The organism is Stenotrophomonas sp. Steno-C17 (assembly GCF_056393165.1).
This window is the reverse complement of record NZ_JBWJPD010000017.1, coordinates 1-54,649: the sequence shown is the minus strand read 5'-3', so window position 1 is coordinate 54,649 and position 54,649 is coordinate 1. Positions and strand designations below refer to the sequence as shown.

The following is a 54,649-nucleotide window of genomic DNA, read 5'->3' as shown; positions in this document are numbered from 1 at the left end:
ACTGCCGCTGATCGAACAGGCCGCCATGGCGGGCGAGGCCGATCGGGCTGACGTGGCCCTGCTGACCGACCGCGTGTTGGTGGCGCAAGGCAAACCGCAACGCTACGGCAGCCAGTTCGTGCGGGGCGACGACGGCGCGATGCGGCTGCGCCCCACCGAAGACATGCCCGGCCTGGATGCACGGCGCAGCGCCATGGGGCTGCCCACGCTGGCCGAGTACAAAGCCATCCTGGCCGACAGTTACGGCGCGCCCGTGCGTTGATCGCCTGGGCGGGCCTACGCACCGCCGCGAGCACTGAAAAAAAGAAGCCCGGCACAAGGCCGGGCTTCGGATGGCATGCGGGAGAGAGAGAGAGTCACATGCCACTTACACGCACTAACGACAGAGCGATGTCTTACCAGCTGAAGCGCGGACCCACGAACCACTCGCGGTCGCCCGCCTTGGCCAGCTTCACTTCGCCACTCAGGCCCCAGTTCTGGTTGAACTTGGCGGTGGCGCCGACGCGGCCGTAGAACTCGCCTTCCGGATTGATGCCGTGCTTCTTGCTGTAATCCTCGTAACCGGCCAGCGCATAGCCTTCCAGGTACGGGTTGAACGCGGTACGCAGACCCACTTCGGTGGAGTAGCCGTTGAAGTCCAGGCCGTGCTTCAGGTCGAACTTCTGGTACGCAACACGAGCCACCAGGTCGGTGTTCGGTGCGATGCCATAGTTGTAGCCGGCACCGATGCGCCACTGGGCCACATCGTTCTTGAAGGTGTCGGTTTCCTGCTTGCTGTAGTCACCGAAGACCGAGAAGTTCGGGTGCACTGCAACCGAGCCCTTCACGCCCCAGCCATCGGCGTCGCCGCCCTTGGCATCGGTGTTCACGTAACCGCCTTCAACGTAGTTGTACGACAGGCCATCGGCAGCCGATGCAGCGAACGGCAGGGCAGCCAGCAGACCCAGGGCAAGCAGCGAATTCTTGATCATCGGGACACACCTTTAATTATTTTTGGTTTCGTCGGCCGCCTCCGGGGAGAGGGAGAGAGGAGGCGGTCGACAGGTGTGAATTATCCGTTTGCTGGTGAAATCGCCCCTGAATATTGTACTGACCAGTACATGAATGAGGTTGCCGTTCAGGGAACTTGTAGCGGTTTGGCCGTAGCCATGCCCCCATAGTTCGTGTCGATTGCACAAACTATGGGAGCAATCACCTACACAGACTATGGGGACAAATGTGAGCGTGAATCAGGGTCCGCCACTCGCTGGTCCCCGGCTCGCCGAACCTGGCGAGGTTCAGTGGCGAGGCCTGATGGTCACGCGCCGAGTGTAGGCCATCACTGATCGGAACAGGCGTTGCGCACATGACGCAAGATGCATCTGGCAAGTGGCCACACACGATCGCGTGGCAAGGGCGCTACTACCGGGGAGCGGCGGGCTCGCGGGAGCATGCCGTGCGTTGGGTCGAGCGATAGATCTTGGCGCGCGGCAGGGACATTTCTGGAAATATGCCGCGGCGGCGATAGGGCGTGCAATCGATCACAGGTTCAACGAGCCTTCTTGGGGCTCGTCACTGCCTTATCTATGCGGCGCTTTCGGGTGCTGCCTGATGGTTGCTGCTCAGCGAGCCTTGCCACAATCACGTGATCCATCCCTACAGAGAGGCGATCCCGGCCGCGCTTGAAGAATTTCGAAGGACCGTAAGCCAATTGTTCGCCAACGCCGACGATCAGAAACACCTGAGTGCCAGATACATCAATTCCTTTGCACGGCTTTGGGTGAGCGCGCCATTCGCGACGGTCGTCGGTAGCGAGGACGAGGCTACGGTTGGGCTCCCCAAGGAACAGCACATCACCCTTTTCATCCCGACCAGCACCGACTTCAACAGCTGAGCTCATTGAACGGTGGCCAGCTGTGCGCAAGATGCGGCCAGGTATCCCATGAAGAACGATTCCGTCCCCGGGCTGTAGCGACGCTTTTCCTCCAGCCATGTGATATCTGCTTGCGCATTCATTAATGCAGCAAACAGAAAATTCTGAGCTGGATCGAGCTTGTATCGATCAACTATCGCCTTGAAGTATGGATCATCGCTGGAACCCGTTCTCCGATACTTCGCCGCCTGGTTGGTGACGCTCCCCAACTGCCCCGCTTCTTTTGCTTCCAAAGCCGCGGCTGAGCTCTTCAGGCAAGCGATGCTGATCATGCTGCGCTCCTCGTTGCCCTTCATCATGTCACGCAACTGCAGCTGGACCTTTGGGGTAGATTCCGATTCCTCAGGCGCTGCTGACGCACCGAGCGGGCTACTGACCGTTACAAGGAAGAGAAGCAGGCGACTGACAATCCGTGTAGACATGGTTCGTTTCCTTACTTTCAGAACCCGACCCTCACGGGTCAAATGGTATTAGCTCCACCCGGTCGGTTCCCCAGTAGTGATTGAGGGCGGATTGTAGTGCTTGTGGCACGTCGAAGGCGGTGGTCGGCGCTTTTGCAATGGTCCGGCGGTCTCGTGTGATGATCCAATCGTAACGATCCTCGCCATGATCCAGGAACACGCGTATTTCATAGCGTGAGGACTCCTTGACTTCCACCGCTAGCCAGACGCTGCCATCGCTATCCGTGCTAATAAGAAACTTGAGCTCTTCGGCTGCTGACCTATTCATAGCGCAAAGTCCACATAGCCGAGTGCAGACAACGCACGAAGGCTGTTGACCTCCGTGGCAAATTTTGTACTGATGCCATGCAAAACCGCATGGCGATTCAGCCCGTCAAAATCGGCAGGAAGATCCTTCGTATCCTTCGAAAAAGGGCTGTCTTCTGCATATGGTGCTAGAAAGACCCAGTCCGCAGAACCGTCTTCTGCTGTCTTGGCCAGGGTACCAATACCCCGATCCTTGCGCTTCGAGAAGAGCTGCCGTCCGCTTCTTCGGTCGTAGACAATACCGTCCGCTTGGATCAGAAAAACAGGGACGCTGAGCGCGTACTTCCCTGCCTTGTGAGCCTCCCATGCGTCTTGGATGTGCTGGGCACGATCCGGTGCGTTGGCGCACACCCGGGAGACAATGGCGTCACCTTCAGCCTGATAGTAGGCAATCAACGCAGCCTCTGCATCCGCCTCTTGGCCTGAAGAATAGTCCTCACCGAGCCGTATGACCGACGATAGATCCATATCGCTATCGATAAACCAGCCCTGCTGCACGATGCCGCGGATGCCGTCTCGAAGCATGTCATTCGATGCTTTGATCATGGCACCTATCCCCTCGAGGGAGGAGCGGGCTTCGTTAAGCTTTACAACAAACGGACGAATCGTAGCCCCAATACCGCGGAGCATGGCCGGCAGAGTCTGGGAAGCATCGAGGACAGGCTGCATGGCTGCGGTGCACCTCTCCCGCAGCCGTGCGGTTTCCTCGGGGTTTAGCTTTGCAATGGCGTCAAGGTTGATGCTTTTGCGTAAGCGGGGCAACGGCTCAACAGGCATGGTCACGTTCCGATGTGGATGCCCTCAGTCTACGGCAGTTAAGGAGGCAGTCTTGGACTGGCTTGTATGTGAAGTGATGTCCGCTATCGGCCGCAGGGCGTCATGCGACCCATAGCCGCCGTTCACGGTTACGTCCAACATTCCCCCGAACCTCTATTGCTACTCAAAACCGGGTGCACGTCGGGTGGCAGGTCGGCCTACGATGCCGGCCCCTCTTCGTCAGCCTCCTCGTCGTCAACAACACCATCTGCCTCCCCGGCAACGAACCCACACATCTCCATGAACATCCAGGCGCGCATCCAGTTGTTCACCTCGTCGACTTTCAGGGTGCTAGCGTCTTCGTCGCCTCCGCCCGCCTTGCGGATGTACAACGCTTGTAGGGAGGCCACGTACGCCTCGCGGAAGATGCCGGTCGGGCGGAAGCCAAAGTTGTGCGTGAAGACCACTTCTTGAAGCTCGCGAACCATACCCTCCCATAGAGGCACCTCGCGCTCGCATTCGGTTCCGTGCGCCAGGCAATCGTCAATAGCGCGCTTGGCGAGGCGCAGCAGCCGACCTTCGAAGGCGTACCGCGGACTCTCCATGAAAATGTCGCGATGCTGTTCGTCCATCTGCTCGAGCATCGGGACTGAGCGCTCGGGATCGGCCACCAGGAACGGGTTGACGGCACACACAATCAGGCTATTGCGGTAGTACCGAGGGAGCTCTTTCCAGGGCTTGCGGACGAACACGAATCCGTGCAGCTGCTCGGCCTCCATTAACTGCGCGGCATACGTACTCAGGGCGCCCAACGCCTCGCGGGTGTAATCGTTGAGGTTTCCCTCATCCTCCTCACTGTCGTACCAGCCTTTTAGGTCGTGGAACGAGGCGACAACGCAGCCCATCGCCTGGTGCGATAGCAGCCTATTTGCGAAGTAGCGGAAATCCTCATCTGTCGGGACATACAGCTCCAGCTTCAAGCTTTCAAGCGTCTGCTCCGAAAAAATTGGGCGGTAAGCGATGACGTCCCGATTGGAGATGAGCAGGTCATACAGGTACGCATGGCGAGTAATTTTCGCCCCCATGGGCGCCACCAAAACGTTGGCGATGTCTGCCGGCCCCGAAAGCGCAAACATTTGGGCAATGTAGTTGCTATAGGCTAGCAACTCAGAGAACGCGTTCCGTTCGGATGAACTGCCGACCTTGAGCTCAAGTACGAAAATGCCGTCTTCGTGGTAACCCAACAAGTCGAGCTGCATCGGCTTGGTACTGTCCGTGGGCAGGTCGACTTTGCTACCGACGAACGTTCCGTAGCGAACGCTATCGTGGATGCGATCGATGCGCTGCAAAGCGCGCTGCTTGATGATGCGCCACAGCTCGAAGCTGCCCTCCTCATCTTCTACTTCGGGCAGTAAGGCGCGGCCTTCCAAGGCTTGAGTCAGCTCGGTCGAGTCCATCACGACCGTTTCCATGCCCATCGCCAACAACTGCTCGTGTACTTGTTCTTCAGAAAAGGGGATGGCCACTCAATCGCTCCCGTTGTGGTTCGCCGATGATGACATCATCGAATGCATCCATGGCACCGCCGAGCGGCTGACGACATCCGACGCTCGCTGGCGCAGCGGCGGCTCAACACGGCGTTCGATGTCTCCTTTTGGCCGGAAGTGGACCCTCGGTGCACGCTCAAGGACTAGGCGCGGTCTCTGGAACAGGCGGCAAGCGGCCAGCTGTTGGCTGCGGTCTTACGGCCTAGAAAGGCACTAGTTCAGTTCAGTCCCGCGAGTCCGTTTAAACGGCAGGTCAGTACGACTGGTCAAGCCGGGATGGCCACAGTCGACCAAAGGGAACCTGGACCAATCTGCCGTAGACGATGCGGCTCGGCCGCTTGTTGCCTAGCGGAGGAGCGTCGCTACAGCGCGCCAAAACTTATGCACAGAAATATCCACAGCACACAAGGTACAGGCCCTGTGAAGCTGGCATTGTTCTGTTTCGGGAGAACGCTGTATTGCCAAAATGGCGTTTCGCGGGCTTGACTGCGCAGATCGTTTTGGCAGGTCGAGCTGCATTATTTTCCGTACAGCTGTCAATGCGCCCCCAAACCTTTGTGGCACAACGGATTCGAGAATTTCACTACATTTGGCGTTGACGGCGCTAAATGGCCTCACTATCTTGTGGCCGTCGGGATTCCCCGGCCACCGTCGGGGCAATAAAAAGCCCCACCTAGTTGGCGCTAGGCAGGGCGGTGTTACGCAAGCAGTGCCGAGCAGTGGCAGCAACTTACCTAGAAGTAACGGAGCGAATCATACGCCGTATGACATACGTGTCAATTGATCGTTACTAACGATTTGTGACGCGCATCGTAGTTCCGCTAGTTGAGGCCAGTGTTCGCCTGCCAAATCAAGAGGCAAGGCGAGATGACCAGCAACACTCAGCAGCTGTCGCTGCACCTGATCCATCGTCAGATGGAGAACACCCTGATTGAGCAGCGCAAGCTCGACGGGTACATCAACGCAACCGCCATGTGTCAGGCGGTCGGCAAGCGTCTTGGGCATTACCTTGAGAACGCCACGACGGCGGCGTTCTTGGCAGAGCTTTCGACCGATGTCGGAATTCCGACATCGCTTCTCGTTCAAGTAGTTAAGGGCGGATCTGGACCGCAGGGTACCTGGGTACACCCGGACGTCGCTGTCCACTTGGCTCAGTGGCTGTCGCCGAAGTTTGCGGTAGCTGTGGCACGTTGGGTACGGGAGTGGCTGTCTGGGCGCCAGCCTAGTGGCGCTCCTGCGCCTGGCCTCCCGCATCACATCCAGCGCTACCTTGCCAACAAGGACCAAGTTCCCTACACGCACTTCTCTATCCTGAACGAGCTGGCGATTTCTTTGATCGCCCCCCTCGAGGCTCGAGGTTACACGCTGCCCGAACGCATGGTCCCTGACATCTCTGAAGGCAGGATGTTCGCCAAGTGGCTGCGAGACCAAGGGGTAGACACGTCCAAGATGCCCACCTACAAGCATCGCTATACAGACGGACGAGTCTGCGATGCAAAGATGTACCCGATCGGCTACCTCCATGCATTCCGCCTTCACTTTAACGAGGTTTGGTTGCCCAACAAGGCTCACCAGTATTTCCGCGAGCGTGACCCGGCGGCGCTTCCCTATCTGGATAAGATTCTGCTCGAAGCACCTGGCGCAACAGGGCTGCCTGCCGCTTGATCTGTATGGTCCCTGCCCAGAGCGGGCAGGGATCTTTATGACCAAATCTACACCTGAGAGCGACGTCAATGGCATACAGCGATGAGTGGGAAGATGAGCACCTGACCAAGACGGGGTGGGTCAGTGGAAGCTACAAGCACGACTATGGGCGTGGAGAGATACGGCCCATCCCGGCAGATGCAGTCCTAACCGTACGACGCCACGTTTACGTGGGTGCCATGGGTGCAACTCCTTCGGTGGATGTCAGCGAGACTGTTCTGTCACCTGACGTGGAGCTGATCAAGGAGCTTCGTAAGAAGTTTGGCGAGCCCACTTTCGCCTGCTAGCAGCGAGAGCGAACAAAGAAGTCTTCGGCCTCAATCACGGCCTCTACAACGGCCGGGCGTAACCTTTTGGCAGTATCCGATTCAATGTTCTCCCTGGCGAATGTCACCTCGCCTTGCATCATTGCGTCTACTGAACTGATCTACCACGAGCATCTCAGGACTAGGGGGATTCCATGCAGACCCAGAGAAGACAGACAGAAGGTAACCTGACGCTCAGGGACAGCCTCGCTCTCTACGGGCAGGTGACGAGAGATATTGTGGTCGCAGTTGGTGGCGACCTGCGCTTGTACGGTATATGCGCTCGAAACCTGACTGTTCAAGAGGGCGGAAAGGCCGTCATCCGCGGGATGGTCTGCGGGCAGGCTCTTAACGATGGTGGGGATCTTCAGGTGCTAGGGACGATCGTTGGATCTCTACGAACATCAAGTGGCAACACAGAGGTCAACTCTTCCGCAAGTGTTCTTGGTGGCTGCATCTAGTACTTCATCGCGGCCGAATCGGTTCTGCGCTGTGGCATCACTGCGGTACACCTAAATGGGAGTGCGACGGCATGACGCCAATCGTAATTGACGCCCTGCAGCACCTAGCCGATGCGGTCGTCAATCTGCTCCAAGACGAGCACCTGAGGTATGCAGCCCCAGGGGAACGCGCAGTCGTGGCGGAGCTGTATGTGCGTCTCCGGGAGCGATTTCCGGAGTATCGAGTCAGCAACGAATACGATCGCCGCGGTCGAGCTGTCAAGGAACTGATCTATGCCGACGCGGCCGGCAACATTAATTATGCCCATATCGTGCCGGACCTTATCGTCCATCGTGTCGGCGCACAGGACCATAACTTGTTGGTCGTTGAGGCCAAGCGCCACATCAATCGTGACTTCGCCAAGGACATCTGGAAGCTGCGTGGGCTGACCGACCAAGGCGGACCCTACGCTTATTCAGTGGGAGTGCATTTGGTGCTCAACATTCCTGCCAGTCGCGTGTGCCGTGCTGATGTGTACATAGATGGAGAGATAGACGCTGAAGCGACGCAATGGTTTAGACGCCACTTCGTTGGAGTCGTGTACGACCAGCACGAGGACGAACCAGCACCATGACGAGCTTCCCAAGTCCTAGCAAGGCGCAAAAACCGTCCCGCGAGAATCACTACGTTCCCGAATGGTACCAGCGCGGGTTCAGCGTTGCTGATGGCGACAACTGGTTTCTCGACATTGCTCCCCCGCGCCTCAGGCCCGACGGTACAGCGATTCTGGCGAGACCGCGACAGCGCCCCCCCAAGGCCTGCTTCTGGCAGAACGACCTATACATCACACGCTTTGGGGAGCACCTCAACGACCAGATCGAAACAGTGTTGTTCCAGGGTATCGACGACTCTGGCGCCAAGGCAGTCCGAGCATTCATAGGCGGCGACGCCGCGCAGCTCCACGACCAGTACCAGCCGATGCTGGCATACCTAGGAGCGCAGAAGTTGCGTACACCAAAGGGCTTGGAGTGGATCCGCAGCCGATACCCGGCGCTGTCCCAGATCGAGCTAATGCGGGAGATGCAGCACCTTCGCCAAATGTTCGGCACCCTTTGGGCCGAGTGCGTGCATGAGGTTGTATCGGCTGAGGACTCTGAAGTGAAGTTCTTGGTCACCGACCATCCAGTCACGACCTTCAATGCCGGTCTTCCGCTCGACGCATCGTTGCTTAACCTGTCGCGTGAAGCGCCGGTCACGTGGAATGGGACGCAGATACTGTTTGCGCTGGACGCCAACAATCTTCTAATCCTGACGCACGTTCCTTACGCCAAAGATCCAGACAGCACGGAGCTGACGGCGAAGCGCATCAATGCCCGCTACTTCGGACACACGATGCTACGTACCGACGCCCTGATAAGGGGGCGACGCTTCGATGCCGATGCGGTAATCGCAGTGAATACCTGGCTCAAGGCACGCGCACACCGGTACATTGCGGCAGGAGAGCGAGACTGGCTGTACCCGGAACACTCCGCCCAGGTGGACACGGCAACCCTCGCTCGGCTGCTGCTTCCCCCGAAGCAGGAACTGTGGCGCTACGGCGGCGAGATCTACATCGGCTACAAGGATGGCAGTTTTGGCTATCGCGACTCCTACGGCCGCACGTCACGAGATCACGAGCTTGTTGCAAAAGCACCACCCGCCGCTACACCGGCGCCCACGGACCGGTGCCCGTGTGGCGCAGAAGTCATGTTTGGCGCATGCTGCGCAAGAGTTAATCCTTGGGAGCGCCCGCCGTGGGATGTATTGAGTTTGCGCGAACGAAATCTCGCCTTTCTTCGGGCAATTGGGGGTGTACTGGAGCTGACGAAAGATGAGTCATGGCAGAACCTCCAGCGTACGATCTCCGACGATCAAGTCTCCACGCTACATCGCATTTCCCGCAGTCTGTGGCCAGAAGGGACGGACCTAGCTTCGCTGCTGTTACGCCCCGGCGGCGGTGGCCCACGGGCGATCTACATGGGCCCATCTGACCCCCGAACCGCTGGCGAGAGCATAGTAAGCCTAGCACCAATGTTTGATCAGGTGCTAGTAATGGATCCCGTTCTCGCTTCTCGTAATCTACGACCTGAGTACAGCCCGATCACTTCGCCTGCGCAGCACAAGCAACAGTTCCTCAAGAACATCATGTTCTGGTTGATGCTTGAGCCGTTGATCCTCACCGGCAAAGTACTGGTGTTCCCGGACCCAAGCGACCTTAACCCTGAGTTCGAGTACGCCATGCGGACAATGGCAGAGGAGCGCACTACCAAATGGCGCTTGGACCCGCAACAGCTCGACGAGCTTAGCTGGATGCTTCGCGACGACCTCGAACGCTCGATGCTGCAACTACCTGACCGTGCCCTACTTTCATTGTTTAAGGATGCCGCGCCAAATCACGTAGAGGAGCATTACCTCGGAGCCTTGGCGCAGATGCGGCGCAAGGGCGAGAATGATCCGCTGGCGCTGCTCCAGATCCTGGAAGACGCGAAGGCACTCTCACAGCTTTTCGTGGTTCGCTGCGTAAATTTGGAAGTTGCGCTATTCATGGCGCGGATCAGCGATGCCGTGATAGTGACGGATGTGCGTGCTCTGTGGGAGCACCTTCATCTTCATACTCGTGCAGGGCAGCCGCCGCCCCCTGTGCGGAAAGAGATCGCAATCGAACTCAACGCGCCGATCAATCCATTTGAGGCGCTAGCGGTGGAAGCAACCGAGGCTGCTGCAAAAGTCCGCGTATCGCTCGGCAGCCTACTTGCCGCCACTAACATCGCAGTCCCCAACGCTGCATCCGAGTTGGTCGAAGCCCTCCGCACGAGTTGCAGAGCACTCGGGAGGAGCGTGCGCATCACATGCAAGGGAATACAGGCAGCGATGCACATAACACCATCTATGCCGCTTAACGGATTTGAATCGCCGACGACACAAAGGCTACTGGTCTCTTTTGGACATGAGCGGGCCCCAGTCACGGTAGGGCTGGCGCTGTTTCGGCACACCGAAGGCTATGAGCGTGCCAGTCGTGCCGATGCTCCGGACCAAACGGGCATCGGAACCTAGGGGCTGCCCTGATCACTGCTACGACTATCAGCGCCCAATACAGTGGAGGCAGATCGAGCCAGTGCCGCAGAGGTCTCCATTGGGATGCGGAACTGTCTAGCAACGCGCTTCACTAGATCGGATTCCTCAATGCCGTCCTCAATCATCTTCACAGCAGCACGGAAGGCTAAGTTGATCCGACCAGGTGAGATCGCTAGGAAGAGCGCTGAACTCGGAGCTGCACTGCATACTTGGAGTTGGACCGGCCAGACTCTACCTTCAACCGGCAGGACGCACCCGCAACGCCACGACGACGAAGTGATGCACGCAATGCTCTACGCCCTCTTCCAGGCGCTTGCGCTGGTGCTTGTCTGGACCGGGCAGAAATCAGACGCGAAGTCGCAATGGCGCAAAGTCGGTGTGTTGTTGCTGCTGGTCTTTGCAGGCACCGTGGGCATCAGCATGCTGCTCAAGTGGATGGCCGAATCGCTCGCGTTGTTCACAGTCGCCACGGCCAAGCAGTACGCGATAGCGGTCTCGATGTCCCTGCTGTGCCTGTGGGGAATGGCGATGTTGATCGCGCTGATCAACGTCATCGGTACTTCCATCAAGCGCTTCCATGAAACCCACAACGCCGACAACTGGAAGAAGGTGGCGCCTGCGGTAAGCAGTGCGCAGCCCGGCGTGATGATCGTCGCCCGCTGTCTGCTGTCCTTCGCCAGCGCCCTGATGCTTTCAGGGCTTTGGCTAAGATAGGAACGCTGTCTCGCGCTGGCGGCCGACCTGCTTGCCCGGCTTGACCACACGGCGGATCCCCCCACGCGCGTACAAGGACGACCCATGCATCCCCTGTTGCAGTTCCTGCTGAGCGCACTGGCCGGGGTGGTGTTCCTTCACTACCTGGTGGCGCGCGACTACTGGCGTGGCTTTGGCTGGCTGATCGGCCGCTGGGATCCGAATCTGGGCCACGCCAGCGAAGATGCACTGATCACCTCAGCCCACCGCATGATGGCGCTGATGGCGGCATTGCTGCTGGGCTGGGCCATCGCCGGGCCTTCCCCGTACCGTGACAACTGGGAAATGGAAGTGATGGGCCTGGCTGCCGGCATGCTGGCTAGCTATGTGGTGATCATTGCCAGGGCGTCGGTGCGCGCGGCAGGTTCACGGCGCTAGGCGACGCTGGCCTCAGCCTCTGAGGCCACGGCGCTGGCCCGTGCGCTCAACCAATACCAGAGTGCTGCCCATTGCGTTGCCGGCCTGTCGAATCTTGGGTGGGTCGCTCGCGGAACCACATCCCGCTCTGACCGTTACGGGTGAACCGACGCTGCTCAAACTGCCCGGATTCGTGGATGACGTGCCGCCAGCGGGAGCACCCATACTTGCCGGGTGTCTGTTCCGGGTGATGTGTAGCGACCCATCGCGCAGCCTCGTCCACGCTTGCCCAACCACCCGTGGATAGTTCCCGGGCAGCTTGCTTCAACGCTGCGACAATACCCGCGATGGGCCAGTGGATCTGGCCATCGGGCGCGATGCCGTTGATGATCAGTTCCATGAACTCCGGGGATCGAAATGCCTCGGCAGCCATCCTTCTTGTCTGGTTCTGATGACCGGCGAAGGTCAGCATCTTCTTCAGGTGGTCTTCGATCTCTTCGCTGGCATTGCGAAGCGCATCCCGTGCACGCAGGCATCCATCCACGGTCCCAATGTCATGCTGCTCAATGAAGTGGTGCACGAGATGATTACGCAGCTTCACAAATGCCTTCAGCTCAACATCGAGCGCTTGGTAGCTCTCGTCAGGGAGATCGAGATGCACCTGCAATCGGAAATACACCAGACCGTCATGTGGGCCCGGCGCCTCATCGGGCGACACCTTGCCCTCGGCTCTTATGTATCCCCCCATCAAACCATTGACGAGTGCACCGAGCGTCTTGCCGCTGGACTCGTCATAGCGGGCCTCCACTGCGTTCCTGAGAGTTTCCGGCGTGCCAGAAACCTGTTGAGCTGCGACCATGCGCTTGAGCAGGCGCTCGTACTCCTGCAGACGCAACAGGCATCGACCGAGAAGCCGCTGCACCTCATGCTGCAGACTGACCATATCCTGTTGATCGAAACCAGCCATACGTATCCTGAGCATGGGGTATCGACCAACGATACCGTGTCTAGGGTGGGAATATGCGAGTTCTCAGTCTCACTGTGCCCGCCACCTCAGGCAGCAGAACCACACGTCACCGCAGGGTGGATGACCCATGGCAAACCCCAACGCAGTCATCGCACACGACGTGTTCTGGGCGCAACGCCCCGGTGAAGCGGCGTTCCAGGTCCATGTCGAAATCGGTACGCCGTACGCGCTGGAGGACGACCCGGACTGCTGGGCGTTCGGGTCGCGGTCAGGCCGCTTTACCCCAGGCTGAGAGATGCACACGGCGGGAGCTCGCTGCAGGCGCTGTGCGTCGCCTCTGCCTTGGCATTGGATCTGCTGCAGGCCTTCAAGGAGGGCGGCGCTACGCTGTTCTATTCGCCGGGTGAAGAGGTTCCATTGGACGCCTATGCATTCGGTGTGGCCACTCGGCCCGGAACGCCTTGACCCAGCGCATCGCTGGCCTCAGCCCTCGCCTGCCGGCGGTTTCATATAGCGCTCGGCCCATGCCAGCAACGGGTCCTCCGCTGGCGCAGGCGTCGTCACCTCGATCACCTCACCCTCGTCGCTCTCGAAGCGGATGTCATGGTTGGCAAAGCAGGCGGCCAGCTGTGTGTCACTGGGTCGGCAGCCGACGAAGATCGCCTTGTGCAGGTCGGCGCGCTTGAAGCGGGCGCCCTCGAAGTTGCAGCGAACGAAACGCGCGCGCGAGAAGTCCGCATCGGCAAAGCTGGCATCGCGGAAATCACAGTCGATGAAGTGGGCGTTGGAATGGCATCGAAGCAGCTTGGCCTGCATGAAGCTGCAGGCGTTGAACACGCCGCTCAATCCGTTGTTGTCGAAGGTCGTCAGGTCGAAACGGCAACGCAGGAAGGATTCGTCGAGAGTACCCATTTTTGCGCCGGTGAAATCACAGTCTTCCATCACGGCATGGACCAGGAACGTGGTCCCGTGCCACGGGGAAACATACGAGAGATCCACCGATTGCAGATTCTGGTACTGCGGCACCGCAAACGGAAACCCACGGTAATCCAGCCGCCCTTCCGCGGTCAGCCCGAACGGCGAAGGCTGCCAGTGCCGGTTGGTGATCGTCTTGTCGCGCCAGTCGGCCTTGCGGCGCGGGTTGGCCAGCTGCGGCACCTGCTCAGGCGTCCAGCGCGCGCGCAGTGCGGCGATGTCGTTCTTCGGCAGCAGTTTCAGGCGCTGTGCGGCCATGCGTTCGTCCATGAGGCAGGGTCGGGCAGTCTAGCAGGCAGGCCCGGCAGGTTAAGCTCGGCACCCACGCAGACGGAACCGCAGCATCATGCAGATCAAGCCCCTACGCAGCCCCATGGACGTCGTGCGCGACTGGGCAGAGGAACTGTCGATGAAGCTTGGGCGTTCAGTGCAGGAGCTGCGCGAGAGAGGTCTGGGTGCGCGCGATTTCAGCCATGCGCGCCGTGTGGAACTGCGAAGCCGCAGCGGCTTCTTCGTGGCCGTGCCGCTGTCATTCTGCGTGATCGATGAAACGAAGGGTGTGGCCATCTTCAGCGAACACGACGGGTATCTCGAGTTCCGCCTGGACGAGGATGACGAGGTGACCGAGATTGTCGAGAACCGCTACGTGCACGAACGCTGAGCGCGGCCCTGCCGTTCGAGCTGCGCGGCTTAGAGCCGGCCCAGCGCGCGGTAGCGGGCTGTCCCCTGCGCGACCAGCTGCGCCAGTTCGTCCATCAGCGTGGGATCCCACGTGTCGAAGTTGAAGCAGGATTTGCCCTGCATGCGCTTCTTCAACGCCGGGCTGATGTCGGCCAGCAGCTCGGGAAATTCATAGACCGGCATGAAGTGGAAGGCGTGCTTGCGCCCGGACACTTTCACCGCGCCGAAGAACTGCGGCTTGCCCTTGGCATCGGGGTGCGGGCAGTTGACGTAGAAGTGCTCGGGGCTGTCGTGCACCACCTGCAGTGAACCGGCGGCATCGCGCAGCAGGCCGCGCAATGCGGCGAACAGGTCGGCAGGCGTTGTGGCATCCGTCATGGGTCGGCCCCTATCGGAACAACGTGGAGAAACGGTGCGGCGGTTGGAGCCCAGCGTAGCACTGCAGGGCTGTCGCAACTGGCACTGGATGGTGCGCAGCACCGGGGCGCGATCAAGACCGTTGTCGCATCTCGCGCCGGGGCGGCGTTCGCCTGCGTCACTCCCTGCCGCAGGGATCTGCGAGGCGTGGAACACTAGCGGGGTGCGTCGCACGGCGGTGCGATTGCAACTTGTCTGATGGGCACAGCGCGGCTGCGCGGGTAGACAGGGTGGGCCACCAGCGCACCGGTGGCCGGGCCTCGAAAACCCGTGCTTCTGCTTGATTACGCTTGCCAGCCGGCGTCGCCTAACGTGGCGCCGGCTGGCAATCCGTCTGCCGGTCATGGCGGGCGGAGCGTGGAGGCCTTGTGCCTGCCGGTATAGCAGAAGCCCCGGTTTTCGAGCCACGTCTCCGCCCGCCACCTTTGTGTGGCGGCTACCGTTCGTCCCGCACGGAGCCCCAGCCATGACCACCCCGGAATTCCCCCGCCTGCACCCGCACCGCGCCGCCGCCAGCGGCGAGCAACCGGCCACGGCCGACACCGCTGAACTGCCCAGCGCCTTCGTTGCTGCGCTGCGCCGCATCGGCCAGGGCGCGGCCGCCGACGGCCAGCCCTGGCCCGAACGCCAGCTGATGCCCGGCCGACAGCAGGCACTGGCCGACGCCGAATGCGCGCTGTCCGGCCTGCGTGTGGGCCTGGAAATGCTGCTGGCCGCCGAGCGTATCCGCCAGAACGGCCCGCCCAGCGATCACCCCGGCGACCGCGTGGTGGAAGGGCTGATGATGGCCTGCCTGGCGATGACCGCGCAGATCAGCACGCGCCTGCGCCCGGACGCATAGCCCAGGCCACCCGCTTACCGGCAGTCCTCGTCCTCGCCGGCCAGGGTTGCCGGGTCCAGCGGCCGCAGGTGGGCGATGCGCTGGCGCTGTTCGTCGTTGGGCCCGCCCAGCCAGCGCACTTTGCAGCGCGCGGCCAGCCGGCCCACCATGCGCCCCTGCTCGGGCGAGTACAGCACCGCCAGCGCGGTGCCGGGGCACTGGTGGGCCTGGCAGGCGGTGTAGAACCACCAGGCGCCGTCCTGCAGCTGCACCGGCTGTCCCGGTGCGCTGGGCCCACTCAGCAGCCGTTCGCGCAGCGGCGCGATGCCCGGCTCGCTGGATTCGGCATCGGCGGTGTCCTGCATCAGCGCGTCGAACGCGGCCAACAAACGGGCGTGCTTGCGACCACAGTCGTCCACCGTATTGCCGCCCACCAGGGTGAAGAAGTAGGTGGCCAGCGGGTTGTCCTGGCAGCTCAGTTCGCCGCTGGGGGTTTCGCCTTCGGGCTCACCTTCGTTGTCCCACACCGACGGGTCCACGCCGTCTTCGATGGACGGTTCGGGCTCGGGTTCGGATGCCATCGCCGTGGGTGCAGGTGCCGTGTCTGCCTGCGGTGCCGGCGCGGGCGCCTGCGAACACGCGGCCAGCAGCGCGATCATCCATGTGATGCCGAGATGTCTGGACTTCATTCCCTGTCCTTGTCGTGATGTGGGGCCGCGATTGTAAATCCACGCCATGCATGGATGGGCCGCGCGCGCCGATGCGCTGTGCCAAGCAAGCTCGGCACCTACCAGAAGCGGGTTCCCGCACGTTGTAGATCCACGCCATGCGTGGATGGGCCGCGCGCGCTGATGCGCTGTGCCAAGCAAGCTTGGCACCTACCAGAAGCGGGTTCCCGCACGTTGTAGATCCACGCCATGCGTGGATGGGCCGCGCGCGCGGTGCGCTGTGCCAAGCAAGCTTGGCACCTACCAAGAGCGGGCTCCCGCACGTTGTAGATCCACGCCATGCGTGGATGGGCCGCGCGCGATGATGCGCTGTGCCAAGCAAGCTTGGTACCTACCAGGAGCGGGTTCCCGCACGTTGTAGATCCACGCCATGCGTGGATGGCCGCGCGCGACCCCAAAAAAACCCCGGCGCTGGGCCGGGGTTCTTCAGATCATTTGAACAGGGTATCCGGGTATTCCGGTTTCTGTTCCCGCGCCAGCAAGGCGCGCAGGCCTTCTTCCGGCGTCTGCTCGCCGTGCAGCACGGCACGCACGCGGTCGGAAATGGGCAGGTCGATGCCATGGCGGCGCGCCTGTCGCATCACTTCGTCGGCGGTCTGCACCGATTCGACTACCTGGCCGATTTCGCGCACGGCGTCCTGCAGCGTCTGACCACGGCCCAGGGCCAGGCCCAGGCGGCGGTTGCGCGACAGATCGCCGGTGCAGGTCAGTACCAGATCGCCCAGCCCGGCCAGACCCATCAGGGTTTCCGGCTTGGCACCGATGGCCGCGGCCAGCCGCAGCATTTCATTCAGGCCACGGGTGATCAGGCCGGCACGGGCATTCAGGCCCAGCTGCATGCCATCGGCCACGCCAGTGGCCACGGCCAGCACGTTCTTCATGGCGCCACCCAGTTCGGCACCCACCATGTCATCGCCGGTGTAGGCGCGGAACGCCGGGCCATGCATGGCTTCGGCCACCGTCTGCGCGAACTCGGGCACGTCGCCGTGCACGGTGATCGCCGTCGGCAGGCCCTGGGTCACTTCCTTGGCGAACGACGGCCCGGTGACCACGGCCAGCGGCACGTCGTCACCCAGGATCTCGCGCGCTACTTCGTGCAGGAAGCGGCCCGAACCCGGTTCGAAGCCCTTGGTGGCCCAGGCCACGCCGGCACCGGCCGGTCGCAGCGGCGCCAGCGCGCGCACGGTTTCATTGAACGCGTGCGACGGGGTCACCACCAGGATCCAGGCGGCATCCTGCAGGGCGGCCGCCATGTCGGTGGTCGCGCGCAGGCTGTCCGGCAGCGGGATGCCCGGCAGGTAGCGGGGGTTTTCATGGCGCTGGTCGATGGCTTCGACCACGGCGGCATCGCGCCCCCACAGCACGGTCGGGTGACCGTGCCGGGCGAGCAGCGTGGCCAGCGCGGTTCCCCAGGAACCGGCGCCAAGCACGGCGACTTTGTCAGCGGTATCGCTCATCCGTGACGTCGTAGCCAAGCTCAGGCGTTGCCGGCCGGCTCGGAATCAGCCAGCGACGGCGCGTCGCCCTGTTCCTGGCGCTGGCGCAGGGTTTCGGCGTACAGGCCTTCGAAGTTGATCGGCTGCAGGAAGAACGGCGGGAAGCCGCCGGCCTGGATCAGGTCGCTGACCAGCTGGCGCACGTACGGGAACAGGATGTTCGGGCACTGGGTGCCGAGCAGCACGTCGATCGACTGCGGGTCCAGGCCGACCAGGCCGAACACGCCGGCCTGCTTCACTTCGGCCACGTAGGCGGTGCGCTCACCGGCCTGGCAGGTCAGGGTCACGGCCAGCACGACTTCGAAGGCGTTTTCGCCCAGGCGCTGCACCTGCTGGTTCAGGTTCAGCTGCAGCTCCGGCTGCACCTGGTCATTGAAGATGGTCGGCGCGTTCGGCGACTCGAAGGAAACGTCCTTGACGTAGATCTTCTCGACGGTGAAAGCGGGGCCGGTAGCGGCATCGACCGGCGCAGCGGCGCCGTTGGTGATCTCTTCGGACATTTCCTGTAACTCCAGATGAATGCAATGAAAACGTAGGTCGAACTACAGCGATGGGGGCGGCAGGTGGCCCACACAAGGCCAATGCCGCCACCTCGGTCGATCAGTTGCGACCCTTGACCAGCGGCAGTTCGGCCTGCTGCCAGGCGGGAATGCCGCCGTCGAGCACGAACACCTTTTCAAAACCGGCCTTCTTCAGCGCCTTGGCGGCGGTTTCCGAGGCGTTGCCGCTGCGGCACACCAGCACCACCGGGCTCTGCTTGGCGTTGGCCACCAGCTTGTGCTCCGGACCGAACGCACTGGCCTGCGCCTGGCGGCTGCCGGCGATGTGGCCCTTTTCGAAGTCGCCACTGGCCGACAGGTCGACCACCACGGTGCCACCGGCATTCATCAGCTGGGTCAGCTCGGCCGGCTTGATGCCCTTGAAGCCCCGGAACAGGCGGCGGACCTCGGTGACGATGATGGCCACGGTCAGGCCCACCAGGGCTGCGGACAGCATCGGGTTTCGGCCGGCAAAGGCCAGCAGCTCTTCGTAATTCACTCAGATCACGGGTCTATAAGCGGGGGCCGATTGTCGCACAAGCCGCAGGCTGGCCGTCACTGCCCCTGCCAGAGGTCCGGCAGGCCGGCGGCCTGCCACCAGCGCTTGGCTTCCGGGTCCCAGCGCCAGCGCTCGGTCACCACCACGGTGCGCTCGGCCTGGGTGTTCTGGTTGATCACCCCGATTTCCACCCGGCGCTCGACCTGGCCCCCGTCCAACGACGCCGTGCTGCGCTCGCGGTAGGACGACACCCGCAGCTGGGCGTAGCGGTTCAGCTCGAACTGGGTGGGCGGCTTTTCCTTGCGCAGCTCCGGGTCCAGATAGGCGATGGCGTCGTCCATCGTGCCCCAGCGGATGGTGGCCCCGTAGGCGATCTGGGTTTCTTCCAGCAGCTTGCGCTGCTTGCGGGTCAGGTCGTCGGCGGCGGCGCCGGCAACGGCGCTGACCAGCAGCAACGAACACAACAGGATCTGGATCAGGCGGCGCATCGGTGGGTTCCCCAGGACGTCAGCCTGACATCCTACCCTTTGGCGAAGGCAACAAAGCGACCGCTGAATTCAGCCGCCGGCCGACCGTTGGCGCCGGGCTGGGTGGCGACGATGCTGATGCGCGCCTTGCCACGCTGGCGGAAGGTGGCCAGGAAGGTGTCCCAGGCGCTGTTTTCGGCGGCGGCGGCGTGGGCGTGCAGGTCCTCGTAGACCGGCGCCAGGTAACGCAGGTTGCTGTCGGCCACGTAGACCTCGGCGTCATGCCCGGCCAGGCGCAGGCGCAGGCTGACCAGGGCCCAGCCGGACAGGGTGAGCACCGAGGCCAGGCTGCCACCGAAGGCGTTGCCCTTGTCGTTGACGTTGGCGGCCAGCGGCGCGGTGATGCGCAGCACGCCGTCGGCGTAGCCGTCCAGACGGATCTGCATGGCGCGCACGGCCGGCATGCAGTCGAGCACGTCCTGCAGGGCGGCCAGCGAGGAAGTCAGGGCATCAACGGACATCGGAGCAGCAACCACGACAACGAAGGGCCCGCATAATGACCGCAATGCCCGACCATACGATACCCACTGGCTGGACCCTGATTTCGCTGCGACCGCAGGGCCAGCACGCCGTGCTGCGCCGTGCGGCGGCCCCGTACGGCGGGACCACGCTGGCCTTGTCGCCCTGGCGGCTGCGGCGGTTGCAGGGCGCGGCGGTGGAACAACGGCTGAACCAGGCACTGGCCTGCCCGCGGGTGGTGTTCACCAGCCCGGCCGCGGTGGCCGCTGCGGCGGCGCTGGTGTCGCTGCCGGCCGCACAACGCGGCCCTTGGCTGACGGTCGGTGAAGGCACCGCACGTGCACTGCTCGCACAGGGAGTGTCCGACGTGCAGGCGCCGCAGCGGATGGACAGCGAAGGCCTGCTGGGCCTGCCCGCGCTGGACAACGTGCAGGGGCTGCAGATCGGCCTGGTGACCGCCCCCGGCGGCCGCGGCCTGATTGCCGCGCAGCTGCAGCAGGCCGGCGCGCAGATCCTGCGTTGCGACGTGTACGAACGAGTGCCGCTGCGTGTGTCGCGTCGTGCATTGTCGCGTCTGGCCCACTCGGCGACCCCGTGGCTGCTCGCCGTCAGCAGCAGCGAAGCGTTGCAGCGGCTCTGGCAGCAGCTGTCACCGCCGTGGCAGCAGCGGCTGCGCCAGCAGGCCATCGTGCTGGCCGCCAGCGAACGACTGGCCGTGCAGGCGCAGGCGCTGGGCCTGGCCCGGGTGCTGCGCAGCGACGGCCCCACGGCCGCGCAGATGGTCGCCACCGCACACGCCGCACTCACCGCCCCGGCAGCGAACTGAACAGGCGCCCGGCGCACGCTTGCTGCGCTGATCGCCAGCGGTGATGCTGTGTGCAACGCCGCCGGCCGGGCCCACCCGGGCGCGCCGCCGACAAGGAAGCCTGATGAACGACACGCCCCCCTCTGCCGCCCCCCGCTCCCCTGCCCGCTGGCTGCTGGCCACCGCCGTGGTGGTCGGCCTGGCGGCAGCCGGCTATGGCGGTTGGTACTACTGGCAGCAGCAGCAGCGCGAACAGCAGGCGCAGGCGCAGACCGCCGCCGTGCAGCTGCAGGGGCTGCAAGCCGCGGTGGAGGCCCTGCGCCGCGACCAGCGCGCCAGCAGCCAGCGCCTGCAGGACGCAGCAGCCACCAACCGCGTGTTGCGCGACGAGATGCTGGGCCTTTCCCAGCGCAGCGCGCTGCTGGAAGAAAACCTGGCCAAGCTGACCGAGAGCGCGAACCAGGGCCGCCAGGCAGTGCAACGGGACGAGGCCGAGCTGCTGCTGACCCAGGCCGCGCAACGCCTGGCCTTCGCCGACGATGTGGACGGCGCCCGCCGCCTGTATGGGCTGGCGGCCACCGCGCTGGCCGAACTGCCCGACAGCGACGGCCTGAACCTGCGCCAGGCGCTGGTGCAGGAACGCGACGCGCTGGACGCACTGGGCGCCGGCCCGCGCGTGCTGGCGCTGCAGCGCTTGGATGCCGTCTCGCAGGCGTTGCAGCGCCTGCCCTCGCAGGTGCAACCCGCCGCGCCCGTGGCGCCGGCCACGCGGCCCTGGTGGCAGGCCGCCATTGCGGCGTTCGTGGATATCAGCCCCAGCCGCCTGCAGGGGCCGCTGACCGCCAGCGAGCGCGCCAGCGCTGAACAGGCGGTGGAACTGGAACTGACCCTGGCCCGTGCCGCCATTGAGCGCGGCGATGGCCGCGGCCGTGACGCGGCGCTGGCCCGTGTGGACCAGTGGGCCCAGCGCCGCTGGCCGGATTCACCAGCCCTGCGCGCGCAACGTGCTGAACTGCAGGCCCTGCGCCAACTGCCGCTGCAGGCCGATGGCACCGTCCTTGGCAGCACGCTGCGGCAGCTGCGCACCCAGACCGACCGGAGGTAAGACCGTATGAAGCCCGTGCAATCCCTGGTCGTGCTGTTGCTGGCCGTGGCCATTGGCATCGTTGCCGCGCAATGGCTGGGCGCCGAAGACCTGAACCGCTATGGCGAGGTGATCCTGCGCCACGGTGGCTACGACTACCACAGCAATCTGCCCAAGGTGGCGCTGCTGGCAGTGATCACCGTGCTGGTGCTGTGGCTGCTGTGGAGCCTGATCGCCGCGCCGTTCCGTGCGTGGGGCCGCTACCGCCGCAAGCAGGGCCGGGTGCGTCTGATCGATGGCCTGCAGGCTTATGAACATGGCCAGTGGCAGCGCGCGGAAAAGCTGCTGGATGGCGCCGCACAGGATTCGGAAGTGACCGCGATCGCACTGGCCAATGCCGTGCGCAGCGCGCAGGCACGCGCCGATGGCACTGGCGGCGAAGCATTGCTGCAGCGGCTGGGCGAGCGCGATGCCACGCTGCAGGCGCTGCTGCGCGCCGAACAGCTGCTGGCCCGTGACCTGCCGGTGGACGCGATCAATGCGCTGGACGTGGCGGCGATCCAGCCGCTGCCGCCGCGCGGCCTGTGGCTGCGTACCGAAGCGCTGGCCCGTGCCGGTCGTGCCCATGAGGCCTACGGCCAGCTGGGCGCGCTGCGCCAGAGCAAGGTGTTGCCGGCCGAAGCCGCCAGCGAACTGGAAGCCCGTCTGGCCGCACAGGCGCTGCTGGAAGCGGCCGATGTAAACGCGCTGGCTGCGCAATGGGAAACCACGCCGAAGGCACTGCGGCCGACCCCCGACGTGGTGGGCGCCTATGCCACCCGCGCGGTGGCGCTGGAGTGGGACGAGCCGGCCCTGCTGGCGCTGGAACAGGCGCTGGACCAGCGCTGGGACGACGAACTGGTGGCGCTGTATGGCCGCCTGCCGGTGGACCGCCTGGCCACCCGCCAGGCCAACCTGCAGCGTTGGCGCAACGTACATGATGATTCGGCGGCGCTGCGCCTGGCCCAGGGCCGGGTGGCGCTGGCGCAGCAGGACTGGACTGCGGCCGATGCCTTCCTGCACGAAGCGATTGCCGCCGGTGCGGGTGCGCCGGCATGGGAAGCGCTGGGTGAAGCCTTCGCCCAGCGCGGTGAGCATGCGCTGGCCACGCAGTGCCTGGCCAACGCGCTGCGCCTGCAGCGTGGCGAGGACAGCGTGGCGCTGGTGCGTGCCGGTACCACCGAGGCACCGCTGCGGGCGACGGTGGAAGAACAGCCGACGGCGGTGCAGCCGCCGGTGTATGACGCCAAAGACCGCTGATCGTGTGCCGACCAACGGTCGGCACCCACCGGCTCAACAACGAAAACGCCGCCCAAGGGGCGGCGTTTTCAGTTCCAACGTTGGATGCACTCAGCGTTCGACGATCGCCACCACGCCCATGCCGCCGGCGGTGCAGATCGACACCAGTGCACGGCCGCCGCCACGTTCGGCCAGCTGCTTGGCCGCCGTGGCGATGACGCGGGCGCCGGTGGCGGCGAACGGGTGTCCAGTGGCCAGCGACGAGCCCAGCAGGTTGATCTTGTCCGGGTCGATGCGGCCCATCGGCGCGTCCAGGCCCAGGCGGTTGCGGCAGTAATCCTCGCTCTCCCACGCACGCAGGGTGCACAGCACCTGCGCGGCGAAGGCTTCATGGATTTCGTAGATGTCGAAATCCTGCAGGGTCAGGCCATTGCGCTTCAGCATTTCCGGCACGGCCACGGTCGGCGCCATCAACAGGCCTTCGCCGTGCACGAAATCCACCGCCGACACGTGCGCATCGCGCAGGTAGGCCTGCGGTTCATGGCCATGCGCGCGTGCCCACTCTTCGCTGGCCAGCAGCACCGCTGCGGCGCCGTCGGTGAGCGGGGTGGAATTGGCCGCGGTGAGCGTGCCACGGCCGGACACCTTGTCGAAGGCCGGCTTCAGCGTGGCCAGCTTTTCCAGCGAGGTATCGGCGCGCAGGATGTTGTCGCGCTCCACGCCGCGGAACGGTGCGATGAGGTCATTGAAGAAGCCGCGCTCATAGGCGGCGGCCAGCTTCTTGTGCGAGGAAACGGCCCACTCGTCCTGCGAATCGCGCGAGATGTTCCATTCCTTGGCCATGTCCTCGCAGTGGTCGCCCATGCTCTTGCCGGTGCGCGGCTCGGCCACGCCGGGGAACTCGGGCTTCAGTTCCGAGAGCTTGAACCCCGAGGTGAGGGCACGGATCTTGTCGCCGGTGGTCTTGGCACGGTTGGCCGCCAGCAGGCGCGCACGCAGCTTCTTGCCGTAGACGATCGGCACGTCGGAGGTGGTGTCGGAGCCGCCACCGATGCCCGATTCGATCTGCCCCAGGGCGATCTTGTTGGCCACGGTGATGATGCTGTCCAGCGAGGTGCCGCAGGCGCGCTGCAGGGTGATCCCCGGGGTCAAAGGCGACAGGCCCGAGGAGAGAGTGGCTTCGCGGCCCAGATTCCAGTCGCTGGAGTGCTTGATGACCGCACCCATGGCCACTTCACCCAGCTGCTGGCCATGCAGGCCGAAACGTTCGACCAGCGCGCCCAGCGTACGTACCGACATGCCGAGGTTGCCGACATCCGAATACGCGGTGTTCTGGCGGCAGAACGGAATGCGGACGCCACCGAGGATGGCGACGGGACGAGCGTTGGGCATGGAGATACCTGGCATGGATGAGGGTGTCTGCAACATGGCCTGCACGGCAGAGCAGGCATAATGGGGCCAAGTGTAGCTGCCGCCCTGTGATGGGCCAACCGTGGAACCATGAGCAAACCCGACCCCGCGATGAACGCCCCTGGCGTGCTGGCCCTGGAACTGGCCGGCGGAGAAATTCCTGGCCAGGCGGTCCTCAGTGCCGAACAGGCCGGCGAACTGGCCGAACGTATCGGCCGCGATCTGTCCAAGCTGGTGCCGCAGGTGGCCGAGCTGGACCTGGTGTTCGCCGCCGCCCATTTCGACCCGGCCGAAGTACTGCGCCCGGGCTGGCCGATCCATCGCCGCCTGGAAGAACTGCAGATGCGTGCGCCCGGCCGCAACCAGGGCCCGCGCCTGCTGGCCTTCGGCGCCGATGCGCAGGGTGATGTGCCGCTGCCGTTCCAGGCCGACGCCACCCTGGTGGGCGGTGGCCTGCGCGTGGTGCCGTTCCTGCTGACTGGCAGCGATGCGGCCACCATTGCGGCGGTGGCCGATGCGCTGGAAGAAACACTGCTGGCCAACGGCATGGCCCACGCCGATACCGCGTTGATGGCGCAGAAGGGCTTCGGCGCCCGCGTGGAACACGCGCGCTACTTCACCGTGAACGACCTGGCCGCGATGATGTCGATGCAGTACGACAACCAGGGCCTGGCCGCACTGTGGCCGCTGATCGAGACGGCCATCCTGGCCCCGGCCGAGGAAGAGTGGCTGGACGCGGCGCCGGAACCGCTGCTGCGCTACGTGCAGGGCGAGGCCCGCATGGCGCTGTTCGACCCGGCCGGCTGGTGCGCGTACTACAACCATGGCAAGGGTGACTGCGATCGCCTGCAGGGCATCTACGAGCAGTTCCTGATGCGCCAGCGGCAGATGGCTGCGGTGCTGGAAGCGCACGGCGTGCCGGTGCTGTTCGTGCACTGCGAGGCCGGTCAGGACGCACGCGCGCTGCTGGCGCGTTGATATTCGTGGGATACCTTCCGCCGGGCATGGCCCGGCACTAACGTGCGCGGGCGCATCTGCGCGAAAGGCCAGTCGAGCAAGCTCGACTCTACAGAGGCCGGACAGGACGCGCGCGCACTGCTGGCGCGTTGATGTCCGGACAGGTTGCGCCGCCGGGCGTGGCCCGGCACTAACGTGCGCGGGCGCGTCTGCGCGAAAGGCCAGTCGAGCAAGCTCGACTCTACAGAGGCCGGACAGGACGCGCGCGCGCTGCTGGCGCGTTGATGTCCGGACAGGTTGCGCCGCCGGGCATGGCCCGGCACTAACGTGCGCGGGCGCGTCTGCGCGAAAGGCCAGTCGAGCAAGCTCGACTCTACAGAAGCGGCGTTCCGCCTGGCCATGCCTGGCGGACCCATGAAAAACGCCGGCTTGCGCCGGCGTTTCTGCTTTCTTACGGGGCCTTCTGGATGACCGCGCAGGCCAGGCGCGCACCGGCGTTGCCGGTCGGCTGGGTCTTGTAGTCATCGGCGTCGGCGTGGACGATCAGGCCGCGGCCGATGATGTCGAAGTCATCACCCTTGCCGATGTTGACGTTGCTCGATACCGGGCCATCGATGGTGGCCACGCCCTTGTCGTCGGCCTTGATGTTGGGCATGTCGCCGCCGTGGTGCGGATCGGCGACCACGCTGCCGTGGTCCTGCTTGCCCGGGTTGAAGTGGCCACCGGCGCTCATGCCGTCCGGCGCGCTGCAGTCACCCTTTTCATGGATGTGGAAGCCGTGCTCGCTGCCCGGCTTCAGGCCGCTGATCTGGCCGGTCACGTGCACCTTGCCATCGACCACCTTGAAGGTGACGCTGCCCTTGGTTTCATTGCCCTGGGTCGGCGCCAGTTCGGCGCTGGCCGTGGCATCGGTGGTGGCAGCGGCCGCTGCATCCGCTGCCGGGGCGCTGGCCGGATCGGCCGGTGCTGCCGAACCTTCGGCCGGGGTGGTGGCCGGTGCTTCGGCTTCCGGCGTGGCCGGCTGGCTGCAGGCCGCCAGGCCCAGGGCGGCGATGGCCGCGAACAGCGAGGTGTGGATCAGACGCATGTGAATCTCCTTGGTGAGGGTGCCGGCGGGCGATCAGCGGGTGACCCGGATCACGCCGCAGGCAATGCGGACGCCGGCATTGCCGGCGGGCTGGCTGCGATAGTCATCGGCGTTGGCGTGCACGACCAGTGCACGACCGGCGATATCGGTGGCGGCGCCTCCGCCTAGGGTAACGCCCTTCAGGTGCACATCGACGTTGGCGCGGCCCTGTGCATCGGCCTGCAGGTTGTCGATGTCGCCCAGGTGGTGCTTGCCGCTGCCAGCGCGACCATGCGCGCTGCCGCCGGGGTTGAAGTGGTTGCCGGCACTACTGGCATCGACCGCACTGCAGTCGCCACGCTCATGGATGTGGAAGCCGGCCTGCTGCATCGGCTGCAACCCGCCAATCAACCCGGTCAGATGGATGCCGCCGGTTTCCGGCTTCAGCACCAGGCGGCCGCTGACGATGCTGGCCGAGGCCGGCGCCAGGTTCGCTTCGGCCTGCTGCGCGGTGCTGATCACGTTCGGCGGCGGCGGCGTGGGCTGCGGCTTCTTCGGCGCGCTGCCACAGGCAGACAGCAGCACGGCGGCGGACAGCGGCAGGATGGCATGTGACAGACGCATCGAAGACTCCTTGCAGGTAACACTACGGACGGCATCGTCCATGACAGATCAACGGTTCGGCAAGCGGGCGCGAGCAGGATGTGCAGATTCCGTTCAATGGCCGCCGCGACGGCGGCCGGCACCCAGCTTGCGGGTGAGCGTGTTGCGGCCCAGCCCCAGGCGTGCGGCGGCCTCGGCACGGCGGCCGTGGGTGATCTGCAGGGCGGCTTCCAGCAGCGCGTGGTCCACCCGGTCACGCACCTGCGCATGCAGGCCCTCGGCACCTTCCAGCAATTGCCGGCGCGCCCATTCGGACAGCAGGGTCTCCCACTGGCCCGGATCGGCGCCCGCCGCGTGGCCACTGCCGCGTCGCTGGCGCGCGCGGTTCAGCGCGGTGTCCACGTCGGCCACGCCGATGGTCTCGGCGGCGGCCAGCGCGGCCATGCGCCAGCAGACATTTTCCAGTTCGCGCACGTTGCCCGGCCAATCGTGCTCGCGCAGTGCCTGCAGCGCGGCAGCGGTCAGCCGTTTCGGCGGCGTGTCCAGCTTGTGTGCGGCAGCGGCCAGGAACGTGCTGGCCAGCTGCGCGATGTCTTCGCGGCGCTCGCGCAGTGGCGGCAGCTGCAGGCGCACCACGTCCAGCCGGTGCAGCAGATCGGCGCGGAACCTGCCCTGCGCGACCAGCCCTTCCAGATCCTGGTGGGTGGCGGCGACCACGCGCACATCCACATGGATCAGCTCGCGGCCACCTACGCGGAAGAACTCGCCCTGGGCCAGCACACGCAGCAGGCGGGTCTGCAGCGGCAGCGGCATGTCGCCGATTTCATCCAGGAACAGGGTGCCGCCGTTGGCCTGTTCGAAGCGGCCGATATGGCGGCGCTGCGCGCCGGTGAAGGCACCGGCCTCGTGCCCGAACAGTTCGCTTTCCAGCAGCTCGGCCGGGATGGCGGCGGTGTTGAGTGCCACGAACGGGCCCTGCGCACGCGGCGATTCACGATGCAGCGCGTTGGCCACCAGTTCCTTGCCGGTGCCGGTTTCGCCGGTGATCAGCACCGCCAGCGGTGCCTGCGCCAGGCGGCCGATGGCGCGGAACAGCGCGCGCATGGGCGGGGTGTCACCCACCAGTTGCGGCGGCTGGTCGCTGGGCGTTTCGCTGACCGGGGTCGGCGCGGCCAGGGCCGGCGCCACCGCCGGCAGCACGCGCTGGGCCAGCGCCACCGCATCGTCCAGATCGAAGGGCTTGGACAGGAATTCGTGGGCACCGCCGCGGAACGCACCGGCGGTGCTGGCTACATCGGTATAGGCCGACATCACCACCACCGGCAGCTGCGGCAGCGCCGCCTTCAACTTGTCCAGCAGCACCAGGCCATCGTCGCCGGGCATGCGTACATCGGTGAACAGCAGCGCCGGTGGCGGGTTCTCGGCCAACGCTTTCAGCGCCGCTGCCGCGCTGTCGAAATCGTCTACCTGGTAGCCGGCTTCGCGCAGCGCGGTGCACAGCACGAAGCGCACGGCGCGATCATCGTCGACCACCCAGATGCGCTGCGCGGAAGAAGAGAGTTCAGACATCGCGCGGGGCCTCCTCGGCCGGGGCGGTGCCGTTGCCGATCGGCAGCAGCAGGGTGAACACGGTATGGCCGGGGCGCGAGCGGTAGGTCAACGTGCCGCGATGCTCGCGCGTGACCTGCTGGGCCAGCGCCAGGCCCAGGCCGGTGCCTTCGGCGCGGCCACTGACCAGCGGCAGGAACAGGTGCTCGGCCAGTTCTTCGGGCACGCCACGGCCGTCGTCGGCAATTTCCAGGCGCAGCGCCAGCGTGTGCAGTTGTTCGGCAATGCGCACGCCATGTTCAACGCGCGTGCGCAGGGTAATGACCCCGGCGCCGGCCTGGATGGCGTTGCGCACCAGGTTCCACACGGCCTGGGTGAGGCGGTCGGCGTCACCGGCGAATTCGGGAATGCTGGGGTCGTAGTCACGCTGCAGGCGCACCGCCCAGCCGGCCTCGCTTTCGGCAAGGCGCAGCACGCGCTCCAGCGCAGCGTGGATGTTCAGCGGGGCGTGCGGCGCGGCCGGCGCCGGTGACAGCAGCTGGTCGAGCAGGCCGTTGAGGCGTTCGATTTCCGAGCCGATCAGCTCGATCAACTCGCGTTCGCTGGCATCGCGCTGGGCGGCGCGGCGGGCCAGCAGCTGCGCGGCGCCCTTCAGCCCGGCCAGCGGGTTGCGCAGTTCGTGGGCCAGGCCCTTCAAGGCGGCGCTGAGCGCGCTGGGCAGGGCCTGGGTCGGGTCCAGGCCGGGGAATTCATCCACCGGGTGCGCTTCCAGCAGCCAGCCGCCGTCATCGCGGCGGCTCATCCAGCCTTCGGCGAAGCGCGCGCCCTCCCCTGGCACCGCCAGCGCCAGCCGGTTCAGGCGCAGGCTGTCGCGCTCGTCGCGGGCCAGGAAATGGGCCAGTGCCTCGCCCTGCACTTCCAGTGCGGCCAGCGGCTGGCCCAGCAGGCGGCGGACGCTGACGCCCAGCCAGCGCGCGAAGGCCGGGTTGCAGCCGATGATGCGGCCATCGGCCCCGGCCCAGGCCAGCGGCGTGCCGAGGGCATCGAGGGACGGCGGAGGTGCGGGGTCGGACATTGCACCAATGTAGTGCAAAACGAGGTGTGGGGGTCAGAGCCCTTTTCTGCGAAAAGGGATCTGACCCCATGCGCGGCGGGTTCGGGGTCGGATCCCTTTCCGTCAGGAAAGGGCTCTGACCCCTGCAGGTCGAGCAAGCTCGACCACTACCGGGTGCGTGGCCGGTTACAGCTTCATGTTCAGGCCGACGAAGACGCTGCGGCCGGGCGCGGGCGAGAACATCGGGCGGGCGCTGTCCCAGAAGAAGCTGTCGTACCAGGCGTAGGCATATTCGCGGCCGGTGACGTTCTTCAGCTGCAGGTCGACGCTCCAGCGTGGGTTGATCTGGTAGGCCGCGCTGACGTCGAGCACGGCGAAGCCACCGAACTTGCCGGCCACGTTGCGCTCTTCCAGGTAGTAGTCGCCCTGCGCGCGTGCCTGCAGACCCAGCCGCAGCGCGTCGCTGGCCTGGAAATCCACGCCGAGGTTGCTGATATGGCGCGGCGTGGCCGCCACTTCGCGGCCCTGCAGGGAAACACTGGCATCGCGATCGTCGCGGGTGATCTTCGCTTCCTGGTAGGCATGCGAGGCCCACACCGTCCAGTCATCGCCCAGCTGCAGGCTCAACTGCGCGTCCACGCCGCGGCGGCGGGTCTTGCCCAGGGTGACCGTGGTGCCGGTGGCCGGCATGTTGGACACCTCGTTTTCCGCGTCCTGCTGCCACACCGCCAGACGCGCCTGCGCGCCCTGGAAGGGCTGGAACTTCAGGCCCAGCTCCATGCCGGTGTTGGTGGACGGCTGCATCGGCGCCTGGCCGGGGGTCAGATAGGCCGGCGCGGTGGACCCGGTGAGCACCTGGAAGGTGCGGCCCCAGTTGGCGTACACGTGCGTGTTGGCACTCAGGCTGTGGATCACGCTCAGCTTGGGCTGGCCGATCGTGCCGTAATCCTGCAGGCGCCCGGTGCTGCCATCCATCAGCCGGGTGCGGCCGCTGAAGCGGTCCACGCGATAGGCCGGCACGATCTTCCACGCGTCGTTTGGCTGGTAGATGGCCTGTACGTAGGCGCCCCAGTTGTCGAAGCTGTGCCGGTCGTTGTTCTGCACCCGCGCTGGCGCCACGCTGAAGTCGGTGGGCTCGGCGTAGCTGTAGCGCTCGCGGATGTAGCCGTTGTCCTGCTGTTCGTAGTTCAGGCCACCTTCGACGGTGAGGACCGACGCGGCCTGCCAGGTGAGCGTGCTGATCAGGCCGGCCTGGCGCTCATCCCACACGCGGCGCTGGCGCGGCAGGTTGCCGCTGGGCAGATCGCTGAACGTCACGCGGCGGTCGTCTTCGTAGCGGTTGTAGTACAGACGGGTGCCGAAACTGAGCGCATCGCTGAGCGCCAGATCCAGGTGCGCGGCGATCTGCCGCATGTCACGGTCATCGCCATCGTTGGCGTTGCGCAGGTCGCTGCCACGGCGGTGCGTGCGCAGTTCATCGGCGGTCATGAAACCCGGTTCGTCGGCTTCGTGGTGGTAGGCGCGCGCGGTCACGCCCACGCGCAGACCGTCTTCCAGCGAACCGTAGAACCACTTGCCGCCCAGCGCGTACTTCTTCGAGGTGTCGTGGTCGCGGTAACCATCGCTGGCCTGCTGGCCGATGAAATAGTTCTGCGCCAAGCCATTGCTTTCGCGGCCGATCGCCAGCTGCGCATCGCGGGTGTTGTAGCTGCCGTAGGCCAGGCGCGCGTCGGTGTAGTTACCGCCCTGGCGCGTGCCGAAGTTCACGTTGCCGCCGATGTTGTGCAGCCCGTAGCGCGGATCGTTGGTGCCGCGCACCACCTCGATGTAGCTGATTTCCAGCGGGAACAGCATGTCGATGAAGCGCTGGTTGCCGCTGTTGACGTTGCTGGGAATGCCGTCGATCAGGGTCTTGATGGCGTTGAGGTAGCCCTCGCCGTTGAAGGCGCGGAAGCTGACCTTGCCCGATTCGGCGCCCTGCCGGGTTTCGGTGAGCTGGATGCCGGGCATCTGCCCCAGCAGTTCCCAGCTGTGCGAGACGTTACGGTCTTCGATCTGGTCTGCGCCCAGCACGTCCACCGAGGTCAGCACCTGGTGGGCGCTGAGCTGGCCTTCGCTGTGCTGGTGCACGTCGACCTTGCCCAGGGTGAGCGCGGCGTCGACCGATTGCGCGAAGGCATCGGGGACGAACGGGGCGGCCGCGAGGGCGGCAACCAGGGTGGGGGTCTTCATGGGGATGGAAGGGGTGGGCAAAATGTAATTCTATAACATCTCACCCGCGCGCTTTGTAGAGTCGAGCCATGCTCGACTGCTCCACCGCATTTGTAGAGTCGAGCCATGCTCGACTACTCCTGGCAGCGGCAGTCGAGCAAGCTCGACTCTACAAGGGCGAATGGAGCGGGGTTAGACCGGGTAGCCGGTGGCTTCGCGCGCCTTCTTCCAGGCGCTTTCGAATTCGCGGGCGCTGATTTCGTCGTCTTCGTCGAAATCCAGGAACGAGACGGGCTGATCGGCCAGCACGAAGCGGTCGTCACTCTGGCCGTGCTCGTCGGCCCAGACCAGCTTGGTGCCGTAGATTTCAACTTGCCGCACGATCTTCTCGCCGCGGGCTTCCATCAGCACGTTGCCCTTGCCCAGGCCCGATTCGGCCCAGTGCTTGTAGTACTTCCTGGCGGTGCTGTTCTTGATGTTCTTCATTGCGGGGGCCGGATAGTTCGGAATGGCGCCATTATCAGGCATCCGGGGTCAGAGCCCTTGCCTGCGGCAAGGGATGCGACCCCGGCTGGTTCAGTTCGGCAGGGCGGCGCCCTTGGGCCACAGCAGCCAGATGCGGCCCTGCTGCTTCATGTCGCCGGCCAGCTTGCCGGCGGCATCGCCGCTGCCCCAGTAAAGGTCCGCGCGCACCTCGCCGGCAATCGCACCGCCGGTGTCCTGCGCGGCCACCGGGCGCACCACCGGGCTGCCATCCGGGCGCGTGGTGGACAGCCACAGCAGGCTGCCCAGCGGCACCACGCTGCGGTCCACCGCCACGCTGTAACCGGCGGTGAGCGGCACGTTCAACGAACCGCGCGGGCCTTCCGGGCTGTCGGGGTTGCGCACGAAGAACACGTAGCTGGGGTTGCTGCGCAGCAGCTCGGGCACGCGCGCCGGGTTGGCCCTGGCCCAGGCGCGGATCGCGTCCATGGTCACGTCTTCTTTCTTCAGCGCGCCCTGGTCCACCAGCCAGCGGCCGATGGCGCGGTAGGGGTGGCCGTTCTGTTCGGCGTAGGCCAGCCGCACCTGGCTGCCATCGGCCAGACGCACCCGGCCCGAGCCCTGGATCTGCAGCAGCTGCAGGTCCATCGGGTCGGTCAGCCAGGCCAGTACCGGCGCCTTGGCGCCCTTGCTGGCGATGGTGCCGGCGTCGTCATAGGGCTTGAGCACCTTGCCGTCCAGGCGGCCGCGCAGGCGCTTGCCCTTCAGTTCGGGATACAGGCTGTCCAGCTGCACCACCACCAGATCATCGGGCGTGCCGTACACCGGCACGGTGGCCGTTGCGGTGCGGGTCAGGCTGCCGCTGTAGATGGGTTCGTAGTAGCCGGTGATCAGGCCCTGTTCGCGATGACCGCCTGCACGCAGCGCATACACCTGCAGGTCGCGCTGCAGGAAGGTGCGGATCGCGTTCGGGTCCTTGTCGGACAGCGTGGCCGCCGTCGCGCAGGGTTGGGCCCAGACCGCATCGTTCTTCAGGCGGGCGCAGCTGCTGCGCCAAGCGACGAAGCCAGCCTGCAGGTCGGTATCGGAGACTGCCGGCAGTGCCTTCCAGTCGACCTTGGCGTAGGTGGCGGCAGCCGGCGGGGCGGCCGGTGCGCCCGGGCCGGTGCCGGTGGTGGCACAGCCAGCAAGCAGGGCAACGGCCGAGAGGGTGAGAAGCGCGCGCGGTGACGACGTAACAGTGATCATCGTCGCAATGTAGTGGGGCCGATGGTGGCCCGGCAACCTTGCGCAGGGGCAGCGCCGGACCACGCCCGGCGGGTGTTCAGGCTACGGCGTCTGCAGCAGCAGCGAATGCAGGATGCGCGCGTCTTCAGCATCCAGCGTTTTCGGCAGATCATCACTGCCGCGGAAGCGACGATGGAACGCGGCGACCGCAGCCTCCCGATCCTCCAGCGGGTAACCAAACCGCGCCATGGCATTCCACGCATCAAAACCTTCCGGTGCGGGGCCATCGCTGGCGCGCGGCCACACGCCGAAACCGGCGGCGGCCAGCTGCTGCCACGGGAAGAAACGGCTGGGATCGGCCTTGCGCGTCGGTGCCAGATCGGCGTGGCCGATCACCTGCCGCGGCGGGATGTTCAGGCGCGTGGTGAGATCGCGCAGCAGCACGATGAGCGCGTCGATCTGCGCAGCGGTGAACGGCGTATTCCCGTCGTTGTCCAGCTCGATGCCGATCGACGTGGAATTGAGATCGGTGAGCGTGCCCCAGCGGCCGGCACCGGCATGCCAGGCGCGGCGTGCATCGGCCACCAGCTGGTAGCGATGGCCATCGGCGCCGATCAGGTAGTGCGCGCTGACCGGGCCGCCGCTGTTGGCGGTGCGCAGCGTGTGCAGGCTCTGCTGCACCGATTCCTGGTCGGTGTGGTGGATGACGATGGCCACCGGGCCACGCGCATTCTGGTTGGGTGAGGGCACCCACGTAGCCAGCGGGTTGCGGACGTCCTGCGGCGTGGATGCGCAGGCGGCCAGCAGCAGGCAGGCCGAAAGCAGGAGGGACGTGCGGATCGGGGGCATGCCCCGATTGTGCGCGATCACGCGCGATGATGCATGCCCATGCAGTAGATCCACGCCATGCGTGGATGCTTTGGCGGGCGACCTTCGCAGGCCGCCCGCCGTTGCATCAGGCCTCGTAGGCCGATTCACCATGCGAGGTGACATCCAGGCCAGTGCGCTCTGCCTCTTCGGTCACGCGCAGGCCCACCACCACCTTCACCAGCAGCAGAATGGCTGCGGTCACCACCGCCGACCAGACCACGGTGAGGCCAACGCTGACCACCTGCACCCACACCTGGTGGCCGATATCCAGATCGGCCTTGGTGCCGCCCAGCGACTGCGCGCTGAACACACCGGTGAGGATGGCGCCGACGATGCCGCCCACGCCGTGCACACCGAACACGTCGGCGGTGTCGTCCACCTTCAGCAGGCGCTTCAGGCCGGTGACGCCCCACACGCAGACCACGCCGGCGACGAAACCAATCACGATCGCGCCCAGCGGACCGACGGTGCCGCACGCCGGGGTGATGCCGACCAGACCGGCCACCGCACCCGACGCTGCACCCAGTGCCGACGGCTTGCCCTTGGTGATCGCTTCGACCAGGGTCCAGCCCAGCACCGCAGCGGCGGTGGCCAGCACGGTGTTGAGGAAGGCCAGCGACGCGACGGTATCGGCAGCAGCGGCGGAACCGGCGTTGAAGCCGAACCAGCCCACCCACAGCAGCATCGCGCCGATATAGGTGAACGGCACGTTGTGCGGCTTCAGCGCGGTTTGGCCGTAGCCCAGGCGCTTGCCCAGGAACCACGCACCGACCAGGCCGGCCACACCGGCGTTGATGTGCACCACGGTGCCACCGGCGAAATCGATGGCGCCCATTTCACCCAGGTAGCCACCACCCCAGACGATGTGCGCCATCGGGATGTAGCTGAGGGTGAACCACAGTGCCGAGAACAGCAGCACCGCACGGAACTTGATGCGTTCGGCGAAGGCGCCGACGATCAGTGCGGTGGTGATGCCGGCGAAGGTCGACTGGAAGGCGACGAACAGGTAATCGGGCAGGCCCTTGATGGGCGTGTTGCCGACCGAATCCGGGGTGAAGCCCTTCAGGAACGCGAACTCGGTGAACGAGCCGAAGAACGGGTTGCCTGCGCTGAACACCGCGCTGTAGCCGTAGGCCACCCACAGCAGCAGCACCAGCGAGAACACCACCAGGATCTGGCTGAGCACCGACAGCACGTTCTTCGAACGCACCAGGCCGCCGTAGAACAGGGCCAGGCCCGGCACCACCATCAGCAGCACCAGCAGGGTGGACGTGAGCATCCAGGCGACATCGCCGTGGTCGAATGCCGGCGCAGCCGCTTCGGCGACCGCCGGTGCTGCCGCGGCCGGGGCCTGCAGCGGTTCAACAGCAACGGTTTCGTTGGCCAACGGAGTGACCTGGGCCTGGGCATGGGCGCTGCCCGGCCAGACGCCGGCGGCCAGCGCACTGAGCAGCATCAGCAGGCACACCAGATGGAACCGGGCTTGCCACCCGGCGAGAAGGCGCATCTTCATGGGGGAATCTCCGGAAGGGGGCTTACAGCGCGTCGGCGCCGATTTCGCCGGTGCGGATACGGATGACCTGCTCGACGGCAGTGACGAAGATCTTGCCGTCGCCGATCTTGCCGGTGCCTGCCGAACTCTGGATCGCTTCGATCACCGCTTCGGCACGCTCGTCGGTGACCACGGTTTCGATCTTGATCTTGGGCAGGAAATCGACGACGTACTCGGCGCCGCGGTACAGCTCGGTATGGCCCTTCTGGCGGCCGAAGCCTTTCACTTCGGTCACGGTGATGCCCGACACGCCGGCATCGGAAAGGGCCTCGCGGACCTCGTCGAGCTTGAACGGTCGGATGATGGCGGAGATCAGTTTCATGCGCATGTCCCGATGGTGGATGGGGCCACGGCGCGGTTGCGCGGTGGCATCAGGCAACCACGGGCCATCGATGCGATGGCCGTGGCTGTTGCACCGGACACGAACGGGGCCGGGACGGCCGTGCCTCTCTCCTTGCACGGCCGACGCGGGAGGGAGGGCGGCCCTGTCGCGTATCCGGTTTCTCTTTCCCCTGGATCAGCGGACTAACAGTCCGCTCTACCAAGACGGACTAACAGTCCGCTCTACCAAGACGGACTAACAGTCCGCTCTACCAAGACGGACCAACGGTCCGCTCTACCAAGACGGACTAACAGTCCGCTCTACCAAGGCGGGCACAGGGCCCGCCATGCGGCTCCCCAGCCGCAAAGATCGGAGGCGATGGCGACGGGTGGGAGGGGTACCCGCCGCCATCGCCGCCCGGTCAGTTGGCGTAGTACATCTGGTACTCCAGCGGGTGGGTGGCCGCGCGGAACCTGGTCACTTCCTGCATCTTCAGCGCGATGTAGCCGTCGATGAAGTCATCGCTCATCACGCCGCCGGCCTTCAGGAACTCACGGTCCTTGTCCAGTGCTTCCAGGGCCTGGTCCAGCGAGGAGCAGACCTGCGGGATCAGCTTCTCTTCTTCCGGCGGCAGGTCGTACAGGTCCTTGTCGCTCGGTGCGCCCGGGTCGATCTGGTTCTTGATGCCGTCCAGGCCGGCCATCATCAGCGCGGTGAAGGTCAGGTAGCCCGACTGGATCGGATCGGGGAAGCGCATTTCAATGCGGCGCGCCTTCGGGTTGGACACCCACGGAATGCGGCACGAGGCCGAACGGTTGCGGGCCGAGTAGGCCAGCATGACCGGGGCTTCGAAGCCCGGCACCAGGCGCTTGTAGCTGTTGGTGCCCGAGTTGGCGAAGGCGTTGATGGCCTTGGCGTGCTTGAAGATGCCGCCGATGTACCACAGCGCCAGCTGGCTCAGGCCGCCGTAGCCGTCGCCGGAGAACAGGTTGGTGCCGCCCTTGGACAGCGACTGGTGCACGTGCATGCCGCTGCCGTTGTCGCCGACGATCGGCTTGGGCATGAAGGTGACGGTCTTGCCGTTGCGGTGCGCCACGTTCTTGATGACGTACTTCATCCGCAGCAGTTCGTCGGCCTTCTGCACCAGGGTGCTGAACTTGGTGCCGATCTCGCACTGGCCAGCGGTCGCCACTTCGTGGTGCTGCACTTCCACTTCGATGCCGACCTGTTCCAGCGTCTTGCACATTTCAGCGCGCAGGTCGTGCAGCGAATCGGTCGGCGGCACGGGGAAGTAGCCACCCTTCACGCCGGGGCGGTAGCCGCTGTTGGTGCCGTCCATCTTGGCGCCGCTGTTCCAGGCCGCTTCTTCGGAGTCCACCTTGAAGAAGGTGTTGCCCATTTCATTGGCGAAACGCACGGCGTCGAAGATGAAGAATTCCGGCTCCGGGCCGAAGAACGCGGTTTCGGCGATGCCCGACGACTTCAGGTAGGCCTCGGCGCGCTTGGCGATGCCGCGCGGGCAACGGCCGTACGGCTGCATGGTGGCCGGGTCGAGGATGTCGCAGCTGATCACGATGGTCGGATCGGCGTAGAACGGATCGACGTAAGCGCTGGCCGGGTCCGGCAGCAGGACCATGTCCGATTCGTTGATGCCCTTCCAGCCAGCGATGGAGCTGCCGTCGAACATCTTGCCTTCTTCGAACAGCGACGGCTCGACGATGCTGACCGGGAAGGTGACGTGCTGTTCGACGCCACGCATATCCACGAAACGCAGATCGACGAATTCGATCTGGTTGTCCTTGATCAGCTTCTCAACGTTTTCCACGGACATCGGTACGACCTCGGGTGGGAATGAATGCCTGCTGAGGTAGAGCAATGACCGTGCCAACTTTTTAGTGGCCGCAACTGCTTGATTTACAATGGCACGCCCCAGCGGGGTGCACGACCGGGCGCACCAAAGGGGTGCACGACCACCCGCGCGCACCCCTTTGGTGCGGCAGGGATGGTCTATTCTCTCGGGCTTGTTCCCGCCACCGAACGTGCCTGCCCTGCCCATGTACGACCTGCTCTCCGCCCTGCTGCTGGGCATCCTCGAAGGCCTCACCGAATTCCTGCCGATCTCCAGCACCGGCCACCTGCTGATCGCCCAGCACTGGCTGGGCCCGCGTTCGGATTTCTTCAACATCATCATCCAGGCCGGCGCGATCGTGGCGGTGGTGCTGGTGTTCCGCCAGCGCCTGTGGCAACTGGCCACCGGCCTGGGCCAGCGCGAAAACCGCGACTACGTGTTCAAGCTGGGCGCCGCGTTCCTGGTGACCGCCGTGGTCGGCCTGCCCGTGCGCATGCTGGGCTGGGAGCTGCCGGAAACGGTCAGCCCGGTGGCCTGGGCGCTGATCATCGGCGGCATCTGGATGCTGCTGGTGGAGGCCTACACCACACGCCTGCCCGACCGCGACCAGGTGACCTGGACCGTGGCCATCGGCGTGGGCCTGGCGCAGGTGGTGGCCGGCGTGTTCCCCGGCACCTCGCGCTCGGCCTCGGCGATCTTCCTGGCCATGCTGCTGGGCCTGAGCCGGCGCGCGGCCGCCGCTGAGTTCGTGTTCCTGGTGGGCATTCCCACCATGTTCGCCGCCAGTGCCTACGCGTTCCTGGAACTGGCCAAGGAAGGCAAGCTGGCCAGCGAGAACTGGACCGACGTGGGCGTGGCCTTCGTTGCCGCGGTCATCACCGGCTTCGTCGTAGTGAAGTGGCTGCTGGGCTACATCAAGTCACACCGTTTCACCGCGTTCGCGTTCTACCGCATTGCGCTGGGCGCGGCGCTGCTGCTGTGGTTGCCGTCCGGCAGCTGAACATCATCGGGGCAGGCCAACCCCCTGCCCCGCCGTGATCCGTTTGCATCCGGGTTCCCAAGGAGATCCACCATGAAGCGCACCGTTACCCTGCTCCTGCCGCTGGCCCTGCTGGCCGCCTGCAGCCAGACCCCGACCACCGCACCGGCCGGCACCGGCGGCGATGACCTGGCCCCGGCGGCCGCCAAGGCCGGCGACCAGAAGGCCGTGGCCCATCTGGATGCGCAGCGCCTGCAGGGCCAGCACTGGCGCCTGCAGCAGGCGACCGGCGCCGACGGCGCACGCATCGACGCCTTGTTCGCCCGCACTGACGCGCCAGTCACCCTGGATTTCGCCGACGGCCGTGTGTCGATCAGCAACACCTGCAACCGCATGGGCGGCAGCTACACCCTGGCCGATGGCACGCTGACGATCAGCCCGATGGCATCGACCCAGATGGCCTGCACCGACGCTGCGGTGATGGCGCTGGATGAAGCGGTATCCAGCCGCCTGCAGGGTGAACTGAAGACCGCCCAGGGCGCCGATGGCAGCCTGACCCTGACCACGGCCAAGGGCGATGTGCTGGTGTTCGCGGCCGAACCCACCGCGGAGACCCGCTATGGCGGGCCGGGCGAAACCGTGTTCCTGGAAGTGGCAGCGAAGACCGCCAAGTGCTCGCACCCGCTGATTCCGGACTACCAGTGCCTGCAGGTGCGTGAAGTGACGTTCGACGACAAAGGCCTGAAGCAGGGTACGCCGGGCGCGTTCGAGAACTTCTACGGCAACATCGAGGGCTACACCCACGAAGACGGCGTGCGCAACGTCGTGCGGGTGAAGCGCTTCGCGGTGAAGAACCCGCCGGCCGATGCACCGTCGCAGGCGTATGTGCTGGACATGGTGGTCGAATCGGCCATCGAGAAGAAGTAAGTAGCGTCGAGCTTGCTCGACTGCAGCTTGGTAGAGTCGAGCTTGCTCGACTGTTTCTCATGCAGTCGAGCATGGCTCGACTCTACAGTGGCGGAGTCGAGCATGGCTCGACTCTACAAGGGCCCGGCGCTATCGCAATGAAGATTCTCGCCATCTCCGGCAGCGCGCGCCGGCAGTCGACCAATACCGCGCTGCTCAGGGCCCTGAAAGCCATTGCAGCGCCGGCCATGGAACTGGAGGTCTATGCCGGCATCGGTGAGCTTCCGGTGTTTTCGCCTGATCTGGAAGGCCCGCAGGAACCCGATCGGGTGACCCACCTGAAGGCCGCCATCGCGCAGAGTGATGGCGTGCTGGTCTGCAGCCCCGAATACATCCGCGGCATCCCCGGTGGATTGAAGAACGCGATCGACTGGCTGGTCTCCGGCGAGCAGATCGTGGGGCGGCCGATCGCGCTGGTGCATGCCTCGCACCGCGGCGAGGACATGCTGCAGGCGCTGCGCACGGTGCTGGGTACGGTGAGTTCGGCATTCACCGCCGAACTGTTCCTGCGTGTGCCGGTGATGGAGCAGACGCCGGAACAGATTCTGCAGACCCTGCGCTCGGACCCGCACCGCGCTGAGGCGGATGCGTTCCTGGCGGCATTTGCGCGGTACTGCCAAAGGTAGCGTCGAGCTTGCTCGACGGCTTTTCATGCAGTCGAGCATGGCTCGACTCTACGCGGACCAAGTCGAGCATGGCTCGACTCTACAGGGGGCCAAGTCGAGCAAGCTCGACTCTACGGGGGCGATGCGGGGTTACAGCGCGGGGTTCAGCGTGTAGGTGCCATGCAGCGCGGCTTCGGCCAGTACGTGGCCGTGCATGGCGCGGTAGGCATCGGCCGCGGTGAAGCGCTGCGGCAGGTCCAGGCGGGCCACATCCAGGGCGAACACGCGGAAGAAGTAACGATGCACGCGCTCGTCGTTGAACGGCGGGTACGGGCCGTCATACCCCAGGTAGTCACCGGCCATGTCCGGATTGCCGGCAAACCAGCCGGTGAAATCGTTCAGGCCCTGGCGGCTGCCCAGCGGACCGGCGGGTGCGGTCTTGCCCTTCACCACGAAGCCGTCGCTGCAGCTGCCGGCGGCGATCTCGTGCACGTCGGCCGGAATATCGGCCATCACCCAATGCACGAAGTCGCAGCGCGGCTGGTCGCGCGGCACGGTCATGTCGCTGCGGCCAACCGTCTCCGGCACGGTCGGCACGTCCGGGTCCACGCACACCGGCAGGAACGAGCGGGTGCCCTGCGGCACCTCGCTCCAGGCCAGGTGCGGATTGCGGTCCGGTGCGAAACCGCTGGCATCGCCTGCGGCGAATTCGCGCGGTACCGGTGCGCCGTTGACCAGGCTGTGGCTGCTCAGTTGCATCAGGCTCTCCTTATTCTTCCGGGTAACCCAGACGCACCGCGATCGGGGTGAGCTGGGCGAAGGCGGCGCTCATCACGTCGCGGTAGTTGCGCCAGTGGCCCGGCGGGAAACGCGGTGCACCCAGCTGATGGGCCACCGGCATCGGGCGCTCGAACAGCTGTTCCAGCATGGCGGCCATCGCGCGCGGATCGTTGCTGATCGCATCGATGCGCAGCAGCACGTGCGGGTACAGGTCGTCCTCGTGCAGGCTGGCCACCTGTGCCAGGCCACGCGCCAGCCATTCGGCGGCCTCGCCCAGCGAGGTCATCGCCAGCGGCGCGGCGGCGCCGTAGGCCACCCAGTCCAGCAGCATGTCGCGCGGGTCACGCAGCACCACCAGCAGGCGCCCCTGCGGCAGCTGCGGGCGCAGCGACCACAGCAGTGCGTTGTCCCACCACAGCAGCCAGTCGATGAGGGTGTCACCTTCCACGCCACGCGCCGGCAGCTGTTCGCGCCAGCGCTGCACCAGGCGTTCCGGGCTCAGCACACCCGACGCCAGGTCCTGCAGGGTGTGGTAGTTCTGGAAGGCATCGTCCGGCGCGTTGTCGGTGTAGCGATCGCTGCGCAGGACCGGGCTGGCCGCGGCCAGGCCGGTGGCCACGCGCTCCACGCCCGAACCCGGCGCGCCCCACAGGAAAATGGGTGCCGAACCACTCTGCAGGGTGGCCTCGTCGATGCTGGCCAGCGCCGGCCAGCTCGGCGGTGCCTTGGCCTGCGGCGGCAGCGGCAGGCGCTGCGGTGCCTGCTCGGCCTGCAGGGCCAGCCAGGTGCGCAGGGCATCGGCCGGCTTGCCGGCGCGGTCCTGCACCTCGCCCAGCCAGGTGCGCAGATCGGCCTGGGCACCGGCGTCGGCCTGGTCGATCATGGCCTGCACGCGGGCGATGGCCGCTTCCGGGTCACGCTGCAGCAGACCGTCGATCAGGCGGGTTTCTGCACTCACCCGGCCCGGTTCCAGTGCCACGATGCGCTCGGCCACGGCTTCGGCCTCGGCAGGCTGGCCAGCCATGTCGTGCAGGCGCATGCGCGCTTCCAGCGCCGGCAGGTGCGCCGGCATGGCAGCGATCCAGCGCTCGACCACGGCCACCGCCGCATCGCTGCCGACTTCTTCCACGGCCAGGCGGGCCAGCCACAGGTCGTGCAGCGTGGCGTGCGTTTCCAGCACGGCATCCAGGCGCGCACGGGCCTCCTCTTCGCGGCCCAGGCGCTGCCAGGCCATCAGCAGCAGCTGCAGCACCTGGCGGTCTTCCGGCTGCGCTTCCAGCAACGGCAGCAGGTGTTCCAGCGCCTGCAGCGGCTGGCCGCTGCGCAGCGCCAGCTCGCCGGCCAGGCGGCGCATCGGCGGCACGTCCAGCGAGGGCTGCTGCAGCGCCAGCTGCATGGCTTCGGCGGCGGCATCCAGGTTGCCCTGGCGCAGCGCCAGCTGCACCACCAGGCCGTGCAGCGAGGTGATGGCCGGGTTCAGCACCAGCACGCGGCGGAAGGCCTGCTCGGCGAAGGCCAGCATGTCCTTGCCCAGGTAGGCAAAGCCCAGTGCGTACAGCACGCGCGGGTCATCCGGCAGCGCCTGTGAGGCGGCCGCCAGCAGGGCGAGGGCGCGGTCGGCATCGCCACGGCGCAGGGCCACCATGCCGTCGATGGTGAGCAGTTCCGGATGATCCGGCTCCAGCCGCCCGGCCAGGGTGGACAGGCGCTGCGCTTCATCGAAGTCGTTGCGGCTGATGGCCAGGTGGGCCTGCATCAGGTAGGCCGGGAAGGCATTGGGGTTCAGGTCGGTGGTGCGCAGCAGCGCCTCGTCAACGCTGTCGAACTGGCGCAGCGCCAGCAGCAGCCCGGCCTGCTGCAGGTGCAGCTGGGCATCGTCGGGGGCCAGCTGCAGCGCCTGCTGCAGCGCGTCCAGCGCGGCCTGCGGCTGGCCCTGCTGCTGCAGCGCAAGCGCCAGCCAGCGGTGGGCCTGGGCCTGGCCGGGTTCATCGTGGGTCCACGCCTGGGCCAGCTGCACAGCCTGGTCGGCCTGGTTCTGGCGCAGCGCCTGGATGATCTGGTCTTGCATGGCGGTCCGGTTCAAGGGCAAACCCGCATTGTAGCGGGCCACGCGGCGCAACCGGTTCAGCCGCCCAGCACGCGGCTCAGGCGCTGCGCCACCCAGCGTTCGGAGAAGCCATCGCCGCGCCAGTTTTCCAGGAACCCGCAGTGCCCACCCCAGCACGCGGTTTCCAGCCGTGCCTGCTGCGGCAACTGCCAGTTGCCGAAGGTGGAATACGGAATGACCGGGTCATCCTGCGCCATCAGGATGTCGGCCGGAACCTGCAGGGTGGACAGGCGATCACCGGCAATGGAATACCCATCGAAATAGGCCTGCAGCGAGCCGAAATCGGTATGCCGTTCCACGAGCCAGGCGGTGAGCGCGCGGATGTCCAGCTTCAGCACGCGGTCGTCGCAGTCGCTCAGTTCGGGGAACAGATCGCGCTTGCGACGCAGCGAACCGGCCCACTTGCGGCGGAAGTACCAGTCGTACATCGCCGGACCGTTTTCGATGCTGTCCATGGTCAGGGCCGGGTCCAGCACCGGGCAGACCGACGCTACCTGCAGCAGCGGCACGCCGGCCGCCGGCGCACGCAGGGCCAGCCGCAGCACGAAGTTGCCGCCCAGCGAATAGCCGGCCGCCACCAGCGGCAGGCCCGGCCAGCGCCGGGCGATATCGCCGGTTGCCTGCACCACTTCATCGATGCGGTTGGAGTGGAAGATGCCGGGATTGAGGTGGTGGGTGTTGCCGTGGTCGCGGAAGTTCAGCCGCACCACGTCGAAGCCTTCCTCCAGCATGCGCGCGGCGGCCATGCGCATGTAGCTGGATTCGGCACTGCCTTCCCAGCCGTGCAGCAGCAGCGCCATGCCCTTCGGCTCGCGCCCTTCGATGTAGTTGTGCCACCCCTGCAGGCGCACGCCATCGCCGCCATCCAGGATCAGCTCTTCGCTGACCGCACCGGTGGCGGCCAGCAACAGCAGGCCACGCTGCAGGCGCATGCGGCTGGAACTGAGCATGGACTGCAGGTGCGGATTGCGCAGCCAGCGCGGCGGCTGGTAATCGGCCGCAGTAAGCATCGGCGCTGCGGCCGACGGGGGCGGTGGCGGGTTCATGGCCACCACGGCCTCACCGCGTTTCCATGGCCGCTACGATGCGCGCACGCGAGGTCTCGGCGATGCGCCGACGGCCTTCCAGGTCCTGCGCACTGATCGGCGCCAGGAAATGCACTTCCGCGCGTCGTGCCGGTTCACCCAGCAGGCGCAGGAAATTGGCGAAGAAACTCTCGCCAGGGCCGAACGCCACGATCGTCTGCGCATTGCCGTGGGTGCCGTAGATCAGCGCCACCGGCTGCACCGGCACGCCGGTTTCCACGGCCGCCTGGAAGATGCGCGCATGGAACGGGCCCACTTCGTGGCCGCCGCGGGTGCGCCCTTCCGGGAACACACCCACGCCCTTGCCTTCGCGCAGGCGCTCGGCCATGACCTGCATCACGCCACCGAGCGATTCGGTATTGCCGCGCTGGTGGAAGATGGTCTGGCCACGGGCGGCCAGCCAGCCCACCACCGGCCAGCTGGCGATTTCGCGCTTGGCCACGAAGCCCATCATGCGCTGGCTGTGCAGGATGCTGATATCGACCCAGCTGACATGGTTGGCCACGAACAGCACGGCGCCCGGCAGCGGCTCGCCCACCCGTGACAGGCGGAAGCCGAAGATCCACATCAGGCCGCCCTGCCACAGGTTCACTACCTTGGCGCCCAGGCGAACCTGGCCGACACGGATATCGGCCCACGGCGGAAGCATGCCGATCAGGGTCAGCGGCAGGAACAAGAAGATATGGACCAACAGCAGCGGTACGCGGTACAGGTAACGGCACACACGCGCCACGCCGCCGCGGGGGGCCGGAGTGGGGGAAGTCATCCGCGAACGATACCGGAGGGCCGCCATCGCTGCCAGCCGATTTCGGCCATAAGTCCTATTGACGGGGGCCATGGGCGGGAACACGGTGTCCTGTTGGCGGCGCCGTATGGCGGTGGGGGCGTGCGTGATCGACCGCTCCTGGAGGCCCCGTAGCGTCGAGCTTGCTCGACGGTGGTTGATTTCGCGCCAAGAGCAGTCGAGCAAGCTCGACTCTACGGGGGGGTGCGCGGCCGCCATTGCCCGCAATGCGCGGGCACCAGCTGCAGGTCATCCACCTGGCGGCCCACGTGCTGCAGGCGCTGCAGGGTCTGCCGGTAGCTTCCGGTGTGGCCCAGCAGGGCGGTGACCAGGCGCGGCGGCGGCACGCCATCGGCAATGGCGGCGCTGGACCAGGCCGCATCGGCGACCAGGAACACCGGGCGGCCATCGGCTGCTGCAAACAGCAGCCCGTGCTGGCCCACGGCATGGCCGGGCAGCGGTACCGCCAGCAGGCTGCGGTCACCCAGCACATCGCGGCCCGTGCCGAAAGCGGCAAATGCGGCAGGCAGGGTCACTTCCGGCAGATCTTCCAGCCAGCGCATCCGCGGCGCGGCATCACGGGTCAGCGCGGGCAACAGGCCCACGCTGAGCGCGCGCAGGCGCCCTCGCGCCGCCTGGTCCTGCCAGGCCGCACGCGAACACAGCAACGGCACCCCTGGAAAATCGAGCACACCGCCCACGTGGTCACCATGCAGGTGCGACAGCACCACCCGGTCGATGTCAGCGCTGCCGATGCCACGCTGCTGAAGCTGCGCGCGCACGCTCTGCCCGGCCGCCAGGTGCACCGGCGTGACCCAGCGGTACAGGCGCTCGGGGAAGCGATCGGTGGCCTGCAGGAAGGCCTCGGAATAGCCGGTGTCGAACAACAGGTAGCCGCGCTGCGGGTGGCGCAGCAGTGCAACCAGCGCGGGAAATTCACAGCGGTGCCAGCTGGCCCCCTGGCGCACCGCACGCTGCGGGTGCACGCAATGGCCGGCTTCCAGCAGTTCCCACTCAAAGCGCACCATCACGCCCCCCGATGTGCTGCCAGTGATCGGCGAACTGCTGCAGTGCGGCCTGCACGCCCACCTGCGGCTGGTAGCCCAGCTCGCGCCGGGCGGCACCGATGTCCAGCGTCTGCGAATAGCCCAGCACGCCCACGCCGTAGCGGGTCAGCCGTGGCTCGGGGCACCCCGGGCGCACGTGCGCCAGCGTTTCGGCCACACCGGCGGCAGCCAGTGCAACCGCGCGCGGCACGCTGCGCAGCCGCACCTGCAGCCCCATGGCCTGGAACAGGTCCTGCACCAGCGCGCGCACCGCCACCGGCTGGCCGGCGCTGATGTTGTAGGCGCGACCTGCGCACCCGGAGCCTGCGTGCAGGGCACAGCGCACCGCCTGCACGGCATCGGCCACCGGGGTCACGTCGATCATCGCGCGACCGGCATGGATCAGCGGGAATCGCCCACCGGCGGCCACGGCCAGCAGCCGCGGCAGGATGGCGCGGTCACCCGGCCCGAACACCGCGCGCGGGCGCAGTACCACCGTGTGCAGGCCCTGCCGTGCGGCCTCGGCCACGGCCAGTTCCGATTCCCATTTGCTGCGCGCGTAGTCGGTGATCCAGCGCGCCGGCGGCTGGAACGCCTCGCCCACGTTGTACTGGTCGGCGAAGCGGAAGTAGATGCTGGGCGAACCCAGGTGTACGAAGCGCTCCACGCCGGCGGCCTGCGCGGCCTGCAGCAGGCGCTGGGTGGCCACCACGTTGGCACGCTGGAAGTCCGCCGCCGGGCCCCAGGGCTGGGACAGCGCCGCACAGTGCACCACGGCCTGGCAGCCTTGCAGCAGGGGCTGCAGCGGCGCCTGTGCCAGATCACCCGGCCAGGCTTCGATGCCTTCGATCGCAAGCGGCTGCAGGCGGGCCAGATCGCGGCCGTTGGCGCGCACCTGCCACCCTTCGGCGGCCAGCGCGCGCGCGACGTGCTGGCCAATGAAGCCGCTGGCACCGGTGACCAGGACGCGCGCCATCAGTAACGCAGCACCGCGCCGCCCAGGGCCAGGCCGGCCCCGGTGCCGATCAGCAGGGCGTGCCCGCCGCGAACCAGGCGACCATCCAGCAGGGCCTGGTGCAGGGCCATCGGCAACGATGCCGCCAACTGGTTGCCGTGCGCGGCCAGGATGCGCACCAGCCGCTGCGGCGGCAGGCCCAGCACGCGCTGCAGGTGGTCCAGGGCCTGCCCACTGGCCTGGTGCGGCACGATCACATCGCAGCCTTCCAGGCCGATACCGGCGCTGGCCAGCAGATCCTGCAGGAAACCGGGCAGGCGGCGCGCGGCTTCGCGGTAAAGCGCGCGCCCCTGCATCTGGAAGTAGTGCGCCGCGCGGTAGACCTCGGGCGCATCGTGCAGGCGCATGCCGGTGCCGCAGGTCGGCACCTGGCACAGCTGCGCACCATCGCCGTAGCTGCGCAGGCGCGTGGCCAGCAGGGCCGATGCCTGGCCTTCACTGGCGCGCTCCACCAGCACCGCTACCGCGCCATCGCCAAACAGCGGCGCGGTCAACGGGTCGTTGGGATCGAGGCCGGCACTGGGAATATCGCTGCACACGATCAGCACGCGCCGGTAGCGCTGCAGTGCCAGCAGGCTGCCGGCCAGTTCCAGCGCCACCACGAAACCCAGGCAGGTAGCGTTGACATCGAACGCGGGCACTCCGCTGTCACCCAGCCCCAACTCGCGCTGGATCAGCACCGCCTGGCACGGAATGGCCTGCTCCATCACGCCGCACGCGGACAGGATGCAGTCGATATCGCCCAGACCCAGCCCGGCCCGCTGCAGCGCGTCGTGCGCAGCCTGCGCGCCCATCCACGAGGCACGTTCATCGGCACTGGCATGGGCACGGCTGGCCACGCCGCTATGGCGTTCGACCCAGCCTGACGGGTTGTTCCAACGCTGGTCGAACACGGTGGACGCAATGCGCCGGCGTGGCAGCCAGGCGCCACTGGACACGATGCGCAGCGGCAGGGCCGCGCTGCAGGGCACGGCAGCCACCGGGCTCAGCCGTGGCCTGCTGCAACCACGGCCAGGGTCAGCCGGGAGATGCACACCAGCCGGCCCTGCTCGTCTTCAATGCGGATTTCCCACAGCTGGGTGCTGCGGCCCACGTGCAGCGCACGCGCCGTGCCGGTGACCGTGCCCGAGCGCACCGCACGCACATGGTTGGCGTTGATTTCCAGGCCCACGCAGATCTGCTTGGCCGTATCCACGCACAGGTTGCCGGCGCTGCTGCCCAGCGTTTCAGCCAGCACCACCGAAGCGCCACCATGCAGGATGCCGTAGGGCTGGCGGGTGCGTTCGTCCACCGGCATGGTCGCCTGCAGCCAGTCCTCGCCGGCAGCGCTGAAGACGATGCCCAGCGACTGGATGGCGGTATTGCCGCTGAGGGCATTGAGCTGGTCGAGCGAGACGGCTTCGCGGAACACCTGCGGCATGGGGCACCTTCAGAGAATGGGAACGAGACCGGCGCCGAATGCAGTCAGCATGCGCACCAGCAACCACTTCGGGCCGACGTTGACTTCCGGGAAGTCACCCACGGCCACATAGCACGTATGGAAATCCGGGCTCTGCCGCGGCAGTGGCTGCGGGCAATCAGGGCCGGGCTGGAACTCGTAATCGGTGGCATAGCGCCACGGCCAGAAATCGAGGATGGGCAGGGCTTCGGAGGCTTTGCCCACGCTGTAGTTCAGCCCGGACAGCACCGGCGGTTTGGTGCGCGGCGCCACCGTCCACGCGTTCTGCGGGTGGGTGTCGCGCAGGATGCTCTGCGCCAGCTGCTCGGCGAACACCGGATCGTCGATGATCACCGCGCCTTCGGTGTTGTAGTTCTCGCTGCGCGGGTCGAAGTTGTGGGTGCCGACCATGCCGATGCGGCGATCGACCACCAGCGACTTGGCGTGCAGGCCCATGCGCGCGCCCTTGCGGGTGACCGGCAGCGGCTTGTTCACCGCTTTGCTGCCCAGGAAGGACGGGCGCGTTTCGGTACGCAGCAGGCGCGTTTCCACCTCGCTGCCAGCCGCGCGGCGGCGCGCACGGCCGTTTTCATAGGCACTGCCCAGCCGCGGATGGACCCGGCGCACCGGTTCGCTGTCGGCCGGCGCGGCGGGCGCTGCATCGCTGTTACCTGCATTGCTGCCGGCGGCACTGCCACCCAGCAGGCTGCTGCGGCCGCTGTCCTGCGCACCACTGCCGGCGATCGGGTCGGGCAGCAGGTTGCGGTAATCCACCGGCGCGTCCAGCGGGAACGGCTTGTATTCGAAGATGTTGAAGCCCAGTTCGCGCATGTTGCGCCGCTTGTACTTGTACGACAGCGCATAGACGATCGGGTTGTCGGTGGCCGCCAGGCTGTTGCTGGAGACCACGATGCGCGGCGGCTCGGGCCGCTTGCGCAGGTCGCGGAACAGCGCCTGGGCCGGCTTGGACAGCACCAGATAGGGCGTCTGCAGGATCACTTCCTTCTGCGCGCCGGCAATCAAGCTGTCCAGCTGCGGTTCGGTGACATGCTGGCCAGCCAGGGGCGCATCGGCACGCTCACGGCGGTGCTTGCGCGGCAGGTCGGCCACGTAGCGCACCGATGCCACCGGCAGGGCGGTGTCGACGAAGCTGCGGGCAATGAAGGCCTGGTCGTCGGCCTCCTCGCTGACCCGTTCCACCCGCTCGGGGCGCCGGAACTGTGCTGGCGGCAGCGCAGGCACGCCATGCTGCAGCAGGGTGCGGCCCACATCGTTCAGGCGCTCGGCCGGCACGCTGCGCGGGGCCCGCCAGAACGCATCGAAATTGGCGGCCATGGCGCGCGCTTCCGGGCCGGCGATCAGCACATCGCGGTCGCGGAAGTTGTATTCGCGGTCCCAGTCGTAATAGTCGTCCTGGTAGTTGCGCCCGCCGACCACCCCGATCGCATCGTCGATCACCAGCAGCTTGTTGTGCATGCGCTGGTTGAAGCGGCGGAAGCAGCACAGCACGCTGCCGGCGTAGTCGAAGTAGTTCAGCCGGGCCTTGCCGAAGGTCGGGTTGTAGACCCGCAGCTGGAAGTTCTGGTGGGCCCCGGACAGCGCGCCAAGGATCTCCAGATCGGAGATCGCCGACAGCTGGTCGATCAGCACCCGTACCTTCACCCCGCGGCGGGAAGCAGCCAACAGTTCGTCGATGACCAGGCGCGCACTGTCGTCCTTGTCGAAGATGTAGGTCTGCAGATCGATGCTGCGGGTGGCGCTGCGCAGCAGGTTCAGCCGTGCCACCAGTGCGCCCTCGCCCTCGTCCAGCAGGGTGGCGTAGTGACGCGGCTGGGTATCGGTGGATTCGCTGAACGCCCGCCCGGCCAGCGCGCGCAGGGGCGAATCCTGCGCGCAGCGGTCGGCGCGCTCGCAGTCGACCTGGGTCGAGCGGGCCTGCACTGCGATGGCTTCGGCCCGGTCACGCTGGGCGTGCGACAACGATGCACAGCCAGTGCCCAGCAACACGGTTGCCAGCGCTATCACACGCAACAGGAAATTCACGGTTTGGCCGCCTCGCTCAGGCGTGCGCGCAATACGAAGGTCACTCGGTCACTCAATGCAAGCTGCCAGCTGTCCATACCGTACCGGCCTCGTTGCACGGTACCGCGGCTGACGACGTCGCAATCATAGCCGGGTCGGGCGCATTCCGCCTTCTCGACCTTCAGCGATTCAGGATGACTGACCCCACGAAGGGTCAGCCGCCCTTCGATCTCGCCACCGCGTTCCACGGTTTCCGGCCAGTACGGCAGTGAATCGAACTCCACGAACGGATAGCGGCCGGCATCGAAGAACTCCGGCCCGCGCATCCAGCCGGTGTAGCGTTCCTTGCCGGGAATCTCCACCGTGCGGGTGAACATCTTCAGGTGGACCTGGTGGCGGCCGTCGGACAGCACCTCCACCCGCCCTTCGAAATGCGGAAACACCCCTTCGATGCGCTGGCCCAGCCGCGAGCGCACCTCGAAGCCGATCCGCGAGCGCTCCAGGTCCAGCGACAGCGCGCGCCGGGCTTCGCTGACCACGGGTGGCAGGGAGGCAGGGGGCGCCGGCACCGCGGCCCAGGCTGCGCCGGGAAGCAGCAGCCAGGCCAGCAGGCAGCGGCCCGGCAACGCCAGGCTCATGGCTTCATGGCCACCAGAACGCGTTCAGGCTGGCCACACCCGGTTCGATGCTGGCCTCACGCGGGAAGCCCAGCACGGCCACGCCCGCCGGCGGCATGCCGCGGTAGTCGCTGCTGGTGCCTTCGGTCATCAGCGCCACCAGCCGTTCCAGACCGGGGTTGTGGCCCACGATCAGCAACCGGTCGAGGTCGCGGCGGTCATCCACCAGCGCCGCCAGCGTGCCGGGGGTCGCCTCGTAGACACTGTCTTCCAGGCGCTTTTCGACATAGCCGATGGCCGCCATCACCGCTTCCAGCGTTTCGCGGGTACGCCGCGCCGGCGAGCACAGCACGCAGTCGGGCAGCAGGTTGTTTTCCTTCAGCCACTTGCCGGCGGCTTCGGCCTCGGCCAGCCCCACCGGCGACAACGGCCGGTCAAGGTCGGCCTGGCCGGGGGTGGCCGGTTCGGCATGGGCATGGCGCAGCAGGATCAGTTCACGCATTGCAGTTTTCCATTGGCCTATGGGAATGACACACGGTGGAACACCACCGGCCTTACAGCTTCAACCAGCTCAACAACGGTTCCCAGTCGGCCTGGTGCTCGCGCACCTGCGCCGAACGGTAATCGAACAGACTGCGGCCCAGGCCGGTCATGACCACATAACTCTGGCTGTCGCGCAATTGGGTGACCACCGGATACGGCCATTCGGCCAACATCTGCAAGGCCTGCTGCGAGGTCTGGGTCCAGGGCTTGGTGCGGTTCAACACCAGCCCCACCGGCAGCTTGCGGCTGTGCACGCGCGGGTTGCTGGCCAGGCTGTTGAGGAAGCCGACGATGGCTTCGATGTCCAGCGCGGAGGGCAATACCGGCACCACCACGGCATCGGCGGCATCAAGGAAATGGGGGATATCGTCGGCCAGCGCGCCCGCCGGTGCATCGATGATGACCGTATCGGTCCCGTCGGGCAGCTTCTGCGCCCATTGCTTCTTGCGGTACACGTCGATCGGCAGCACCGCGCTTTCCAGCCCCGCGCGGCGCTGTGCCCAGCGCGTGCTGGAGCCCTGCGGGTCGGCGTCGGCGATCACCGTGGCCTTGCCCTGCAATGCCGCGTATGCGGCCAGGTGGGTGGCGACGGTGGTCTTGCCCACCCCGCCCTTGGAACCGGCCACCAGGATCGTCTTCATGCCAGCCTCGCTTCCGGGTACGTGCCCCGAGCGTACACCGGCGCCCGTGACGGAAGGTAGCGCTGTGCTGAACCCCGGCCCCGGCCTTTGCTATCGTGGCGCCCCCGAAGGATCGAACCCGCATGAGCGAACTGCAGGACCTGAGCGCGCTGATCCGCGCCAATACGCCCCTGATCGTGATCGAGACCCAGGATGAGGGTCGCATCGTGGAGCTGTTCCGGCAGACGCTGATGCATGTCTGGCGTGCCCTGCACCGCTGGTCCATCACCGAAGGCCTGCGCCGCATCGACCTGGAACGCGAGGACGAGGCGGTCGGCCCGCCCGATGCCAGCGCGGCGCTGCAGATGATCCGCCAGGCCGAACAGCGTGGCATCTACCTGCTGCTCGATTTCCACCCTTACCTGGGCTATGCCAGCCACCAGCGGGCACTGCGCGACCTGATCCAGCGCCGCCACAGCCAGCCGCACGTGCTGGTGCTGATTGGCGCGAAGGTGGAACTGCCGGCCGAGCTGGAAGCCCTGGCGGTGCGCTTCAACCCGCGCCTGCCCGATGCCAACGCGCTACTGAAGATGCTGCGCGAGGAGGCCGATGCCTACGCCCGCGAACACGGCGGGCGCCGGGTGGAAGTGGACAGCGAGGCGGTCAAGAAGATCCTGAAGAACCTGCAGGGCCTGAGCCTGGTCGATGCCCGGCGCATTGCCCGGCAGCTGATCTACGCCGACGGCGCCCTGCGCGACGACGACCTGCCGCAGCTGGCGCGGCTGAAGTTCGAGCTGTTGAACCGCAGCGGCCACCTGTTCTTCGAGCATGACAGCGCGCGCTTCGGCGACGTGGCCGGCGCCAACCGGCTCAAGCGCTGGATCAACCAGCGCCGCGTGGCCTTCATTGCAGGCTCGGCACCGGCCGGGCTGGACCCGCCGCGCGGCATGCTGCTGCTGGGCGTGCAGGGCTGCGGCAAGTCGATGCTGGCCAAGGCCACCGCCGCCGGCTTCGGGGTACCGCTGCTGCGCCTGGACGTGGGCGCGCTGTACAACAAGTACCACGGCGAGACCGAGGCCAACCTGCGCCAGGCGCTGGCCTCGGCCGAGCAGCTGGCCCCGTGCGTGCTGTGGATGGATGAGATCGAGAAGGGCCTGGCCAGTGGCGGCGAGGACGGCGGCGTGTCGCGCCGCGTGCTGGGCTACCTGCTGACCTGGATGGCCGAGCGCAAGGCGCCGGTGTTCATCGTGGCCACCGCCAACCAGGTGCACGAACTGCCGGCAGAGCTGCTGCGCAAGGGTCGTTTCGACGAGATCTTCTTTGTTGATCTGCCCGCGCCGGATGTGCGCGTGGAGCTGCTGCGCCTGCATCTGGGACGGCGCCAGCTGAATCCCGATGACTTCGCCCTGCCCGCGCTGGCGGCGGCCGCAAACGGGTTTTCCGGCGCGGAGATCGAGCAGGCCATCGTGGCCGGCCTGTATTCGGCGCACGCCGAGGGCCGCCCGCTGGATACCGAGCTGCTGATGACCGAACTGCGGGCCACGCGACCGCTGTCGGTGCTGATGGCCGAACAGGTGGCGGGGCTGCGTGAGTGGGCGTCGGGGCGGACGGTGTCTGCGGACGACTGAGCGGTTGTCGGCCAACGGCGCAGCCCCTCGTGGCTGGGTTGGGTAGAGTCGACTGTCAGTCGACTGCAACAGCCGTGCTTGGCCGGGCGGGTTGGGTTCGCGGGACCCCTGACAGCTTCCGTGTGCTGTCAGCCACGGAGAAGAAAAAGAAGAGCAAGAGCAGAAGCGGGTCGCTTCGCTCGCATCCACGCATGGCGTGGATCTACCGTGTCGACCAAGGTCGACACCTACCAGAGCGGGATGCCGTTCCGGCAGATCGCAGGAATCTGTCAGAGGTGGGGCGGTGTGGGTAGGCGGGACCGCAGGCGCCATGGATGGCGCCTACGAGCCC

Annotated in this window: 56 protein-coding genes (1 of these 56 cut by a window edge); 17 read left to right on the top strand and 39 right to left on the bottom strand. The window is 66.1% G+C overall.

Going from position 1 to position 54,649, the window contains the following annotated elements; translation table 11 throughout:
• Positions 1 to 262, top strand: partial view of a DUF6624 domain-containing protein gene (locus tag AC06FA_RS15155; RefSeq protein ID WP_478069033.1) — the end only. 659 nt of this gene lie to the left of the window's left edge; 262 of the gene's 921 nt are visible here — the last part of the coding sequence; its start codon lies beyond the left edge, outside the window; its stop codon occupies positions 260 to 262.
• A 133-nt stretch (positions 263 to 395) separates the two neighbouring features.
• Here AC06FA_RS15155 and AC06FA_RS15150 read toward each other — a convergent pair whose 3' ends face one another.
• The 6 genes from AC06FA_RS15150 to AC06FA_RS15125 form a co-directional block, all read right to left on the bottom strand.
• Entirely contained in the window at positions 396 to 968 is a 573-nt protein-coding gene (locus AC06FA_RS15150; protein ID WP_199911434.1) for an OmpO family porin, read from the bottom strand.
• Between the two features lie 560 nt (positions 969 to 1,528).
• Positions 1,529 to 1,879 (bottom strand): hypothetical protein, encoded by a 351-nt coding sequence (locus AC06FA_RS15145; RefSeq protein ID WP_478069032.1) that lies wholly within the window; start codon positions 1,877 to 1,879, stop codon positions 1,529 to 1,531.
• Complete coding sequence (locus tag AC06FA_RS15140) at positions 1,876 to 2,334, bottom strand: hypothetical protein (RefSeq protein ID WP_478069031.1); 459 nt, start codon at positions 2,332 to 2,334, stop codon at positions 1,876 to 1,878. The genes AC06FA_RS15145 and AC06FA_RS15140 overlap by 4 nt, the downstream gene beginning before the upstream one ends.
• A 31-nt stretch (positions 2,335 to 2,365) precedes the next feature.
• Positions 2,366 to 2,641: a hypothetical protein gene (locus AC06FA_RS15135; protein ID WP_478069030.1), complete on the bottom strand. Its 276-nt coding sequence runs from the start codon at positions 2,639 to 2,641 to the stop codon at positions 2,366 to 2,368.
• The gene (locus tag AC06FA_RS15130) at positions 2,638 to 3,456 is read right to left on the bottom strand and encodes a hypothetical protein (protein ID WP_478069029.1); all 819 of its coding nucleotides are present in this window, start codon (positions 3,454 to 3,456) and stop codon (positions 2,638 to 2,640) included. Before AC06FA_RS15130 ends, AC06FA_RS15135 begins: the two co-directional genes overlap by 4 nt.
• A gap of 197 nt (positions 3,457 to 3,653) precedes the next feature.
• On the bottom strand, positions 3,654 to 4,961 hold the full coding sequence (locus AC06FA_RS15125) for a hypothetical protein (RefSeq protein ID WP_478069028.1): 1,308 nt from the start codon (positions 4,959 to 4,961) through the stop codon (positions 3,654 to 3,656).
• Between the two features lie 888 nt (positions 4,962 to 5,849).
• Between AC06FA_RS15125 and AC06FA_RS15120 the strand changes: the two genes are divergently transcribed.
• From AC06FA_RS15120 to AC06FA_RS15100, 5 genes are all read left to right on the top strand, one after another.
• Positions 5,850 to 6,647 carry a KilA-N domain-containing protein gene (locus AC06FA_RS15120; RefSeq protein ID WP_478069027.1) on the top strand — a complete coding sequence of 266 codons (798 nt, stop codon included), beginning with the start codon at positions 5,850 to 5,852 and terminating at the stop codon, positions 6,645 to 6,647.
• An 876-nt stretch (positions 6,648 to 7,523) separates the two neighbouring features.
• Positions 7,524 to 8,066, top strand: a complete 543-nt coding sequence (locus AC06FA_RS15115) for a hypothetical protein (protein WP_478069026.1) — start codon at positions 7,524 to 7,526, stop codon at positions 8,064 to 8,066.
• Positions 8,063 to 10,525: a hypothetical protein gene (locus AC06FA_RS15110; protein WP_478069025.1), complete on the top strand. Its 2,463-nt coding sequence runs from the start codon at positions 8,063 to 8,065 to the stop codon at positions 10,523 to 10,525. Before AC06FA_RS15115 ends, AC06FA_RS15110 begins: the two co-directional genes overlap by 4 nt.
• Positions 10,526 to 10,834: 309 nt before the next feature.
• Positions 10,835 to 11,260 carry a hypothetical protein gene (locus tag AC06FA_RS15105; RefSeq protein ID WP_478069024.1) on the top strand — a complete coding sequence of 142 codons (426 nt, stop codon included), beginning with the start codon at positions 10,835 to 10,837 and terminating at the stop codon, positions 11,258 to 11,260.
• Between the two features lie 84 nt (positions 11,261 to 11,344).
• A complete protein-coding gene (locus tag AC06FA_RS15100) occupies positions 11,345 to 11,677 on the top strand; it encodes a hypothetical protein (RefSeq protein ID WP_478069023.1) in 333 nt (110 codons plus the stop codon).
• A 46-nt stretch (positions 11,678 to 11,723) separates the two neighbouring features.
• On the opposite strand, the gene AC06FA_RS15095 is transcribed toward AC06FA_RS15100, so the two are convergent.
• Complete coding sequence (locus AC06FA_RS15095; RefSeq protein WP_478069022.1) at positions 11,724 to 12,623, bottom strand: OST-HTH/LOTUS domain-containing protein; 900 nt, start codon at positions 12,621 to 12,623, stop codon at positions 11,724 to 11,726.
• A 127-nt stretch (positions 12,624 to 12,750) separates the two neighbouring features.
• On the opposite strand from AC06FA_RS15095, the gene AC06FA_RS15090 reads away from it, so the two are divergent.
• Complete coding sequence (locus AC06FA_RS15090; protein WP_478069021.1) at positions 12,751 to 12,915, top strand: hypothetical protein; 165 nt, start codon at positions 12,751 to 12,753, stop codon at positions 12,913 to 12,915.
• A 191-nt stretch (positions 12,916 to 13,106) separates the two neighbouring features.
• Here AC06FA_RS15090 and AC06FA_RS15085 read toward each other — a convergent pair whose 3' ends face one another.
• A complete protein-coding gene (locus tag AC06FA_RS15085; protein WP_478069020.1) occupies positions 13,107 to 13,856 on the bottom strand; it encodes a pentapeptide repeat-containing protein in 750 nt (249 codons plus the stop codon).
• A gap of 88 nt (positions 13,857 to 13,944) precedes the next feature.
• Between AC06FA_RS15085 and AC06FA_RS15080 the strand changes: the two genes are divergently transcribed.
• Complete coding sequence (locus AC06FA_RS15080; protein WP_478069019.1) at positions 13,945 to 14,259, top strand: hypothetical protein; 315 nt, start codon at positions 13,945 to 13,947, stop codon at positions 14,257 to 14,259.
• 29 nt (positions 14,260 to 14,288) lie between these two features.
• Here AC06FA_RS15080 and AC06FA_RS15075 read toward each other — a convergent pair whose 3' ends face one another.
• A complete protein-coding gene (locus AC06FA_RS15075; RefSeq protein ID WP_478069018.1) occupies positions 14,289 to 14,657 on the bottom strand; it encodes a hypothetical protein in 369 nt (122 codons plus the stop codon).
• Between the two features lie 505 nt (positions 14,658 to 15,162).
• Between AC06FA_RS15075 and AC06FA_RS15070 the strand changes: the two genes are divergently transcribed.
• Positions 15,163 to 15,537 (top strand): hypothetical protein, encoded by a 375-nt coding sequence (locus AC06FA_RS15070; RefSeq protein WP_478069017.1) that lies wholly within the window; start codon positions 15,163 to 15,165, stop codon positions 15,535 to 15,537.
• 14 nt (positions 15,538 to 15,551) lie between these two features.
• On the opposite strand, the gene AC06FA_RS15065 is transcribed toward AC06FA_RS15070, so the two are convergent.
• From AC06FA_RS15065 to AC06FA_RS15040, 6 genes are all read right to left on the bottom strand, one after another.
• Positions 15,552 to 16,205, bottom strand: a complete 654-nt coding sequence (locus AC06FA_RS15065; protein WP_478069016.1) for a hypothetical protein — start codon at positions 16,203 to 16,205, stop codon at positions 15,552 to 15,554.
• A gap of 470 nt (positions 16,206 to 16,675) precedes the next feature.
• A complete protein-coding gene (locus AC06FA_RS15060) occupies positions 16,676 to 17,701 on the bottom strand; it encodes an NAD(P)H-dependent glycerol-3-phosphate dehydrogenase (protein ID WP_108748051.1) in 1,026 nt (341 codons plus the stop codon).
• Positions 17,702 to 17,721: 20 nt separating this feature from the next.
• Positions 17,722 to 18,240, bottom strand: coding sequence for a protein-export chaperone SecB (gene secB / locus AC06FA_RS15055; protein ID WP_004153553.1), 519 nt, complete (start codon positions 18,238 to 18,240; stop codon positions 17,722 to 17,724).
• Between the two features lie 100 nt (positions 18,241 to 18,340).
• The gene (locus AC06FA_RS15050) at positions 18,341 to 18,778 is read right to left on the bottom strand and encodes a rhodanese-like domain-containing protein (RefSeq protein WP_478069015.1); all 438 of its coding nucleotides are present in this window, start codon (positions 18,776 to 18,778) and stop codon (positions 18,341 to 18,343) included.
• Between the two features lie 56 nt (positions 18,779 to 18,834).
• Complete coding sequence (locus AC06FA_RS15045; protein WP_478069014.1) at positions 18,835 to 19,266, bottom strand: hypothetical protein; 432 nt, start codon at positions 19,264 to 19,266, stop codon at positions 18,835 to 18,837.
• 32 nt (positions 19,267 to 19,298) lie between these two features.
• Positions 19,299 to 19,766 (bottom strand): YiiD C-terminal domain-containing protein, encoded by a 468-nt coding sequence (locus AC06FA_RS15040; RefSeq protein WP_478069013.1) that lies wholly within the window; start codon positions 19,764 to 19,766, stop codon positions 19,299 to 19,301.
• Positions 19,767 to 19,801: 35 nt separating this feature from the next.
• Here AC06FA_RS15040 and AC06FA_RS15035 point away from each other — a divergent pair, with 35 nt between their 5' ends.
• From AC06FA_RS15035 to AC06FA_RS15025, 3 genes are all read left to right on the top strand, one after another.
• Entirely contained in the window at positions 19,802 to 20,590 is a 789-nt protein-coding gene (locus AC06FA_RS15035; protein WP_478069012.1) for a uroporphyrinogen-III synthase, read from the top strand.
• A gap of 103 nt (positions 20,591 to 20,693) precedes the next feature.
• Positions 20,694 to 21,674, top strand: a complete 981-nt coding sequence (locus tag AC06FA_RS15030; protein WP_478069011.1) for a uroporphyrinogen-III C-methyltransferase — start codon at positions 20,694 to 20,696, stop codon at positions 21,672 to 21,674.
• A 6-nt stretch (positions 21,675 to 21,680) separates the two neighbouring features.
• Positions 21,681 to 22,952 carry a heme biosynthesis HemY N-terminal domain-containing protein gene (locus tag AC06FA_RS15025; RefSeq protein WP_478069010.1) on the top strand — a complete coding sequence of 424 codons (1,272 nt, stop codon included), beginning with the start codon at positions 21,681 to 21,683 and terminating at the stop codon, positions 22,950 to 22,952.
• Between the two features lie 90 nt (positions 22,953 to 23,042).
• Here the strand turns inward: AC06FA_RS15025 and AC06FA_RS15020 are convergent, their stop codons facing one another.
• Positions 23,043 to 24,338, bottom strand: coding sequence for an acetyl-CoA C-acetyltransferase (locus tag AC06FA_RS15020; RefSeq protein WP_312708897.1), 1,296 nt, complete (start codon positions 24,336 to 24,338; stop codon positions 23,043 to 23,045).
• A 93-nt stretch (positions 24,339 to 24,431) separates the two neighbouring features.
• On the opposite strand from AC06FA_RS15020, the gene AC06FA_RS15015 reads away from it, so the two are divergent.
• The gene (locus tag AC06FA_RS15015) at positions 24,432 to 25,319 is read left to right on the top strand and encodes a hypothetical protein (RefSeq protein WP_478069009.1); all 888 of its coding nucleotides are present in this window, start codon (positions 24,432 to 24,434) and stop codon (positions 25,317 to 25,319) included.
• Positions 25,320 to 25,749: 430 nt separating this feature from the next.
• Here AC06FA_RS15015 and AC06FA_RS15010 read toward each other — a convergent pair whose 3' ends face one another.
• The 11 genes from AC06FA_RS15010 to glnA form a co-directional block, all read right to left on the bottom strand.
• Entirely contained in the window at positions 25,750 to 26,385 is a 636-nt protein-coding gene (locus AC06FA_RS15010; protein WP_478069008.1) for a superoxide dismutase family protein, read from the bottom strand.
• 33 nt (positions 26,386 to 26,418) lie between these two features.
• Positions 26,419 to 26,988, bottom strand: a complete 570-nt coding sequence (locus AC06FA_RS15005) for a superoxide dismutase family protein (protein ID WP_478069007.1) — start codon at positions 26,986 to 26,988, stop codon at positions 26,419 to 26,421.
• A gap of 93 nt (positions 26,989 to 27,081) precedes the next feature.
• Positions 27,082 to 28,536 (bottom strand): nitrogen regulation protein NR(I), encoded by a 1,455-nt coding sequence (ntrC, locus tag AC06FA_RS15000; protein ID WP_478069006.1) that lies wholly within the window; start codon positions 28,534 to 28,536, stop codon positions 27,082 to 27,084.
• Positions 28,529 to 29,590, bottom strand: coding sequence for a two-component system sensor histidine kinase NtrB (locus AC06FA_RS14995; RefSeq protein WP_199934080.1), 1,062 nt, complete (start codon positions 29,588 to 29,590; stop codon positions 28,529 to 28,531). The genes ntrC and AC06FA_RS14995 overlap by 8 nt, the downstream gene beginning before the upstream one ends.
• 165 nt (positions 29,591 to 29,755) lie before the next feature.
• Positions 29,756 to 31,801 carry a TonB-dependent receptor gene (locus tag AC06FA_RS14990; RefSeq protein WP_478069005.1) on the bottom strand — a complete coding sequence of 682 codons (2,046 nt, stop codon included), beginning with the start codon at positions 31,799 to 31,801 and terminating at the stop codon, positions 29,756 to 29,758.
• Positions 31,802 to 31,972: 171 nt separating this feature from the next.
• On the bottom strand, positions 31,973 to 32,266 hold the full coding sequence (locus tag AC06FA_RS14985; protein WP_478069004.1) for a hypothetical protein: 294 nt from the start codon (positions 32,264 to 32,266) through the stop codon (positions 31,973 to 31,975).
• Positions 32,267 to 32,356: 90 nt separating this feature from the next.
• Positions 32,357 to 33,511, bottom strand: coding sequence for a murein transglycosylase A (gene mltA, locus AC06FA_RS14980; RefSeq protein ID WP_478069003.1), 1,155 nt, complete (start codon positions 33,509 to 33,511; stop codon positions 32,357 to 32,359).
• Positions 33,512 to 33,592: 81 nt separating this feature from the next.
• Positions 33,593 to 34,339 (bottom strand): N-acetylmuramoyl-L-alanine amidase, encoded by a 747-nt coding sequence (locus tag AC06FA_RS14975; RefSeq protein WP_478069002.1) that lies wholly within the window; start codon positions 34,337 to 34,339, stop codon positions 33,593 to 33,595.
• Between the two features lie 106 nt (positions 34,340 to 34,445).
• Entirely contained in the window at positions 34,446 to 35,873 is a 1,428-nt protein-coding gene (locus tag AC06FA_RS14970) for an ammonium transporter (RefSeq protein WP_478069001.1), read from the bottom strand.
• Positions 35,874 to 35,895: 22 nt separating this feature from the next.
• Positions 35,896 to 36,234, bottom strand: coding sequence for a P-II family nitrogen regulator (locus AC06FA_RS14965; protein ID WP_164275288.1), 339 nt, complete (start codon positions 36,232 to 36,234; stop codon positions 35,896 to 35,898).
• A gap of 421 nt (positions 36,235 to 36,655) precedes the next feature.
• On the bottom strand, positions 36,656 to 38,065 hold the full coding sequence (glnA, locus tag AC06FA_RS14960; RefSeq protein ID WP_478069000.1) for a type I glutamate--ammonia ligase: 1,410 nt from the start codon (positions 38,063 to 38,065) through the stop codon (positions 36,656 to 36,658).
• 223 nt (positions 38,066 to 38,288) lie between these two features.
• On the opposite strand from glnA, the gene AC06FA_RS14955 reads away from it, so the two are divergent.
• The 3 genes from AC06FA_RS14955 to AC06FA_RS14945 all read left to right on the top strand — a co-directional run bounded on the left by AC06FA_RS14955 (position 38,289) and on the right by AC06FA_RS14945 (position 40,654).
• Positions 38,289 to 39,083: an undecaprenyl-diphosphate phosphatase gene (locus AC06FA_RS14955; RefSeq protein ID WP_108748030.1), complete on the top strand. Its 795-nt coding sequence runs from the start codon at positions 38,289 to 38,291 to the stop codon at positions 39,081 to 39,083.
• Positions 39,084 to 39,155: 72 nt separating this feature from the next.
• On the top strand, positions 39,156 to 39,989 hold the full coding sequence (locus AC06FA_RS14950) for an META domain-containing protein (RefSeq protein ID WP_478068999.1): 834 nt from the start codon (positions 39,156 to 39,158) through the stop codon (positions 39,987 to 39,989).
• A gap of 137 nt (positions 39,990 to 40,126) precedes the next feature.
• Entirely contained in the window at positions 40,127 to 40,654 is a 528-nt protein-coding gene (locus AC06FA_RS14945; RefSeq protein ID WP_478068998.1) for an NADPH-dependent FMN reductase, read from the top strand.
• A 129-nt stretch (positions 40,655 to 40,783) separates the two neighbouring features.
• Here the strand turns inward: AC06FA_RS14945 and AC06FA_RS14940 are convergent, their stop codons facing one another.
• The 12 genes from AC06FA_RS14940 to AC06FA_RS14885 form a co-directional block, all read right to left on the bottom strand.
• A complete protein-coding gene (locus AC06FA_RS14940; RefSeq protein ID WP_478068997.1) occupies positions 40,784 to 41,392 on the bottom strand; it encodes a YbhB/YbcL family Raf kinase inhibitor-like protein in 609 nt (202 codons plus the stop codon).
• A 10-nt stretch (positions 41,393 to 41,402) separates the two neighbouring features.
• Positions 41,403 to 43,481 carry a tetratricopeptide repeat protein gene (locus tag AC06FA_RS14935; RefSeq protein WP_478068996.1) on the bottom strand — a complete coding sequence of 693 codons (2,079 nt, stop codon included), beginning with the start codon at positions 43,479 to 43,481 and terminating at the stop codon, positions 41,403 to 41,405.
• Between the two features lie 56 nt (positions 43,482 to 43,537).
• Complete coding sequence (locus tag AC06FA_RS14930; protein WP_478069071.1) at positions 43,538 to 44,572, bottom strand: YheT family hydrolase; 1,035 nt, start codon at positions 44,570 to 44,572, stop codon at positions 43,538 to 43,540.
• A 7-nt stretch (positions 44,573 to 44,579) separates the two neighbouring features.
• Entirely contained in the window at positions 44,580 to 45,371 is a 792-nt protein-coding gene (locus tag AC06FA_RS14925) for a lysophospholipid acyltransferase family protein (RefSeq protein WP_478068995.1), read from the bottom strand.
• A 212-nt stretch (positions 45,372 to 45,583) separates the two neighbouring features.
• Positions 45,584 to 46,417, bottom strand: coding sequence for an MBL fold metallo-hydrolase (locus AC06FA_RS14920; protein WP_478069070.1), 834 nt, complete (start codon positions 46,415 to 46,417; stop codon positions 45,584 to 45,586).
• Positions 46,404 to 47,411, bottom strand: a complete 1,008-nt coding sequence (locus AC06FA_RS14915) for an NAD-dependent epimerase/dehydratase family protein (RefSeq protein ID WP_478068994.1) — start codon at positions 47,409 to 47,411, stop codon at positions 46,404 to 46,406. The genes AC06FA_RS14920 and AC06FA_RS14915 overlap by 14 nt, the downstream gene beginning before the upstream one ends.
• Entirely contained in the window at positions 47,411 to 48,430 is a 1,020-nt protein-coding gene (locus tag AC06FA_RS14910) for a 3-oxoacyl-[acyl-carrier-protein] synthase III C-terminal domain-containing protein (protein ID WP_478068993.1), read from the bottom strand. Before AC06FA_RS14910 ends, AC06FA_RS14915 begins: the two co-directional genes overlap by 1 nt.
• 5 nt (positions 48,431 to 48,435) lie before the next feature.
• Positions 48,436 to 48,870: a hotdog fold thioesterase gene (locus AC06FA_RS14905; protein WP_478068992.1), complete on the bottom strand. Its 435-nt coding sequence runs from the start codon at positions 48,868 to 48,870 to the stop codon at positions 48,436 to 48,438.
• A 9-nt stretch (positions 48,871 to 48,879) separates the two neighbouring features.
• Positions 48,880 to 50,931 (bottom strand): phospholipase D family protein, encoded by a 2,052-nt coding sequence (locus AC06FA_RS14900; RefSeq protein WP_478068991.1) that lies wholly within the window; start codon positions 50,929 to 50,931, stop codon positions 48,880 to 48,882.
• Entirely contained in the window at positions 50,928 to 51,548 is a 621-nt protein-coding gene (locus AC06FA_RS14895; protein ID WP_478068990.1) for a YceI family protein, read from the bottom strand. Before AC06FA_RS14895 ends, AC06FA_RS14900 begins: the two co-directional genes overlap by 4 nt.
• Before the next feature lie 4 nt (positions 51,549 to 51,552).
• The gene (locus tag AC06FA_RS14890; protein ID WP_312708866.1) at positions 51,553 to 52,029 is read right to left on the bottom strand and encodes a SixA phosphatase family protein; all 477 of its coding nucleotides are present in this window, start codon (positions 52,027 to 52,029) and stop codon (positions 51,553 to 51,555) included.
• 52 nt (positions 52,030 to 52,081) lie between these two features.
• A complete protein-coding gene (locus tag AC06FA_RS14885; protein ID WP_478068989.1) occupies positions 52,082 to 52,711 on the bottom strand; it encodes a nucleotide-binding protein in 630 nt (209 codons plus the stop codon).
• A 122-nt stretch (positions 52,712 to 52,833) separates the two neighbouring features.
• Between AC06FA_RS14885 and AC06FA_RS14880 the strand changes: the two genes are divergently transcribed.
• Positions 52,834 to 54,318: an AAA family ATPase gene (locus AC06FA_RS14880; protein WP_478068988.1), complete on the top strand. Its 1,485-nt coding sequence runs from the start codon at positions 52,834 to 52,836 to the stop codon at positions 54,316 to 54,318.
• Positions 54,319 to 54,649: the final 331 nt, after the last annotated feature.

What these genes read in the sequence shown, in the direction of transcription:
- AC06FA_RS15145 (WP_478069032.1), bottom strand. Translation starts at nt 1,879, where the DNA reads ATGAGCTCAGCTGTTGAAGTCGGTGCTGGTCGGGATGAAAAGGGTGAT.
- AC06FA_RS15140 (WP_478069031.1), bottom strand. Translation starts at nt 2,334, where the DNA reads ATGTCTACACGGATTGTCAGTCGCCTGCTTCTCTTCCTTGTAACGGTC.
- AC06FA_RS15135 (WP_478069030.1), bottom strand. Translation starts at nt 2,641, where the DNA reads ATGAATAGGTCAGCAGCCGAAGAGCTCAAGTTTCTTATTAGCACGGAT.
- AC06FA_RS15130 (WP_478069029.1), bottom strand. Translation starts at nt 3,456, where the DNA reads ATGCCTGTTGAGCCGTTGCCCCGCTTACGCAAAAGCATCAACCTTGAC.
- AC06FA_RS15120 (WP_478069027.1), top strand. Translation starts at nt 5,850, where the DNA reads ATGACCAGCAACACTCAGCAGCTGTCGCTGCACCTGATCCATCGTCAG.
- AC06FA_RS15115 (WP_478069026.1), top strand. Translation starts at nt 7,524, where the DNA reads ATGACGCCAATCGTAATTGACGCCCTGCAGCACCTAGCCGATGCGGTC.
- AC06FA_RS15110 (WP_478069025.1), top strand. Translation starts at nt 8,063, where the DNA reads ATGACGAGCTTCCCAAGTCCTAGCAAGGCGCAAAAACCGTCCCGCGAG.
- AC06FA_RS15105 (WP_478069024.1), top strand. Translation starts at nt 10,835, where the DNA reads ATGCTCTACGCCCTCTTCCAGGCGCTTGCGCTGGTGCTTGTCTGGACC.
- AC06FA_RS15100 (WP_478069023.1), top strand. Translation starts at nt 11,345, where the DNA reads ATGCATCCCCTGTTGCAGTTCCTGCTGAGCGCACTGGCCGGGGTGGTG.
- AC06FA_RS15095 (WP_478069022.1), bottom strand. Translation starts at nt 12,623, where the DNA reads ATGGCTGGTTTCGATCAACAGGATATGGTCAGTCTGCAGCATGAGGTG.
- AC06FA_RS15090 (WP_478069021.1), top strand. Translation starts at nt 12,751, where the DNA reads ATGGCAAACCCCAACGCAGTCATCGCACACGACGTGTTCTGGGCGCAA.
- AC06FA_RS15085 (WP_478069020.1), bottom strand. Translation starts at nt 13,856, where the DNA reads ATGGCCGCACAGCGCCTGAAACTGCTGCCGAAGAACGACATCGCCGCA.
- AC06FA_RS15080 (WP_478069019.1), top strand. Translation starts at nt 13,945, where the DNA reads ATGCAGATCAAGCCCCTACGCAGCCCCATGGACGTCGTGCGCGACTGG.
- AC06FA_RS15075 (WP_478069018.1), bottom strand. Translation starts at nt 14,657, where the DNA reads ATGACGGATGCCACAACGCCTGCCGACCTGTTCGCCGCATTGCGCGGC.
- AC06FA_RS15070 (WP_478069017.1), top strand. Translation starts at nt 15,163, where the DNA reads ATGACCACCCCGGAATTCCCCCGCCTGCACCCGCACCGCGCCGCCGCC.
- AC06FA_RS15065 (WP_478069016.1), bottom strand. Translation starts at nt 16,205, where the DNA reads ATGAAGTCCAGACATCTCGGCATCACATGGATGATCGCGCTGCTGGCC.
- AC06FA_RS15060 (WP_108748051.1), bottom strand. Translation starts at nt 17,701, where the DNA reads ATGAGCGATACCGCTGACAAAGTCGCCGTGCTTGGCGCCGGTTCCTGG.
- secB (WP_004153553.1), bottom strand. Translation starts at nt 18,240, where the DNA reads ATGTCCGAAGAGATCACCAACGGCGCCGCTGCGCCGGTCGATGCCGCT.
- AC06FA_RS15045 (WP_478069014.1), bottom strand. Translation starts at nt 19,266, where the DNA reads ATGCGCCGCCTGATCCAGATCCTGTTGTGTTCGTTGCTGCTGGTCAGC.
- AC06FA_RS15040 (WP_478069013.1), bottom strand. Translation starts at nt 19,766, where the DNA reads ATGTCCGTTGATGCCCTGACTTCCTCGCTGGCCGCCCTGCAGGACGTG.
- AC06FA_RS15035 (WP_478069012.1), top strand. Translation starts at nt 19,802, where the DNA reads ATGACCGCAATGCCCGACCATACGATACCCACTGGCTGGACCCTGATT.
- AC06FA_RS15030 (WP_478069011.1), top strand. Translation starts at nt 20,694, where the DNA reads ATGAACGACACGCCCCCCTCTGCCGCCCCCCGCTCCCCTGCCCGCTGG.
- AC06FA_RS15025 (WP_478069010.1), top strand. Translation starts at nt 21,681, where the DNA reads ATGAAGCCCGTGCAATCCCTGGTCGTGCTGTTGCTGGCCGTGGCCATT.
- AC06FA_RS15020 (WP_312708897.1), bottom strand. Translation starts at nt 24,338, where the DNA reads ATGCCAGGTATCTCCATGCCCAACGCTCGTCCCGTCGCCATCCTCGGT.
- AC06FA_RS15015 (WP_478069009.1), top strand. Translation starts at nt 24,432, where the DNA reads ATGAGCAAACCCGACCCCGCGATGAACGCCCCTGGCGTGCTGGCCCTG.
- AC06FA_RS15010 (WP_478069008.1), bottom strand. Translation starts at nt 26,385, where the DNA reads ATGCGTCTGATCCACACCTCGCTGTTCGCGGCCATCGCCGCCCTGGGC.
- AC06FA_RS15005 (WP_478069007.1), bottom strand. Translation starts at nt 26,988, where the DNA reads ATGCGTCTGTCACATGCCATCCTGCCGCTGTCCGCCGCCGTGCTGCTG.
- ntrC (WP_478069006.1), bottom strand. Translation starts at nt 28,536, where the DNA reads ATGTCTGAACTCTCTTCTTCCGCGCAGCGCATCTGGGTGGTCGACGAT.
- AC06FA_RS14995 (WP_199934080.1), bottom strand. Translation starts at nt 29,590, where the DNA reads ATGTCCGACCCCGCACCTCCGCCGTCCCTCGATGCCCTCGGCACGCCG.
- AC06FA_RS14990 (WP_478069005.1), bottom strand. Translation starts at nt 31,801, where the DNA reads ATGAAGACCCCCACCCTGGTTGCCGCCCTCGCGGCCGCCCCGTTCGTC.
- AC06FA_RS14985 (WP_478069004.1), bottom strand. Translation starts at nt 32,266, where the DNA reads ATGAAGAACATCAAGAACAGCACCGCCAGGAAGTACTACAAGCACTGG.
- mltA (WP_478069003.1), bottom strand. Translation starts at nt 33,511, where the DNA reads ATGATCACTGTTACGTCGTCACCGCGCGCGCTTCTCACCCTCTCGGCC.
- AC06FA_RS14975 (WP_478069002.1), bottom strand. Translation starts at nt 34,339, where the DNA reads ATGCCCCCGATCCGCACGTCCCTCCTGCTTTCGGCCTGCCTGCTGCTG.
- AC06FA_RS14970 (WP_478069001.1), bottom strand. Translation starts at nt 35,873, where the DNA reads ATGAAGATGCGCCTTCTCGCCGGGTGGCAAGCCCGGTTCCATCTGGTG.
- AC06FA_RS14965 (WP_164275288.1), bottom strand. Translation starts at nt 36,234, where the DNA reads ATGAAACTGATCTCCGCCATCATCCGACCGTTCAAGCTCGACGAGGTC.
- glnA (WP_478069000.1), bottom strand. Translation starts at nt 38,065, where the DNA reads ATGTCCGTGGAAAACGTTGAGAAGCTGATCAAGGACAACCAGATCGAA.
- AC06FA_RS14955 (WP_108748030.1), top strand. Translation starts at nt 38,289, where the DNA reads ATGTACGACCTGCTCTCCGCCCTGCTGCTGGGCATCCTCGAAGGCCTC.
- AC06FA_RS14950 (WP_478068999.1), top strand. Translation starts at nt 39,156, where the DNA reads ATGAAGCGCACCGTTACCCTGCTCCTGCCGCTGGCCCTGCTGGCCGCC.
- AC06FA_RS14945 (WP_478068998.1), top strand. Translation starts at nt 40,127, where the DNA reads ATGAAGATTCTCGCCATCTCCGGCAGCGCGCGCCGGCAGTCGACCAAT.
- AC06FA_RS14940 (WP_478068997.1), bottom strand. Translation starts at nt 41,392, where the DNA reads ATGCAACTGAGCAGCCACAGCCTGGTCAACGGCGCACCGGTACCGCGC.
- AC06FA_RS14935 (WP_478068996.1), bottom strand. Translation starts at nt 43,481, where the DNA reads ATGCAAGACCAGATCATCCAGGCGCTGCGCCAGAACCAGGCCGACCAG.
- AC06FA_RS14925 (WP_478068995.1), bottom strand. Translation starts at nt 45,371, where the DNA reads ATGACTTCCCCCACTCCGGCCCCCCGCGGCGGCGTGGCGCGTGTGTGC.
- AC06FA_RS14920 (WP_478069070.1), bottom strand. Translation starts at nt 46,417, where the DNA reads ATGGTGCGCTTTGAGTGGGAACTGCTGGAAGCCGGCCATTGCGTGCAC.
- AC06FA_RS14915 (WP_478068994.1), bottom strand. Translation starts at nt 47,411, where the DNA reads ATGGCGCGCGTCCTGGTCACCGGTGCCAGCGGCTTCATTGGCCAGCAC.
- AC06FA_RS14905 (WP_478068992.1), bottom strand. Translation starts at nt 48,870, where the DNA reads ATGCCGCAGGTGTTCCGCGAAGCCGTCTCGCTCGACCAGCTCAATGCC.
- AC06FA_RS14895 (WP_478068990.1), bottom strand. Translation starts at nt 51,548, where the DNA reads ATGAGCCTGGCGTTGCCGGGCCGCTGCCTGCTGGCCTGGCTGCTGCTT.
- AC06FA_RS14890 (WP_312708866.1), bottom strand. Translation starts at nt 52,029, where the DNA reads ATGCGTGAACTGATCCTGCTGCGCCATGCCCATGCCGAACCGGCCACC.
- AC06FA_RS14885 (WP_478068989.1), bottom strand. Translation starts at nt 52,711, where the DNA reads ATGAAGACGATCCTGGTGGCCGGTTCCAAGGGCGGGGTGGGCAAGACC.
- AC06FA_RS14880 (WP_478068988.1), top strand. Translation starts at nt 52,834, where the DNA reads ATGAGCGAACTGCAGGACCTGAGCGCGCTGATCCGCGCCAATACGCCC.